This is a genomic window from Egibacter rhizosphaerae (assembly GCF_004322855.1).
GTDB lineage: Bacteria > Actinomycetota > Nitriliruptoria > Euzebyales > Egibacteraceae > Egibacter > Egibacter rhizosphaerae.
This window is the reverse complement of sequence record NZ_CP036402.1, coordinates 4,539,782-4,597,452: the sequence shown is the minus strand read 5'-3', so window position 1 is coordinate 4,597,452 and position 57,671 is coordinate 4,539,782. Positions and strand designations below refer to the sequence as shown.

The following is a 57,671-nucleotide window of genomic DNA, read 5'->3' as shown; positions in this document are numbered from 1 at the left end:
GGCGACGAGGCCCACGGCGAGCAGCAGGGCGCCGGCACGCGCGACCGTCGCGAGGCCGAGGGCCCGCTGGAGCCGGCCGGTCGCGAGTGCGGTCGCGGCCGCCCCGACGCCGAACGCGCTGACGAGGAACGCGACGAGACCGTCGCCGCCTCCGAGGCTCCCCGCCAGTGCCGGGGTGAGCGTGTTCACCGGATCGCTGGCGAACCCGATGGTGCCGACCCCGAGCAGCAGCGCGAACAGCGTGGCTTCCGACCGCACGTACCGCAGGCCTGCGCGCACGGAGCGGTCCCCGTCCGCCTCGGGCTGGCCGAGGGGTCGGGGTCGGATCACCAGGAGCACCCCGATGAGCGCGAGGAAGCTGAACGCGTTGACGGCGAACGCCGTCGAGGCCCCGACCGTCGCGAGGATGATGCCCCCCGCCGCGGGGCCGAGCGCGCGTCCGACGTTGAACGTCAGCGACGTGAGGGCGACCCCGCTCTCGAGATCCTCGTCGGGCACGAGCGCGGGCACGAGCGCGTTGAGGGCGGGGCTCGCGAACGCGATGCCCACACCGATGCCCCCGGTGGCGGCGATCACCGTCCACGCCCCGGCGTGGCCCTCGAGGCCCAGGGTCACCGCGATGGTGGCGAGCGCAGCCGCACTCGTGGCTGCGACGGCCTGCCCGCCCAGCAGGAGCCGCCGCCGATCGATTCGGTCGCTCAACGCGCCCGCCCACGGGGCGAGCACCGCCAGGGACGCGAACTGGGCGGCCGTGGCGAGGCCGACGAGCAGTGCGGAGCCGGTCAGGTTGAAGACCACGACGGCAGCCGCGACGTTGTGCAGCCAGTTGCCGGAGTTGGAAAGCAGGTTGCCGGCGAACCACGGGCCGAACGTGCGGTCGGTCAGGAGTGCGGGCGTGGACCGGGGGGTGGCTGCGTCGGACACGCGGCGACCGTACCCGATCCGTCGTGCGAGGATAGGGTTCGCCGAGACGCGTCCGGGGTCCCGTGGCCCGTTCGGGATCCACCCGTAGGAAAGCAGTGAGCACGCCCGTGTCCGAGTTCCTCGTCCGCGCTTGCGCGGAGGCCCACGAGCGCGTCGCGGAGGCGCGCGACCTCGTCGGGTTCGACGAGCTCCGCGCCGCCGCCCGGTCCCGGCCCGCCCCACCGGGTCTCGCAGAGGCCCTCGCCGCGCCCGGCACCGCGGGTGGCCCGGCCATCATCGCGGAGCTCAAGCGTGCGAGCCCGAGCCGCGGGCACCTCGCATGGCTGCCCGATCCGGCTGCCCGTGCCATCGCCTACACCGAGGGCGGCGCGCGCGCCGTGAGCGTCCTCACCGAGCCGGCGCACTTCCGCGGCACCCTCGCCGACCTCGAGGCGGTCGCTCACCGCGTCGACGTTCCGGTGCTGCGCAAGGACTTCCTGGTGGACGCCTACCAGGTGTGGGAGGCCCGCGCGGCGGGTGCCGCGGCCGCGTTGCTGATCGTCGCCGCGCTCGACCAGGGCCGCATGGTCGAACTCCTGCGAACGACCTGGGAGGCCGGGCTCGACGCGCTCATCGAGGTGCACGAGGTCGAGGAGGCCGCGCGTGCCCACGAGGCGCTGCGGGAAGTCCGGGCCGGGGGCAGCGTGACCCGGCCGGCCATCATCGGCGTGAACGCGCGCGACCTGCGGACCCTGACGGTCGACCCCGACCGGTTCGCGGCCTGCGTGGATGCGCTGCCCGCCGACGCCCTGGCGGTCGCCGAGAGCGGCGTGGCCCATCCCGACGACGTGGCGCGCGCCGCGGCGGCGGGGGCGCACGCGGTGCTGGTCGGCGAGCACCTCGTCACCGCCGCCGATCCGGTCGGTGCCGTGCGTACGCTTGCCGGGGCCGTCGGGCCGCGTCGGCCGGCCGTGGGGCAGGGTCGACCGGTGGACGCTTCGTGATGAGCCTAATGTCCACCGCGGGATCGAACACGATCGATGGAGGACGAGTCGCGTGACCAGGATCGCCGACGAGCCCCCGAAGGAACGCGCCGACGTCGGTCGCGGCGCCGACGGCCACTACGGCCGGTTCGGTGGTCGCTTCGTACCCGAGGCGTTGACCGGCGCGCTCGAGGAGCTCGAGACCGCGTTCCTTGACGCCGCCTCCGACCCGGAGTTCTCCGCCCGGCTCCGGGGCCTTGCCGAGGAGTACGGCGGCCGGCCCACCCGCCTCACCCACGCCGACCGGCTGACGCGCCGCGGGGGCGGTGCACGGATCTACCTGAAGCGCGAGGACCTGGCCCACACCGGCAGTCACAAGATCCGCAACGTCCTCGGTCAGGGCCTGCTCGCCGAGCGCATGGGCAAGCGCCGGATCATCGCCGAGACGGGCGCCGGCCAGCACGGCGTGGCCACGGCCACGATCGCGGCGAAGCTGGGTCTCGAGTGCGTCGTGTACATGGGGGCCGAGGACTGCCGCCGGCAACACCTGAACGTCGTGCGGATGCGGCTCATGGGCGCCGAGGTCGTCCCGGTCGAGACCGGGACGGGCACCCTCAAGGACGCGATCAACGAGACGTTCCGCGACTGGGTCGCGAACGTCGATTCCACGCACTACCTCATCGGCTCGGTCGTCGGGCCGCACCCGTTCCCCCTGGTCGTGCGCGAGTTCGTGAGGGTGATCGGGGAGGAGGCCCGCTCGCAGACGCTCGCGCGCGAGGGACGCCTGCCCGACGCGGTCGTCGCCTGCGTCGGCGGAGGGTCGAACGCGATGGGCCTGTTCGCGCCCTTCGTGGAGGACGCGGGCGTGCGCCTGGTGGGGGTCGAGGCCGGAGGTGACGGGCTCGGCACGGAGCGGCACTCGGCCACGCTCTCGGGTGGGACCGAGGGGATCCTGCACGGCGCCCGCTCCTACGTGCTCCAGGATGCGTACGGACAGGTGCGCCCGACCCACTCGATCTCGGCCGGGCTCGACTACCCGGGCGTCGGCCCCGAGCACGCATGGCTGCGGGCCACGGGGCGGGCGGAGTACGTGACCGCCACGGACGCCGAGGCGCTCGAGGGGTTCGCGATCCTCGCGGAGGAGGAGGGCATCATCCCCGCGCTGGAGCCGGCGCACGCGGTCGTGCCGGTACTGCGCCTCGCGGGGGAGCTGGGCCCCGACGGGCTGGTCGTGCTGAACCTCAGCGGCCGCGGGGACAAGGACGTCGACGAGGTGAGCCGCCTGCTCGGGATGACCGCCGATGCGCCGCGCGCCGACACGACCGACCGTGCCGCGGGGGAGGGCGTCGCGTGACCGACGCCCGGGAGCGCGTGACCACGACCATCCGCGCGGCCAACGCCGAGGGTCGCGCGGCGCTGCTCATCTACCTGCCGGCCGGCTACCCGGACCTGCCCGGCAGTCGCGACCGGCTGGAGGCCGCGGCCGAGGGGGGCGCCGATCTGCTCGAGGTGGGCTTCCCGTACTCGGACCCGGTGATGGACGGTCCCGCGATCCAGGCGGCCAACCAGGTGGCGCTCGACGCGGGCCTCACGCCCGCGGACGACCTCGCCATGTGCCGGGAGCTCAACGCGCGCGTCGACGTGCCCACGCTGGTGATGACCTACTACAACCTGCTGTGGCACTACCCCGGAACCGGGACGCATCCGGCGGATGGCGCCGAGGACGTCCCGCCGGGATCCGCAGCGGCGGCGACCGACGACGAGACGCGGCTCGGTGCGTTCGCCCGCGCCGCCGCTGAGGCGGGGTTGGCCGGTGCCATCGTCCCCGACCTCCCGGCGGGCGAGGGCGGTCCCTGGGCCCGGGCGGCCGCCGCGCACCACCTGGCCACCGTGTTCCTCGTCGCGCCGGCCACCGGGGACGGGCAGCTGGCGGCGGCGGGTGAGCGGACGACGGGCTTCGTCTACGCGTCGTCGACCATGGGGGTCACCGGGGAGCGCACGTCGCTGGCCGACACCGCCGCGCCGCTGGTGGACCGGGTCCGCGGGGTCACGGACCGGCCCGTGTGCGTCGGGCTCGGGGTGTCGACGAGGGAGCAGGCAGCCGAGGTCGCGGGGTTCGCCGACGGCGTGATCGTGGGGTCGGCGGCGGTCCGTGCCGCGAAGGACGGCCCGCACGCGGTGCGTGACCTCGTCAGCGAGCTGGCGGCCGGCTGCCGTCAGGGCGGGGGGGCAGCGGTCACGCCCGACCCAGGGTGAGGGCGATCACGAGGGTGAGCGTCGCGACCACGAGCACGGCCGTGGTCGTGTAGAAGAGGCGGCGGGTGTGGGTCCACCCGGTCGGGGCGCGGCCGGGTACGTGCCGGCGGGGGAGCGCGCGGTTCCGAGCCACGGGGTCCGGCTCCTCGGACGCGGGATCATCACCCCTCATGCCGGGTCCTCGGGCCTGCCCAGCACAGCGCGCAGGCAGCCCTCGAGCGTGGGGTGGCGGAACGTGTAGCCGGTGCGCTCGGCGAGGGTCGGGACGACGCGCAGGCTCGCGAACAACAGGAGGTCGGCCATCTCGCGTCCGAGGACCAAGCGTGGGCCGAACCTGGGAATCGGCAGGACGGTCGGGCGGCGCAGCACCCGACCGAGGATGCGGGTGTACGCCGCGTTGGTCACGGGCGCAGGGCCCGTGGCGTTCAAGGGCCCCTGCACCTCCGGGGTCGTGAGCGCGTGGTGGTACAAACCGACGACATCGTCGAGGCTCACCCACGCCATCCACTGGTCCCCGCGGCCGAGCCGGCCGCCGATGCCCGCCTTGAACAGGGGGAGCTGCTTCGCGAGCGCGCCGCCCTGTCGGCTCTGCACGATGCCGGTGCGCACGTTGACCACGCGCACCCCGGCCTTCTGGGCGGCTCGGGTCGCGGCCTCCCAGTCGACGCACACGCGAGCGAGGAAGTCGTCCCCCGGCGGATGGTCCTCGGAGAGCTCCTCGTCCCCGCCGTCGCCGTAGAAGTTGATCCCGCTCGCCGACACGAGGACTGCCGGCGCGTCGTCGCCGAGGGCCGCGATCGCCTCCGCGAGGATGCGGGTGCCCTCGGCGCGGCTCCGATGGATCCGGCGCTTCTGCGCCGTGGTCCAGCGGCCCGAAGCGATCGGCTCGCCGGCCAAGTGGACGACACCGTCGAGTCCACGCAGGTCCTCGGGATCGATCCCCCCCGCGTCGGGATCCCACGTGATGGCGCCCTCCCGAGGACGCCGCACGATCCGGGTGACCGTGTGTCCGCCGGTCGTGAGGTAGGCGATGAGCGCTTCCCCGATGAGCCCTGTCGAACCGGTCACAGCGATGTGCATGGGCGTGACTCCCTTCGCGCCGGCGGCCGCGTGCGCGGCGAGGTCGCCGGCGGTGACACGGTGGCGGTGGGCGAACATGCGCGAGAGCCGGCGGCGGACGAACGGCCCACCGACGAGCTCGCCCAGGCGCCCCAACGGCAGACGATAGGCCACGTCGTCGATCAGCACGCTGCGCCCTCGACCGTCCGGCTCGAAGCGATGACGGTGCGTCCACGACGCGAAGGGCCCGCGCGCCTGGACGTCGACGAACTCGCCGCGCCCGGACACCGGGTCCGCCGGCGGCTCGTACACGGTGTGGCGGGCGATCCAGCGTGGCGCGAGGCGTCCGCGCAGCGGGCCGACGTCGAGCGGCAGGACCACCTCGCTACCGGGCTCGAGCCCTCCGCTCCGCCGCTCGACCCTGCCGGGGACGAAGGGGGGCGACAGCCGCTCGAGGGCACCGGGCCGATCGTGCCAGGCGAACGCCTCACCCACGGCGGCGGGCAACGGTGTCGAGCGCACGTAGCGCCGCATCAGTGGGTCCTCCCCGCCATTTCCTCGAGCAACCCGAGGGCATAGGCGCCGTGGGCGAGGACCAAGGCGGGCACGCGGCCGCGGCGCAGGCACAGTGCCACGGCGAGCGCGCCCGCACCCGCGACCGCGACCCGGCCACCGGCCGTCAGGGGCAACTCGAGACTGGCGAGCCCCGCGACCACCGAGGCGAGGCCCGCCAGCCAGAGGAGCGTCCAGGCCGCTGGGCCTTGAGTGGCGATCGTGGTGACGCCATCGGCAAGATCGCGCCCTCGGTCGCGGATGTGTGCCGCCACGATGGTGGCCAGCAGCGCTCCGATATTCGCGACGACGGTGGGGGCGGGGACCGACCCGGCCTGTGCGACCGCCAGTAGGCCGGCGACACCGCCCACGAAGCCGAGTGCCAGCACGACCTCGGGGGTCAGGAAGTACTTCCGGGCGGGTGGTCGCAGCGGCAGGAACCACGCCCCCGCGGCCAGCAGGCCCATGACCAGGGGGAACAGCGGGTGGAGTCGGCCGGCGAGCAGACCGCCGACGATGGTCAGGCCGAGTGCCAGGGGAAGGACTCGGTCGGTGACCGCGAGGTCGGTCCAGCGACGCCTGCGGGGCAGTCCCCCCCGGGGTTCGAGCCCGCGCGCCGCGTCGACGAAGTCGCTGCGCAGTTGCCATGCCGTGAGCGCGGCTGCATGCGCCACGACGAGGCCAACGCGGCCCGCGACGTCGGCCTCCGGGGTCCACACCAGAAGGTACGGGACACTGTGCAGCCACAGGTGCGGGCGCATCGTCGCGATCACCCGCAGCGTCCGCGCTCCCTGCGTTGCCCATGGAGCCGGATGCTGCGGCGAACGTTGGGGCCCGGCGGGCACCCCGCCGGAGCGCGGGACGCCGGCCGCGGTCTCGTCGTCGGTCACGCGCGCATCCTGCCCCGTCGTCGCCGCTCGCGCAGCCCAACCAGCCCTTGACGTGCCGCGACCCCGCGTGCACGGCTACGATGAGCACGCCCCGCTCCGGTGGCGGAACTGGTAGACGCGCGGGACTCAAAATTCCGTGCCCTTCGGGCGTGTGGGTTCGAATCCCACCCGGAGCACGTTGCGGGCGGACACCCCGCGACCCGCGGGTCGCGCCCGCTGCGACAGCGCGAACAGGAGGTGAGGCCGTGCGGCGGCGTGTTGAGCGACGCCTGACCGCCGTTCGCGACGAGATCGCCCGGCGGCGCGACGAGGTGCACCAGCTCGACGAGCAGCTGGTCCATCTCGATGCCGAGGCCGACCACGTACGCGCACAGGCGGCTGCCGCCGGGACGCCGTTGGCGGCCCGCGAGCGGCACGAGGCCGAGGAGGACGTCCGCCGAGCGCGCGAGCAGCGGGACGAGGCCGTCGCGCGGCTGGCGGCGCTCGAGCGCGAGCAGGACGAGCTGTTGGAACGCCTGTTCGCGCAGCAGGAGACCGCGCGGTGACGGCCGACGAGCGCGAGCAGGAACCAGGATCCTCGCCGACGAGCGAGGACGCGGCCGAGGGCACGGAGCCGCTGCGCGTACTCGTCGCCGAGGACGAGGCGCTCATCCGTCTCGACCTGACCGAGATGCTGCAGGAGGAGGGGCTGGACGTCGTCGCCGAGGTCTCCGACGGGGCGACGGCCGTTCGCCTGGCGAGGGAACTCCGACCCGACCTCGCGATCCTCGACGTGAAGATGCCGGTGATGGACGGGATCCAAGCCGCGGAGCAGATCACGTCCGAGCGGCTCTCGGCGGTGCTGATCCTCACGGCCTTCAGCCAACGTGAGCTGATCGAGCGTGCCCGCGAGGCCGGGGCCATGGCCTACCTCGTGAAGCCCTTCCAGAAGCACGACCTGCTCCCCGCGATCGAGGTCGCAGCCGGCCGCTTCCAGGACCTGCGCGGCTTGGAGGCTCAGGTCGGGACACTCACCGACCGGCTGGAGGCCCGCAAGCACGTGGAGCGGGCCAAGGGACTGTTGCAGGAGCGCGAGGGCCTGTCGGAGAACGAGGCGTTCCGCTGGCTGCAGCGCACCGCGATGGAGCGGAGGCTGTCGATGCGCACGCTCGCCGAGCAGGTCATCGAGCGACTCGATGCCGGCGAATCGCCCTGAACGGGGCGGCGGTGGCTTCCGGCTCGCGCGCGGAGAGCACGGGCCTCGTTCTAAACTCTGGTGAACGCGTGCCGACGAGACGCCGTCCGGTGGTGAGACCGCCGGCCGGGTCACGGCAGGAACGTCCGGTCGCCACGCACGGGAGCACGCTCTGGGGACGACACGAGGAGGCGGGGTGCGGGGTCGCAGCCTGCATCGCATGCCGGCGGTGAGCGACCGCCTCGCCGCCGTGCTGCCCGGCACGGCCGAGCCCACGAACCGACGACTGATCCTCGTCGGCTTGCTGATCATGTTGCTGCTCGGGATCACCCAGGCGGGGTGGTTCACGGCGGCTCTCGCCGACGACGGGGAGGGTGCCCGCGGCACACTGCGCGTCGACGGCGACCCGATCGCCGAGGTGGAGATCACCGCGGTCGACGAAGGTGGCGCCGAAGTCGCCTCCACCAGCAGCGACGACAGTGGTTCGTGGGAGCTGGAGCTCCCCGGTCCCGGGACCTACGACATCGTCCTTGACCCGGCCACGTTGCCCGAGGAGCTCGACTTCGAGGAGGGAGAGTCCCCGACCGACACCATCGAGGTCGGCGAGGGACAGACGGAGACGGTGCTGTTTCGGCTCGAGGTCGAGGAGACCGTCGTGGCGGGCACCCTCTCGAGGCTCCCGCAGAACCTGCTGAACGGTGTGAAGTTCGGCCTGATCGTCGCGATGACCGCCATCGGGCTGTCGCTCATCTTCGGCACCACGCGGCTCATCAACTTCTCGCACGGTGAGCTCGTGAGTTTCGGGGCGATCGTCGCCTGGTTCCTCAACGTCGCCGGGATACACATCGTGCCGGCGGCGTTGCTCGCGATGCTCGCGGGCGCGGCGCTGGGCGGGGCGCTCGACCACGGCCTGTGGCGACCGTTGAGACGCCGGAAGACCGGCATCATCCAATTGCTCGTGATCACCGTGGGGCTCGCCTTCCTGATCCGGAACGTCCTGCTGTTCGCCTATGGCGGCTCGACGCGCTCCTATGCGGGGTTCGCCGTCCAGGAGTCGCTGACCTTCGGGCCGTTCCGCATCACGCCGCGCGACCTGATCGTGCTCCTCCTCTCGTTCGTGGTGCTGGTGCTCGTCGGTCTGGCGATCAGCCGTACCCGGATCGGCAAGGCGATGCGCGCGGTCAGCGACGACTCGAACCTGGCGGAGACGAGCGGCATCGACGTCCAGCGGGTCATCCTCCTCGTGTGGGTCGCCGGCGCGGGTCTCACGGCGCTCGGCGGGGTGTTCCTCGGCCTCGTCGAGGGGGTCAACTATTTCATGGGCTTCCGACTGCTCCTGCTCATCTTCGCGGGCGTCATCCTCGGCGGGCTCGGCACGGCCTACGGCGCGATGGTGGGGAGCCTGGTGGTGGGGATCATCACCGAGGTCTCCACGATCTGGTTCAGCCCCGACATCCAGGAGATGTGGGCGCTCCTGGTGCTCATCGTGATCCTGCTGTTCAGGCCCCAAGGGATCCTGGGGTTCCGGGAGCGTGTCGGATGAGCTGCCGGCGCGTCCGCCGCCACCTGCCGGCCCGCGAGAGCGAGAGTTCAGGCCACCGGCAAGGGGACGAGAGGTTGGCCACCCGATGATCGAAGCACTCGAGACCATCTTCGCGACCGCGATGCGCTCGGCGACCGGCCCCGCAGGGGCCTACTACGCCCTGCTCGCCATCGGTCTGAACGTCCACTTCGGCTACACGGGCCTGCTGAATTTCGGGCAGGTCGGCTTCATGCTGCTCGGGGCCTACGGCATCGGGATCACGGTGGCGATCGTCGGGGGGCCGCTGTGGGCCGGGATCATCGTGAGCCTGGTGGCCGCGGCCCTCCTCGCCCTCGCCCTCGGGCTGCCGACCCTGCGTCTGCGCGCCGACTACCTCGCGATCACCACGATCGCGGCCGCCGAGATCCTGCGCTTCGTGTTCCGCGCCAGTGGCAGCCGTCCGTACACCGGCGGCAGCTTCGGGTTGACCGAGGTCGCAGGGGGCTTCTACCGGGTGAACCCGTTCCCTCCGGGGGACTACAACCTGCTCGTCTTCGCGGTCGATCACCGGCGGCTCTGGGCGATGGTCGTGGGCTGGGGCCTCGTGGTCCTCGCGACGCTGTTCGTCTGGGCACTGATGCGCAGTCCGTGGGGGAGGGTGGTCAAGTCGATCCGTGAGGACGAGGATGCCGCCAGGAGCCTCGGCAAGAACGCGTTCGCCTACAAACTCCAGAGCCTGGTCATCGGCGGGGTCATCGGCTCGCTCGGCGGCGTCCTGTTCGTGCTGCACCTCCAGACGGTCCAACCGGACGCGTTCCGGCCCCAGCAGACGTTCTACGCGTACGCCGCCTTGATCCTCGGGGGCGCCGCGACCACGTTCGGCCCCATCGTGGGCGCGTTCCTGTTCTGGTTCCTGCTCACGGGCGCGGACGCCGCGATGCGCACCATCGCCGCCACCGGCGTCATCCCGCCGGAGATCCTCTCCACGGAGGCGATCGGGGCGTTCCGGCTCATCCTCGTGGGTGTGCTGATCGTGCTCCTGATGATCTATCGACCACAAGGCTTGCTCGGCAGCCGCCAGGAGATGCAGCTCGATGCAAAATGACGGCCAGCTGCTCACCGGGGTCGCGCCCGAGGCCGGGGTCGGCAAACCCGATCCCATCCTCGTCGCGACCGACGTCCGCAAGGCCTTCGGGGGGATCCAGGCTGTCGACCTCGATCACCTCGAGGTTCAGCGTGGCGGCATCACTGCGCTGATCGGACCCAACGGCGCGGGCAAATCCACGTTCTTCAACTGCCTCACGGGGTTCGAACCACCGGACTCGGGCCGCTGGCACTTCGAGGGGCAACCGCTGCAGCGCCTGCCGGCACACAAGGTCGCGCGCGCGGGGATGATCCGCACGTTCCAGCTCACCAAGGCCCTGTCGAAGCTCTCGGTCCTCGACAACATGCTGCTGGCGGCGCCGAACCAGAAGGGCGAGCACTTCCTGGCGTCGCTGTACCCGGGGAGCTGGCGCAAGCAGGAGCAGCACAATCGGGGGCTGGCCGAGGCCCTGCTCGAGCGCTTCGGGATCGCGCACATGCGTGACGAGTACGCCGGCACCATGTCCGGGGGGCAACGCAAGTTGATGGAGATGGCCCGCGCCCTCATGGCCGAGCCCCGCATGATCATGCTCGACGAGCCGATGTCGGGGGTGAACCCCGCGCTGGTGCAATCGCTCCTCGGGCACATGCGCGAGCTGCGCGACGAGGGGTTGACGGTCGTCTTCGTCGAGCACGACATGGACGTCGTCATGGACATCAGCGACTGGGTCGTCTGCCTCGCGGACGGTCGCGTGATCGCGGAGGGCTCCCCGGATGACATCAGCCGGAACCCGGCGGTGATCGACGCGTACCTCGGAGCCGCCCACGGCGACGTGACCGCGGATGAGAAGCCCCAGGGAGCCAACGCGCCCGACGGCGAGGGGGGCGCTCCCGGTGCGAACGGGGAGGACGGCTCCGACCCCGACCACGGGGAGAGCACGGCATGACCACTGCGAGTAGCGCTCAACCGGTCCTGGAATGCGAGGAGGTCGTCGCCGGGTACGTGCCCGGGGTGCCGATCCTGAACGGCGTCAACCTCGAACTGCACGACGGCGAGCTCGTGGGGATCATCGGCCCGAACGGTGCCGGCAAGTCGACGCTCATCAAGGCGATCTTCGGCACCCTCGACATCACCTCGGGGGCCGTGCGACTGCGGGACGAGGACATCACCCACCTGCGAGGCCACAAGCTCGTCGCCAAGGGCGTGGGATACGTGCCGCAGTCCTCGAACGTGTTCCCGCGCCTCTCGGTCGAGGAGAACCTCGAGATGGGCGTCTACCTGCGCCCCAAGAAGTTCGAGGAGCGCTTCCGCTCGGTGAGCGAGCTCTTCCCGATCCTCGCGGATCGTCGCAAGCAGCGGGCAGGGTCGCTGTCCGGGGGTGAGCGCCAGATGCTCGCCATGGGTCGCGCCCTGATGATGGAGCCGGAGGTTCTCTGCCTCGACGAGCCGTCCGCGGGCCTCTCACCCGTGAACCAGGACGAGGTGTTCCGTCGCGTGCAGGAGATCAACCAGGCCGGGATCTCGATCATCATGGTCGAGCAGAACGCCCGCACGTGCCTGCAGATCTGCGATCGTGGCTACGTGCTCGACCAGGGCAAGAACGCCTACACCGGGACCGGGGACGAGCTCCTCGGCGATCCCAAGGTGATCCGCCTGTACCTGGGGACGCTCGCGCAGGTCGACTAGTCCGGGACCCGCGGGGAACGGGACGGCCCCGATGCCTTCGGCGCGTGTCCCGGTGTCCGCTCTGGTGCCCGTCCGACAACGAGACGGCGGGCCCGCAGCGGGCCCGCCGTCGTCGCGTCTCGTGGACCAGTGCTACTCGATCACCTCGATGTCGGCCTCGACCTGGTCGGTGCCCTCGAGCTCGCCATCGATCCACTCCCAGACCTCGTAGGTCCCGCGGCTCGGCTCCCCAGCGTCGGTGAACTCGTACGGGCCGGCGGTGCCCACGTAGGCGATCGACTCGCCGTCCTCCAGCAGACCGGCGCACTCCTCGAACGAAGCGCACTCGGTGTCGCCCGTGGTGACGTCGATCATGTTCTCCTGGATCGTCTGGCTGTCGGCGCTCTCGCCAGCGAGGGCCGCGAGCCCCGCGAGGTTCGCGCAGTCGTAAGCCTGGGGTGCGAACTGCTCGGCCTCGAGCTCACCGGCGTACTCGGCCAGGTCGTCCAGGAAGTCCTCGTCGACGCTCGGGTCGGGAGCCGTTCCCCGCAAGCCGTCCAGGACGTTCGGGTCGTCGGGGTCGACGCGTTCGGCGAAGTCACCCTCGCGGATGCCGTCGGCACCGTACACGCCGATGTCGTCCGGCCCGAGCCCCGCCTCGATCATCGTCTGGAGCAGCTGCACGCCCTCCTCGAACGACACGATCACGACCGCGTCGGCGCCGGCGGCCTCGAGCTGTTCCACCTCGGCGTCGAACGTGGCGGCGTCGACGTCGTAGATGATCTGCTCCAGGACCTCGCCTCCGGCCTCGGTCACGGCATCGTTGACCGCGTCCGCGAGCCCCTCGCCGTAGTCGTCACCGCGGGCGGCGATCGCCACGGTCCCGTACCCGTCCGCGAGGATCTCGTCCGCGAGCACCGGACCCTGCAGGGCGTCGGTCGGCGCCGTCCGGAAGTAGTAGCCCCCGTCGTCGTAGTCGGTGAAGATCGGACCGGTGTTCGAGGGGGAGCACTGCACGACCTCGGAGCCGGTGATCTGGTCGATCACCGCGACCGACATGCCCGTCGCGGCCGCTCCGACGACCGCGTCGACGCCGGTGGCGAGGAGGTCGTCGGCGGACTCGCTGGCGATGTCGGCCTCGCCGGCCTCGTCGCGGCCCTCGAGGGTCACGTCGTTGTCCAGCACGCCGCCGGCCTCGTTCATCCGCTCCACGGCGAGCTCGGTCGCCGCGATCATCCCCTCTCCCAGGAACGCGAGGTCACCGGTCTCAGGCAGGAGATAACCGAGCTCGAGCGCGTCGTCCTCGGTCTCCTCGGCTTCGGCGTCCTCATCGGGCTCCTCGGCCTCGTCCTCTTCCTCTTCCTCTTCGGGCTCCTCCTCGTCGGGCTCGTCGTCCTCGGGCTCCTCCTCCTCTTCCGGATCCTCGTCGTCGGGCTCGACCGGGTCCTCCTCCTCGCACGCGGCGACCAGCAGCATCAGACCGAATACCAGCGCGAGCAGTCGCAGTGATGTCGATCGCATCATGTTCACTCCCTGTTCGTGTCGTCGGGCCTCACAGAGCAGTCCTGTCGGGTGGCGTGCGTGGGCGTGCCAGGGCGGGGCTGCAGGTGCGGCCTTGGTGGACACTCCAGGGGCCCAATCGCCCGGGCACGCGTCCCGCGTAGTGCGCAGCGTAGCCTACGAAGGCTCTAGTGGGAAGTTCCGGCGGCACGTCGGCGGAGTGACGGACGTGCCTCGTGAGCGGCTGCGGGGCGCTCGGGCATCGAGCGCCGGATAGGCTGCCCTGCGGCGAGCCACAGCGGCGTCCGCGTCCCGCACGTTCCGGCACGATCCCGGACGACTCTGACGAATTGCACGAAAGGCGAGCGGTGGTCGAGCAGCAACACGCCGTCCCCGACGAGCCCGACCGGGGCGGAGAGGCCGGGGAGAGCGACGAACGCCCGGTCCTCGCGCTCCTCGATGGCCACAGCCTGGCCTACAGGGCCTTCTACGCGCTCCCGGAGGACCTCGCCACGACGACCGGGCAGGTCACCAATGCCGTCTACGGCTTCACCAGCATGCTGGTCAAGCTCCTCGCCGAGCACCGGCCCGACCGCATCGCGGTCGCCTTCGACCGGGGGCGGCCCGCCCAGCGACTCGAGATCCTGCCCGACTACAAGGGCCAGCGGGAGGCCAGTCCGGATGCCTTCCGGAGCCAGGTCCCGCTCATCGGTGAGGTGCTCGAGGCGCTCGCCATCCCGCAGGTGGTGATCGACGGGGTCGAAGCCGACGACGTGATCGCCACGTACGCGCGGATGGCCACGATGGCGGGGCTGGAGGTCCTGGTGGTGACCGGCGACCGGGACGTCTTCCAGATCGTCGACGAGCACGTGCGGGTCCTCTACACGACCCGGGGCATCACCGAGACGCGCCTCATGGACGAGGAGGCCATCGCCGAGCGCTACGGGGTCGAACCGGCCCGCTATCCCATGCTGGCGGCGTTGCGGGGCGACCCGAGCGACAACATCGCGGGCGTGCCCGGGGTGGGGGACAAGACGGCAGCGAAGCTGCTCGGCGCCCACGGCGACCTGGACGGCATCTTCTCGAGCCTGGACCAGATCGGGGGACCGAAGCTGCGGGAGGCGCTCGCCGCGCACGAGGAGGAGGTGCGCAAGGGCCACCGGGTCGCGCTGTTGGATCGTGACATCGACGTACCGCTGCCACTCGACGACCTGCGCATGGGCGAGGTCGACTGGGACGCGGTTCGGGAGGTCTTCCAGACGCTGGAGTTCACCGCCCTGTGGGAGCGGCTGACCGAGGCCCTGGGTGTCGAGGGGGAGGCCGGCGCCTCGGTCCTCGACGTGGCTCCGCACCACGCCGGCGCGGGCGACGTCGCCGCGTGGCTCGGGGCCCTCGCGCCCGGCGCCGGAATCGCCGTCCTGCCCGAGAGCGATGGGCGCCCCCCACGGGTCCGCCTGCGCCGCGTCGCGCTGGCTGCCGCGGAGCGCGAGCCCGTCGTCGCCTCGGTCGACGATCTGGCCGCGGCCGATCAGCAGGCTCTCGCCGCGTCCCTCGCCGACCCGGACCGACCGCTGCTCACCCACAGCGCGAAGGAGCTCACGCACGCCGCACGCGCGCAAGGATGGGATCTCGTCGCGCTGCGCATGGACACCGAGCTCGCCGCCTACGTCGCGCAACCCGGCAGCCGCTCGTACGACCTGGAGGCACTGGCTGGTCAGTACCTGAACGCGACCCTGCGACGCGAGGACGGGCCGGCGGACGACGGGCAGTTGGCGATGGCGGTCGAGGACGGCGACGGGAAGCGCGCCGCGGAGGATCTCGGCCGTGCCGCCCATGCCGTGGTGGCGCTCGCGGAGGTGCTCGACGGCGTGTTGGCCGAGCGGGACCAGCACGATCTGCTCGACGAGGTGGAACTCCCGCTCGTGGCCGTGCTCGGCGAGATGGAGCACAACGGGATCGCCATCGATCTCGACGTCCTGGCGGGCATCGGCGAGCAGCTCGCGGACCGCATCGCGGGGCTGCGGGAGGAGGTGTTCGGGCAGGCCGGTCGGGAGTTCAACCTCGACAGCCCGAAGCAGCTCCAGGTCGTCCTCTTCGACGAGCTCGGGTTGCCCAAGACGAAGCGCATCAAGACGGGCTACTCGACCGACGCGCAGGCGCTGCGCACGATCGCGGAGGAGCACCCGATCGTGGACGCACTGCTCGAGTACCGGGAGGTGTCCAAGCTCAAGTCCACCTACGTGGACGCCCTGCCACCGCTCGTCGACGACCGGACCGGCCGCATCCACCCGGAGTACATGCAGGCGGTCGCGGTGACCGGGCGGCTGTCCAGCCAGCACCCGAACATCCAGAACATCCCGATCCGTACCGAGACCGGCCGGGAGATCCGCCAGGCGTTCGTCGCCGGGGAGGGCAACGAGGCGATCGTCGTCGCCGACTACTCGCAGATCGAGCTGCGTGTCATGGCCCACCTCTCCGGTGACGAGGGTCTGCTCGCCGCGTTCAACTCCGCGGAGGACATCCACGCCCAGACGGCCGCCATGGTCTGGGAGCTGCCACTGGACGCGGTCGACAACATGCTCCGCAGCCGGATCAAAGGGATGACCTACGGGCTCGCGTACGGGCTCAGCGCGTACGGCCTCTCCCAGCAGCTCGGGATCCCACCCGACGAGGCGCGGGAGCTCATGGGCGCGTACTTCGCCCGGTTCCCGAAGGTGAAGGGTTACCTGGACGGGGTCGTCGACCAGGCCCGCCGCGACGGCTACACCGCCACCTTGTTCGGGCGGCGGCGCTACCTCCCCGACCTGCGCAGCGACAACCGCCAGCGCCGCGAGATGGCGGAGCGCATGGCGCTCAACGCACCGATCCAGGGGACGGCCGCGGACATCATCAAGATGGCGATGATCGCCGTCCACGGTGAGATGCAGCGCCGGCAGCTCGCGAGCCGCCTCCTCGTTCAGGTGCACGACGAGCTGCTCTGCGAAGCCGCTCCCGGCGAGGTCGGCCAGCTGACCGACCTGCTCGTCGAGGCGATGAGCGGCGTCGCACAGCTCGCGGTCCCCCTCGAAGTCGATACCGCGTCCGGCCGCAGCTGGTACGACGCCGAGAAGCACTGAGCGCGACGTCTCCGCCGCGCACCGGTGGCGCGCAGCCGCCCACGTGGCAGGCTGGAGGCGCGCGCCACGCAGCGCGTTGACACCTGTGCCGCCGTGACGGACACTAGGTGGCCGCCCCTGCGGCATCGTTCGCGTGCGTCGATGCAACCCGCGGCCCGTGGAGCGTGGAATCCTGCTGACGGACGCAGCACGAGTGCGTGCGGTCGGGCGGCCCTGACACACCCAAACGACACCGATAGAAGCACCGAGGAGACCGAGAGCCCCGATGGACCAGACCGCCGACGACACGACCCGTGACGCTGCCGAGGACGCGCAGCGCACGGCGACCGCCACGCTCGAGACCGCGCCTCGCGAGGAGCGGGATCGAGGCGCCCAGATCGCCCTCGAGGAGTTCGGCTCCGCCGAGGCGTTCGAGCGGGCCCTCGAGGAGACGATCAAGGAGTTCGACGACGGCGACATCGTCGAGGGCGTGGTCGTCAAGGTCGACCCCGAGGAGGTCCTCCTCGACATCGGGTACAAGTCCGAGGGTGTCATCCCCTCGCGCGAGCTCTCGATCAAGCACGACGTCGACCCGAACGAGGTCGTGCAACTCGGCGACGTGATCGAGGCGCTGGTCCTGCAGAAGGAGGACCAGGACGGCCGCCTCATCCTCTCCAAGAAGCGGGCTCAGTACGAGCGTGCCTGGGGCAAGATCGAGGAGATCTACCACGCGGACTCGACGGTCACCGGCACGGTCATCGAGGTCGTCAAGGGCGGCCTCATCCTCGACATCGGACTCCGGGGCTTCCTGCCGGCGAGCCTCGTCGAGATGCGGCGGGTACGCGACCTGCACCCCTACGTCGGGCGCGAGCTCGAGTGCAAGGTGATAGAGCTCGACAAGAACCGCAACAACGTGGTGCTCAGCCGCCGCAAGTTCCTGGAGGAGACCCAGAGCGAGTTCCGCCGCGAGTTCCTCGAGACGCTCGAGAAGGGCGAGATCCGCAAGGGCACCGTGTCGAGCATCGTGAACTTCGGCTCGTTCGTGGACCTCGGCGGCGTCGACGGACTGGTCCACGTCTCGGAGCTCAGCTGGAAGCACATCGACCACCCCGGCGAAGTCGTGGAGGTGGGCCAGGAGGTCGAGGTCGAGGTCCTCGACGTGGACCTCGACCGCGAACGCGTCTCGCTGTCGCTGAAGGCCACGCAGGAGGACCCGTGGCGCCAGTTCGCCCGCCAGCACTACGTGGGCGAGTTCATCGAGGGCAACGTCACCAAGATCGTGCCGTTCGGCGCGTTCGTGAAGGTGGAGGACGGCATCGAGGGCCTCGTCCACATCTCGGAGCTCGCCGAGGCGCACGTCGAGGTCCCCGAGCAGGTCGTGAAGGTCGGTGACCCGATCACGGTCAAGATCATCGACATCGACGACGTCCGCCGTCGGATCTCGCTCTCGCTCAAGCAGGCCGTGAAGGCCGGCTACGGCGAGGAACCGGCGATCGCCGTCGCCGAGGAGCCCGAGGCGGAGGCCGCGGAGCCCGAGGCCGAGCCCGGCGAGGAGCCGGCGGCTCCCGCGTCGAGCGTCGGCGCCGCGCTCGAGGCCGCGCTGCAGCAGCGCGGCGAGGCCAGTGGCGAGGTGAGCCTGGGCGACGTGCTCGCCGACCTGCGGGGACAGGCCGGCGAGTCAACCGCCGAGGAGGAGGTCGAGCAGCAGCCCGAGCCGGCGGAGGTTGAGCCGGCGGAGGTTGAGCCGGCGGAGGTTGAGCCGGCGGAGGTTGAGTCGGCGGCCGAGGAGTCGGCGACCGTCGAGTCGGCGAACGTCGAGTCGGCGGCCGAGGAGTCGGTGGCCGAGGAGCCGGCGGAGGTTGAGTCGATGGCCGAGGAGTCGGTGGCCGAGCCCGCGGAGGAGCCGACCGAGGAGGCCGACGAGTCCGCATCGCTGGAGGCGCCCGGCGCCGCCTCGTCCGGTGAGGCCGAGACCTCCGGAGCCGAGGACGACGACGACGCCGGCGACGACGACGCCGGCGACGACGACGACGCCGGCGAGGGCACCGAACGCTGAGGATCGGTCAAGATATGCTGCGGCCCGCCCCTTTCGGGCGGGTCGTCGCATGTCGGGCCGTCGTGGACCGGAGGATGCTCGATGTACCTCGTGGGCTTGACGGGCGGAATCGCGGCCGGCAAGTCGACGGTCGCGGAACGACTGTGTGAGCACGGGGCCGAGCTCATCGACGCGGACCAGATCGCCCGGGAGGTCGTCCTCCCCGGCGAGCCGGCCTATCAGCGCGTCGTCGAGCACTTCGGCGAGGAGATCCTGGACGACGCGGGCTTCATCGACCGGGAACGGCTGGGTGCGATCGTGTTCGGCTCACCGGGGCAGCGCGCGGCCCTGAACGAGCTCACGCACCCCCCGATCCTGAGGACGATCGCTGACCGGCTCGAGATCCTCGCGCACTACGGCGGCTTGGTCGTCGTGGACATCGCCCTGCTCGTCGAGATGAACACGCCGCTGCCGTTCGACGCGGTCGTCGTGGTCGCCGCCCGGGAGGGGACACAGCAGGACCGCCTCGTCACGCACCGCGGCCTGGAGCCCGATGACGCGCATGACCGGATCGCGTCCCAGGCGCCCCTCGAGGAGAAGCTGGAGGCCGCGACCCACGTGATCTGGAACGAGGGCTCGTTGGAGGCGCTGCGTGAACGCACCGACGAGGTCGCGGAGCAGCTGAAGGCCGGCGCGGCGGAGAAGGCGGCACGTGCCGGGGACATCCCCGACGAGTAGCAGCCCGACACGATCACGGTCGCCGGCCTCATGTCGCGAGGATCTAGTGACCCGCCGCGCGGAGCCCGCGGCGACAGGCCCGCTCCAGCGCCTTCGCCTGCTTGATGCGTGCCCATACTCCGGGTACCGGGGGAAGGTGGGCCTGCCCCTCGCGCGTGGCCACCGTGAACCGGTCACCGTCCCACCGGCCCGTGAGCGTGAAGGTCGCTCGCCGCTCGAGATCGTCGGAGTGGTCGTGTCGGAGCAGACAGGCGGGTGACGGCTGACGCGGCGCGGGCGCAGTGCCCGCCAGAGGCTCGATCCGCAGCCGATCGGCGTGCCAGTCGTCGACGCGCACGGTCTCCGCCGTCAGGCGGTGGTCAACCGCGTAGAGCAGGACCCCATCGTCCGGGTTGGTACGCGCCTCGGGACAAAGGCTCGGTGAGAGGCCGACGAACCGCGCGAGCACGCGCGACTGGTACCACCAATTCTCCCCACGCTGGAGCAGGGAATCGCTGCGCAGGCGCGAGGGCGGGTACTTCGCCAGTTCCTGCCCGACCAGGTCGTCCTGTGCGAGGAAGCGCTCGCCCTCAGGATCGTGCTCGAGTTCGGGCGGGGGACCAGTGGCCACCATCGGTTGCCACCCCCGCAGCGTCTTCCTGGCATCGGTGAGCACGACCGCAACCCGCCGAGCGTTCGCCAACTCCTCGGCGACGGGCAGATCGGCGTAGGTGAGCGCCAACCCCGGGATGCCGTCGATGATCAGCGGGGTGTGGACCGAACCCCGCACCGATCCGTCCACCCGCTGCCAGCCGATCTCGGCGACGACAGCACCCCGGACGGCGGGTGCTGTCATATCACTGTCAGACATCGGATGCATTCCATGTCGTCCGGTGGTTGACGAGGCGAAGATGCTGCGGTTAGGTGCGATGCGCTTCGACGTCGCCGACACGGGGGTGGACGTGAGTCCCCCCGAGGTGTGAAGGAGCGGAGGATGCCAGCTCTGGCCATCGCGATCGTCGTCTTCCTCCTCTACGGCCTCGGCTACCGCTACTACTCGAAGTATCTCGCCGAGAAGGTGTACGGGCTGGAGGAGCAGTACCTGACCCCATCACACGAGTTCCGTGACGGGGTGGACTTCCTGCCGACCAACAAGCACGTCCTCTTCGGCCACCACTTCACGTCGGTCGCCGGGGCCGCCCCCATCGTCGGGCCGGCGATCGCGGTGGTCTGGGGGTGGCTGCCCGCCCTCATCTGGGTCGTGCTCGGCACGATCTTCGCCTCCGGCGCCCACGACTTCGGGTCGATCGCGGTGAGCGTGCGCCACCGTGCACGCAACATCGGCACGCTCGCCCAGGACGTGATCAGCAACCGATCGCGGACGCTGTTCCTGCTCATCATCTTCTTCCTGCTCACACTCGTGAACGCCGTGTTCGCGATCGTGATCAGCAACCTGTTCGTGGGCTTCCCCGAGGTCATCATTCCGATCTTCGTGGAGATCCCCCTGGCGATCGCCGTCGGGCAGTACGTCTACCGGAAGCAGACCCCGGCGCTCGTTCCCTCACTCATCGGCGTGGCGATCCTCTACGCGACGATCCCGCTCGGCAACGCCGTCCCGATCGCGCTGCCCGAGACGATGACGATCGCCGGGTTGGAGTTGCAGGACGTGCAGGTCTGGGTGCTGATCCTCTTCCTCTACGCGGGGATCGCCTCGAGGATCCCGGTGTGGATCCTCCTGCAACCGCGCGACTACATCAACAGCCACCAGCTGTTCATCGCGCTCGCAGTCATCTTCTTGGGCGTGATCGGCTTCACCCAGGTCGTCCTGCCCGAGATGACCGCACCGGCGATCAACCCGGACGTGCCGGACGATGCACCACCGATGATCCCGTTCCTGTTCGTGATCATCGCCTGCGGAGCCATCAGCGGCTTCCACTCCCTCGTGGCGAGCGGCACGACCGCCAAGCAACTCGACAAGGAGACCGACGCCCGCTACGTCGGCTACATGGGCTCCCTCGGAGAGGGTTCGCTGGCCCTCGGCGCGATCCTCGCCACCGGAGCCGGGCTCGCGATCGTCGGCATGGACTGGAGCGAGGCCTATGCGTCCTTTGAATCAGCGGATGCCGGCGCGGTCGGCAACTTCGTCGAAGGGGTTGGCGGCTTCGGTCAGAACCTCGGGATGACCGCGGCGTTCGCCTCGACGTTCGCCGCGCTCGTGGTGGTCTCGTTCGCGGCGACCACCCTGGATACGGGTCTGCGCCTGCAGCGCTACGTGATCCAGGAGATCGGCGGGCTCGCGGGCATCACCGTGCTGCGCCGCAACCTCGCCCTGGTGACCGTCATCGCCACGCTCATCCCGCTCGCCCTGGCCTGGTTCCGGGATCTCGCATTCGAACAGCTGTGGCAGTTGTTCGGGACGACGAACCAGCTCACTGCGGGTCTCGCGCTGTCGGTGATCGCGGTGTGGGTGTTCAAGCGCCGTCGGAACCCGATCGCTCAGATCGTGCCGCTCGTGTTCCTGCTGGTGATGACCGTGTCGGTGCTCGTCATCAACACGTGGAGCTTCGTCGTCGAGGGCGAAGGACTCACGCAGTGGCTGCTGGGGCCCATGAACGTCGCCATCCTCGTGCTGGCGATCTGGCTGGTCGTCGAGGCGGTCCTGTCGCTGATACGGATGCGCGGCGCGCGCCGGGAGGAGCCGGTCGACGCACCGGACGCACCCAGCCACCAGTGACGACGGCGACCCCGCGGCCGCGTGCGCCCGCGCGGCCGCGGGAACATTCCCGCCAGGGAGCCGGGACACCCGCCGAACCGAAGGAGCGACCGTGCGGCCGCGGGTGCTGCTGGTCCGCGAGTGGGACACCCAGATGGGAGGTTCCGGTTGCTGTGGTCGCCTCGGCGGCCTCGACAGCGGGCTGTGCGAGGTCGACCCCTTTCCACGGGCTCGTGCGGGCATGGAGCGGATGGGGGTCGTCTACCGGGCCCTGCACGAGGCCCTGGGCGACGAACGGATCGAGCTGACCGTGGTGGATCCCCGCAACACGGTCGCGCTGCCGCCGATGATCTATCGCGATGCCCGGCGTCGGCGGGGCATGGGACGGCGGGACGCCCTGCGACAGGTACGCCGTGGCGTGGGCACGGGAGCCGTCGTCGTGGACGGCAAGGTCCTGCACTGGGGGACGATCGCCGAGGACCCCGATTCGGTGGTGGCAGCCGTGCTCGACGAGCTCGCCGCCAGCCCGTGAGGGGTCGCCCTGCGTTCAGTCGGGTGATCAGCGCGCTGCGCCGGGCAGCGGGACACTACGAGCAGGTCTACACCGTCCGCTACCGCTCCGCGCTCGAACGGGAGGCCCGCCGACAGGAGGACCTGTTGGTCACGTTGCTGTTCCTGGAGGCGCTCGGGGTCGAGAATCCCGCCAGCCCCGTCACTGCCGAACTGTTGCCCGAGATGATCGCCGCCTACCACGACTGGCACCGCCGCGAGGGGTGGGAGCGCGCACCGGATCCTGGGGTCTGCTGTTGACCACGCCTACCAGTGCACCCTCTGACCGCCCCATCGTGCTGCTCTCCGGCAAGGGCGGGGTGGGCAAGACGACGGTGGCCGCCGCGACAGCCCGAACGCTCGCGGCGAACGGTGCCCGCACGCTGCTGGTCTCGACCGATCCGGCGCACTCCATCGGGGACGCGCTCGGCTCACGGTTGACCGCCGAGCCGACGGCGGTGGAGGAGCGCTTGGACGCGCTCGAGCTCGATCCCGAGCGCGTCGCCGCCGAGCATCTCGACGCCGTCGAGGACGCGGTCGCCGATCGGGTCGATCCCGAGCTCTGGCCGCAGGTCCGCCGCCACCTCCGGCTCGCCCGGGACAGCCCGGGGACGGCCGAGACGGCGACGTTCGAGCGGGTCGCCGCGCTGCTCGAGCGCTGTCCGGGGGAGTACGACCGCCTGGTCGTCGACACCGCGCCCACCGGGCACACGCTCCGGCTGCTCACCCTGCCGGCCCTGTTGGGCGCGTGGGTCGAGGGACTGGTCCGGCAGCGCGAGCGGGTCACCGGGACCGAGCGCATGCTGCGCAATCTCGCCGGCCGGGAGGAGCCCGAGCAGGACACCGTGCTGGTGCGCCTGCGGGAGCGCCGCGATCGTCTGGGTCGAGCGGCCGAGCGTCTGCGGGAGGACACGGCGGTGTGGCTCGTCGTCGTGCCCGAGCGGTTGCCGATCGAGGAGACCGTACGCGCCCGCAGCCAGCTGGCCGACCACGGCCTCGCGGTCGCCGGCGTGGTCGTGAACCGGGTCCTCGGACGCGATGCCGACGGCCGGTTCCTCGCCGAGCGACGGGAGCAGCAAGCCGACTACCTCGCCGAGATCACGCGACGCTTCGGGGATCTCCCGTGCGTGCACCTGCCCGAGCTGCCCCGTGACATCGCCGACCGCGCCAGCCTCGACCGCATCGCCGACGCGCTGGCGGCGTCGGATGTGGCCTGAGAACCCCCCGGGCAGGTACGTGCCTGGCGCCGGGCGGGCGCGGCCTCTACAGTCGCGGCATGGGTGACTTGCCGGTCGTCGACCAGTACCAGCGGCCACTACGGGATCTGCGGGTGTCGGTCACCGACCGCTGCAACTTCCGCTGCCGCTACTGCATGCCGCGCGAGCTGTTCGGCCCCGATCATGCGTTCCTCGACCGCGAGGAGCTCCTCACCTTCGAGGAGATCACGCGGGTCGTCCGGATCGCCGCCGGGCTCGGCGCGCGAAAGATTCGCCTGACCGGCGGTGAGCCACTGGTCCGCCGTGACCTCCCCACGCTGGTCGCGATGCTCACCGAGGTCGACGGCATCGAGGACATCGGGCTCACCACCAACGGGTCGTTGCTGCGGGCGCAGGCACCGGCGCTCTACGAGGCGGGGCTGCGCCGGCTGACCATCAGCCTCGACTCGATCGACGAGAACGTCTTCACCGCGATGGCCGACACGCCGATCCCGCTGCGCCAGGTGCTCGACGGGATCGCCGCGGCCGCGGAGGCGGGCTTCGACCCCATCAAGGTCAACGCGGTGGTCAAGCGGGGCGTCAACGACGACGGCATCGTCGACCTCGCCCGGTTCGGCCGCGAGCACGGCGTGATCGTGCGCTTCATCGAGTACATGGACGTGGGTACGACGAACGGCTGGCGCCTCGACGAGGTCGTGCCCAGCCGCCAGGTCGTCGAGCTGATCCACGAGGCCTTCCCGATCGAGCCGGTCGACCCGGCGTACACCGGCGAGGTCGCCGACCGGTGGCGCTACCTCGACGGCGGGGGTGAGGTCGGGGTCATCTCGTCGGTCACCGAGCCGTTCTGCGCGACGTGCACCCGCGCCCGGCTGTCGGCCGTCGGCGAGGTGTACACCTGCCTGTTCGGTGCGCAGGGGTACGACCTGCGGTCGTTGCTGCGCGGTGGTGCGAGCGACGAGGAACTCGCCGACGCGCTCGCGGGGCTCTGGCGCGTGCGCACCGACCGCTACTCGGAGCTGCGCACCGAGGAGACGGCGCAGCAGCAGAAGGTCGAGATGAGCTACATCGGCGGGTAGGGAGCATCCCACCCCGTGGACCTGGACGTTCACTGTTCGCGACCCACCCCGGTCCGCCCCTGCAGCAGGTCACACACCCGTGGCACGCTACCGACGTTGCGGGGGTAGGACTCGTGGGCGGGGAATCTATGTCTGACGAATCGCACGGGTGGCAGGACGCCACCGAGCCGATGCCATCTCAGGGGCCGCAGGGCGAAGAGGCGCCCCGACCGGCGTGGTGGAAACGCCGCCCCGTCCTCCTACCGGTCACGGCACTCGTCGCGCTGATCGTGGGCGCGTCGTTGGGTGGTGACGAGGAGGTGCTTGAGGCCGATCTCCAGGAAGCTCGCGCCGCCGCGGTCTCCTTGGAGGAACGCGCCGAAGCCGAAACCGAACGCGCCGACGAAGCCGAGCAAGACCTGGCCGAGGCCGAGGACCGCATCGCCGAGGCCGAGGACCGGGTCTCCGAACTTGAAGGAGACCTCGCCGACGCTGCGGATCGCGCTGAAGCCGCCGAACGCGACGCCGACGACGCGCTGGACGCCGCTCGCGACGAACTCGAGAACGAACGCGACGAGATGCTCGCCGACGCCGAATCGGAGGCGGACGAGATCGTCGGCGAGGCTGAGGACCGCGTCGCCGAGCTCGACGACCGCGAGTCCGAGCTCGACGACCGCGAGTCCGAGCTCGCGCAGGCCGAGGAACGCGAGACCATGACCACATTCGGCAACGGCGTACATGTCGTGGGTGAGGAGATCGAGCCCGGCACCTACCGCACCGACGGGCCCGACGGTAGCAACCCAGCCGGCTGCTACTGGGAGCGGATGAGCGGGCTCGGCGGAGACGCGTCGGACAGGATCACCAACGGGCTCGTCTCAGGGCCCACGACGGTTGAGATCTCCGGAAGCGACGCGGGCTTCGAATCAGCGAGCTGCAGCGAATGGAGCATCGTCGAGTGACAGCTTAACGCCCGGACGTCGATCACCTACCGCCGGCGCACGCCTCAAGATGCTCAGATGTGCCGAAACGAGGATGGACACCCCTTGTCGGGATCACAGCGGAACTGCAACGCTGACACCTCGACGTAAGGGGGAACGTCATGGCTGACGCATCGCAGGCTCAGACGGGCGAGAAGCTCGGCAACGGGATGGCCGTTACGGCGTTGGTGCTCGGCATCGTCGGGGTCGTGTTCGGGTTCGTGCCGCTCACGGGTTTCATCGCGTTGATCTGCGGCGCCCTCGGGCTGATATTCGGACTGATCGGCTTCAACAAGGCCCGAAAGAACCCGGCCCGCTCCGGCAAGACCATGGGACTAATCGGCGCAATCCTGAGCGCGATCGCCGTGGTGCTGGGCATCTGGGGAATGACCATCGTGTTCGGTGCGGTCGAGGACATCGACGACGCCTTCCAGGAGTTCGACGAGGAGATGCAGGACCTCGAGGAGGACTTGGATGGCTCGTAGGCTCGCCGTCTAGCCACGCCTACCCCGCGACCGGCGTAAACCGGACGCCGTTCGCCTCCTTCGACCATCACTCGAGGATGGATCGGGATCTCGATCGACGAGGTGCCGAGAACTCCGAGCCGCAGGTCCGGCACGGTCGGGATTGCCACTGGGCGTCGGCCGCTGATGTCCAGGTGTCGCTGCCCGCCATGAACCCTTCACAAACCCGGGCACGGGTCCTATGGTCATCTCCCGCCCCCCGAGGCTCCCCGGCCCACGACAGGAGGTCCGAATGCCACGGATCGAAGTGACCGTCGACGACACCACCTACGCCGACGATGTCGAGCCCCGCACACTGCTGGTGCACTACCTCCGCGACACGCTCGGGCTCACGGGCACCAACATCGGCTGCGACACGTCGAACTGCGGGGCCTGCACGGTGCTCGTCGACGGGCGCAGCGCGAAGTCCTGCACCATGCTCGCCGTCCAGGCCGACGGTCGTGAGATCCGTACCATCCAGGGCGTCGCCAACGGCGAGTGGCACCCCATCCAGGCCGCCTTCCACACCGAGCACGGCCTGCAGTGCGGGTACTGCACGCCCGGCATGATCATGTCCTCCATCGACCTCCTCGAGCAGAACCCCGACCCCACCGACGACGAGATCCGCGAGGGGATCGAGGGCAACCTCTGCCGGTGCACCGGTTACCAGAACATCGTCAAGGCGGTGCGGACCGCCGCCACCAACATGCGCGGCTAGGGGGGCGAGCGATGACCGATACCAGCGAGCGCACCGGGATGACCGTCGGGCAACCAGTGCTGCGCAAGGAGGATGCGCGGCTCATCAGTGGGCAGACCCAGTGGACCGACAACCTCCAGTTCCCGGGCATGCTGCACATGGCCGTCCTCCGCAGCCCGATGGCCCATGCGCGGATCGAACGGGTCGACGTGAGCGAGGCACTGGCTCAGCCGAACGTGATGGCCGCCTTCAGCGGCGCGGACCTCGCCGAGCAGTGGGCGGCGGGGCTCCCGTGCGCGTGGCCGGTCACCGAGGACATCGTCATGCCCGATCACTGGCCCCTCGCGGTCGACGAGGTCAAGCACACCGGCGACCCGGTCGCGGTCGTCGTGGCGCGCGACCGCTACAGCGCCGCGGACGCGCTGGAGTTCATCGAGGTCGACTACGAGCCGCTCGATGCGGTCGTCGACATGGAGGCCGCCCTCGCCGACGGGGCGCCGCTGGTGCACGCCGACGCGGGCACGAACCGCGCCTACTACTGGGAACTGGAGAACGGAGATCTGGACGGCGACTTCTCCGGCGAGGACACGGTGGTCGTGTCCCGACGGTTCCGCCAGCAGCGGCTCATCCCGAACGCGATCGAACCGCGCGCCGTGGTCTGCGCGCCGATCAGCGCGGCCGGTGAGTACACCCTCTACTCCGCGACCCAGATCCCGCACATCCTGCGGGTCATGATGGCGGTGGTCACCGGGGTTCCCGAGCACAAGCTCCGCGTGGTCGCACCGGACGTGGGCGGCGGCTTCGGCTCGAAGCTGAACGTCTATCCCGAGGAGCCGCTCGCGCTGGCCGTCGCCCAGCGGCTCGGGCGCCCGATCAAATGGACCGCCTCGCGCAGCGAGGGCTACCAGACAACGATCCACGGTCGTGACCAGATCCAGGACCTGCAGATCTCCGCGACCCGGGACGGACGGGTCAAGGGCCTCAAGGTCGATCTGCTCGCCGACATGGGCGCGTACCTGCAGCTAGTGACCCCGGGCATCCCGTTGCTCGGCGCCCAAATGTTCAACGCGATCTACAAGTTCTCGAGTTACCACTTCGGCTGCACGGGCGTGTTCACGACGAAGACACCGACCGACGCCTACCGGGGTGCCGGCAGGCCGGAGGCGACGTACGCGATCGAGCGGATCATGAGCGAGCTCGCCGCCGAGCTCGACATGGACCCGGTCGAGCTGCGGCGCAAGAACTGGATCACCCACGACGAGTTCCCGTACGACACGATCTCGGGGCTCCAGTACGACTCGGGCAACTACGAGGCCGCCACCGAGCGGGCGCTCGAGCGGTTCGGCTACGACGACCTGCGCCGCGAGCAGGCCGAGCGCCGGTCGCGCGGCGACCGGGTGCAGCTCGGCATCGGGGTGTCGACGTTCACCGAGGCCTGTGGCCTCGCGCCCAGCCGCGTCCTGGGGGAGTTGCGCTACGCTGCCGGCGGCTGGGAGTGGGCGTCGATCCGGATTCTGCCCACCGGGAAGGTGGAGGTCCTGACGGGCTCGACCGCCCACGGCCAGGGGCACGCGACCGCCTGGAGCCAGATCGCCGCCGACGCGCTGGGCGTCGACTACGACGACGTCGACGTCATCGCGGGGGACACCAAGCTCGTCCCGAACGGCATGGACACCTACGGCTCGCGCTCCCTCGTCGTCGGCGGCGTCGCCGTCCACAACTGCGCCGACAAGATCATCGACAAGGCACGGTCGATCGCGGCGCACATGCTCGAGGCGAACCCCGACGACCTCGAGTTCGATCGCGGCACCTTCACCGTTCGGGGCTCGCCCGAGGCGACCACGACGATCCAGGACGTCGCCTTCGCGGCGTTCGCCGCGCACGATCTCCCCGACGGGGTCGAGCCGAACCTCTCGGCGGAGACGACGTTCGACCCTTCGAACCTCTCCTTCCCGCACGGCACGCACCTCGCCGCGATCGAGGTGGACACCGAGACCGGCGCGGTCGACATCCGGCGCTACGTCGCGGTGGACGACGTCGGCACGGTGGTGAACCCGCAGATCGTCGAGGGGCAGGTCCACGGCGGCCTCGCCCAGGGGATCGCCCAGGCGCTCTTCGAGGAGGCGGTGCACGACGAGGACGGCAACCTCACGACCGGTTCGATGATGGACTACTACGTCCCCGGCGCACCGGACCTGCCGACGTTCGAGACCGATCGAACCGAGACGCCGGCGACCACGAACCCGCTGGGGTCGAAGGGCGTGGGGGAGGCCGGGACCATCGCGTCGACCCCGGCGATCATCAACGGGGTCGTCGATACCCTGCGCCATCTCGGTGTTGACGACGTGCCACTGCCCGCCTCGCCGCAGAACGTGTGGCGTGCCATCCAGGAAGCCCGAGGTGCACAGTGATCCCCGCCGACTTCGAGTACGTCCGCGCACAGTCCGTCCGCGACGTGGTGGATGCGCTGGCGCAGCACGGTGACGAGGCGAAGCTGCTCGCGGGCGGCCACAGCCTCCTGCCGATCATGAAGCTGCGGCTCGCGATCCCCGAGGTGGTCGTCGACCTCGAACGCGTCGACGATCTCAGCGGGATCAGCGATGGCGGTGACCACGTCGCGATCGGGGCGATGACCCGCCACGAGACGATCGTGCAGCACCCCGGGGTGCGGGAGCACTGCGGGCTGCTGGCCGAGGCGACCGCCCAGGTCGGCGACCCGCAGGTCCGGCATCGAGGCACGATCGGCGGGGCACTCGCCCACGGCGACGCTGCCGGCGACCTGCCGGCCGTCGCGGTCGCGATGGGGTTCGAGCTCGTCGCCGAGGGACCCACCGGGCGTCGCACGATCCCCGCTCGCGATTTCTTCGTCGACTACCTGCAGACCGCGCTCTCCGATGACGAGGTGCTGGTCGAGGTCCGCGTGCCCAAGTACGACGGCTGGGGCCACCGCTACGAGAAGTTCAACCGCGTCGCCCAGGCGTGGGCGATCGTGGGCGCGGCCGCGATGGTGCGTCGGGAGAACGGCGCCATCGCCGAGGCCCGGGTCGGGCTGACGCACATGGCCTCGGTCCCGCTGCGCGCGGAGGCCGCCGAGCAGGCGCTCGCGGGTGTGCCCGCCGAGGAGGACGCGGTGGCCGCCGCGGCGGCGCGGGCGGACGACGGGGCCGACCCGCCGTCCGACGTCAACGCCGCCCCCGACTACCGACGGCACCTCGCGCACGTCCTCACACGGCGGGCGGTGTTGGCCGCGGCGGGGTCCTAGGAACGACGGACCGGGTGCGCGTGCGGCATCCTGCGGGCGGGGTCGTCCGATCCCCGCGAACCGATCCCGCCCAGGAGGCTGTCGTGTCCCACCCGGATGTCCTCACCGGCCGTGCGCTCATCGGCGGCGACCGTGTGACCGCGAACGCCACGTTCGAGGTCCTCGATCCCTCGACGGGCTCGCCGCTCGCGGACGTCGCCCGTTGCGGTGCCGAGGAGGTCGATCGCGCGGTCGCGGAAGCCCGTGCCGCGGTCCCCGCGTGGGCCGACACCGCGCCCGCGGAGCGCAGCCGCGCGCTGCGGCGGGTCGCCGACCGGATCACCGCGCACCACGACGAACTCGCCCAGCTCGAGAGCCGGGACACCGGCAAGCCGCTGGCCCAAGCGCGCGCCGACGCGACCGTCGCCGCCCGCTACTTCGAGTTCTACGCGGACACGCTCCAGGCGTGCCACGGCGACGTCATCCCGACCGAGCCGGAGCGGCTCGCGTACACGCTGCGGGAGCCGTACGGGGTCACGGCACACATCACCCCGTGGAACTATCCCCTGCAGGTCACGGGCCGCACCGTGGCGCCCGCGCTCGCCGCCGGGAACTGCTGCGTGCTCAAACCCGCCGAGGAGGCGCCGCTGAACGCGCTGCGGATCGGCGAGCTCGCACTCGACGCGGGCCTTCCGGCAGGCACCCTCAACATCGTGCCAGGGCTGGGTGAGGAGGGGGGCGCGGCGCTGGCGGCGCACCCGGGCATCGACCACCTGTCGTTCACCGGTTCCGCGGAGGTCGGGCGCCGGGTGGCGAAGTCCGCCGCCGACCACGTCGTGCCGGTCACGCTCGAGCTCGGTGGCAAGTCCCCGAACCTCGTGTTCGGCGACGCCGATCTCGAGGCGGCGGTGCCGGCGATCGTCCGATCGATCCTGCAGAACGCCGGCCAGACCTGCTCGGCCGGTTCCCGCCTGCTGGTGCACCGTGACCGCCACGACGAGGTGGTCGAGGCGGTGCTCGAGCGCTTCCGCGCCGTGCGCATCGGCCCGGGCCCCGAGGACCCCGACCTCGGGCCGGTCATCTCCGCCCGGCAGCGCGAGCGCGTGCGGGGGTACCTCGAGGCGGGTCGTCGCGAGGCGACCCTGCGGCACGGGGGTGGCCTGCCCGACGAGAACGGGGGCTTCTACGTCGAACCGACGCTCTTCGACGACGTGCCGCCCCACGCCTCCATCGCGCGCGAGGAGGTGTTCGGCCCGGTCCTCGCGGTGGCGTCCTTCGAGGACGACGACGAGGCGGTCGCGCTCGCGAACGACAGCGACTACGGCCTCATCGCGGCGCTCTGGACCCGCGACGTGGGGCGCGCCCACCGCCTCGCCCGGCGCCTCGACGTCGGCCAGGTCTTCGTGAACACGTACGGGGCCGGGGGCGGAGCCGAGCTGCCGTTCGGTGGGGTCAAGGGCTCCGGCTACGGGCGGGAGAAGGGGTTCGAGGCGCTGCTCGGCTACCAGCGGACCAAGACGGTGGCGATGCAGCTGTGACCCGCGCGGAACGCCGCGTGGCTGCGGGCCGGCGGCGCACGGTAACCTGAGGGCATCGACGCGGAGAACCACCCCCAGGGACTGCTGCCGGAGGGCGTCACCTCGCCCGCCGTGCTCGCCGAGCGGCTCGAGGCGCACGACTATCTCGCCGACACCGGCCTCGCGACGGCGTGCTTCCTCGCGCTGCGGCTGCATCGCCCGTTGTTCCTCGAGGGCGACGCCGGTGTCGGCAAGACCTCGGTCGGTCACGTGCTGGCCGGGGTCCTCGACGCGCCCCTGATCCGGCTGCAGTGCTACGAGGGCATCGACGCCTCCCAGGCGCTCTACGACTGGGACTTCCCCCGCCAGCTGCTGCATCTGCGAGCGGCCGAGGCGGGCGGGGAACGCGATCCCGACCGGCTCGAGGCGGAGCTCTTCGACCGGCGGTTCCTGCTCGCGCGTCCGCTCCTCGCCGCGCTCGAGACCACCCCGAGCGTGTTGCTGATCGACGAGGTGGACCGGGCCGACGACGAGTTCGAGGCGTTCCTCCTCGAGGTCCTCAGCGACTTCACCGTCTCGATCCCCGAGCTCGGCACCGTGCGAGCCGAGGTGCCGCCGGTCGTCGTGGTGACGTCGAACCGCACGCGCGAGGTGCACGACGCGCTGAAGCGTCGCTGCTACTACCACTGGGTCGAGCACCCCGACTTCGCGCGCGAGGTCGCGATCGTCGAACGACGCGTACCAGGGGCCAGCGGGCGACTCGCTGAGCAGGTGACGTCGACGGTGCAGCGCCTCCGCACGGCCGACCTCCTGAAGCCGCCCGGTGTCGCCGAGACGCTCGACTGGACCGAGGCACTCGTGGCCCTGGGCACCACCGAACTCGAACCCGAACTCGCCAGCGCGACGCTCGGCAGCGTCTTGAAGTACCGGGAGGACCAGGAGCGCGCGCGCCAGCAGGTCGCCGGTATCGTCCAGGAGACGGTCGCGGGATGACGAGCGGAGCGCGTGCCGGACTCGACGTCGCTGCGGACGGCGGCGCGCCGAGCGCCATCCCCACCGTGGTCGGCTTCGCGCACGCGCTCCGGTCGGCCGGCGTGGCGGCGACCCCCGACCGTGTGCACGCGTTCGTGTCCGCGCTCGACGTCGTCGACGCGACCTCCCGCGAGGAGGTGTTCTGGGCCGGCCGGACGACGCTCTGTGCGAGCGCTGAAGACCTCCCGCGCTACGACCGTGTGTTCGCGGCGTACTTCCACGGGGTGGACCCGGCCTCCCTCGCCCGGCAGCGACCGCGGATCACGATCGTGACCGCCCTGACGGAGGACGGCACGGCGGGCGATGACGAGGGGGACGAGGACGATCCCACCGCGTTCGAGGCTCAGGCCAGCCGCGCCGAGGTGCTGCGGGACAAGGACGTCGCCGACCTGGGACCGCGCGAGCAGGAGGAGCTGCACCGATTGCTGGAGGCGCTCTCGCTGCCCGGGGAGCAGCGGCGGACGCGGCGATGGGAGCACGCGCCCCGCGGGCGCATCGACCGTCGCCGCACGATCCGCCGGATGCTGCAGCACGGGGGTGAGCCGGCCGAGCTCGCACACCTGAGGCACCGCCGGCGGCCGCGCAGAGTGGTCCTGATCATCGACGTCTCGGGGTCGATGGCTCCGTACGCGGACGCTTTGCTGCGGTTCGCGCACGCGGCCTCGCGCGCCTTCCAGCGTTCCGACCATCCCCGCCCGGAGGTGTTCACGCTCGGCACGCGGCTGACCCGGGTGACGCGGGAGCTGTCGCACCGAGACGCGGATGCGGCGATGCGTGCCGTCGCCGAGGCCGTGCCCGACTGGAGCGGGGGCACGCGGCTCGGTGAGCTGCTCAAGGCGTTTCTCGACCGGTGGGGGCAGCGGGGGATGGCGCGCGGTGCGGTCGTGGTCGTATTGTCGGACGGGTGGGAGCGCGGTGACCCGCGGATGCTCGGCGAGCAGGTCGGGCGCCTTCGGCGGCTCGCGCACCGAGTGGTCTGGGCGAATCCGCGGAAGGCTCGCCCCGGCTACGCTCCGCTCGCCGGCGGCATCGCGGCCGCGCTCCCGAACGTGGACGACTTCGTCTCCGGGCACAGCCTCGCCGCGCTGGAGCACCTCGCGCGCGTCGTCGCAGGCGTGGCGCGCGGCGACGCGTCGGAACCGATCCGTGAGGAACCCGACAGGAGGAGCGCGGCGTGAAGGACATCCTGGACACGGTGGAAGTCTGGCGCGGCTCGGGCGACGACGTCGCGCTGGCGACGGTGGTAGGCGTCGACAAGTCCGCACCGCGGGATCCCGGCGCGGCGATGGCGGTGAGCACCTCCGGGGAGGTCGCCGGCAGCGTCTCCGGGGGCTGTGTGGAGGGCGCGGTCTTCGAGGAGGCGCAGCAAGTGCTCGCGACGGGTCGACCGTCGCTCGTGGAGTACGGCATCAGCGACGAGGACGCGTTCAGCGTCGGGCTAACCTGCGGCGGCCGGATCCAGGTGTTCGTCGAACGGCTCGACTGGTGAGCCTGTTCACCGCGCTGAGCGACGCGATCCGCGAGGAGCGCCCCGTCGCGCTCGCGACCGTGCTCGACGCCCCCGGGGACGGGTCGGTCGCCGCGGGCGCGAAGTTGCTGGTCGACGAGGCGAGCACCCGGGGATCGCTCGGCCCGGAGGGGTTGGACGTCGCCGTCACCGACGACGCGCGGGGGCTCCTCGCGCAGGGTCGGACCTCCCAGCTCCGCTACGGGGGGCGGGGCGAGCGCCGCCGCGACGACGTCACGGTGTTCATCGAGTCGTTCCGGCCACCGCCCCGCATGCTCGTGTTCGGCGCGATCGACTACGCGGCGGCGATGGCCGGCATCGGGTCGTTCCTCGGGTACCGCGTGACCGTCTGCGACGCCCGCGCGCTGTTCGCGACGAAGGAGCGGTTCCCCGACGCCGACGAGGTGATCGTCGACTGGCCGCACCGGTATTTGGAGCGCGCCGAGATCGACCACCGCACCGCCATCTGTGTGCTCACCCACGACCCCAAGTTCGACGTGCCCGTGCTCGAGGTCGCGCTGCGCTCACCGGCGGCCTACATCGGCGCGATGGGGAGTCGCCGCACGCACACTGACCGCCTCGAGCGCCTGCGGGAGCGCGGTCTGACCGACGACGAGCTTGCGCGGCTGCGGTCGCCGATGGGGCTCGACCTCGGGGGACGCACACCGGAGGAGACCGCGGTCTCGATCGCCGCGGAGCTCATCGCGGAGCGCTGGGAGGGCAGCGGCCGGCCGCTGACCGAGCTCAAGGGCTCGATCCATCACCACCCTCCCGGTAGCACCCCGGCGCAGCCGGACACACCGCCGACGCGCGCCCGATCGTGATGGTCGGCCGGCGCGGGACCGGGGCCCGGCGATGAGCGACGTCGCCGGCGTTCTCCTCGCGGCCGGCCAGGGACGGCGGCTCGGCGGCCCGAAGGCGCTCGTGGAGGTCGGCGGGGAGTTGCTCGTCGAAGGGGCGACCCGCACGCTGCGCGAGGCCGGTTGCCGGCCGGTGATCGTCGTGCTCGGCGCTGGCGGCCCCAGGGTTCGTGCCCGGGCACGGCTGGGCGACGCGCTCGTGCTCGACAATCCCGCGTGGGAGGAGGGGATGGGGTCGTCGTTGCGGGTCGCGCTCGACGCACTCGGCGAGTACGAGCACCTCGGAGCGGTCGCGATCGCGCTCGTCGACCAGCCGGGTGTGGGCCCCTCCGCGGTGACCCGCTTGACGGCGGCGTGGCGCGCGGGGGCGTTGATCGCGGTGGCGGGGTACGCGGGACGGCGGGGCAACCCGGTGGTGCTGGACCGCTCCCTCTGGGCGGCGGCCGCCGCGCACGCCGTCGGCGATCGCGGGGCGCGTGACCTGCTGGACGCCCGACCGGATATCGTGCGCCTCGTTCCGTGCGAGGATGTGGCCGACCCGACCGATCTGGACACGCCCGAGGAGCTCGAGGCCGCGCAACACCGGTGGCCCGTCCGCGGCGCGGCCGGGGATCGGTCGGCCACCGACCGACCGAGTGCCGAGGGGTCCGCCGAGGGGAGCAGGAGGCAGCGATGCAGCTAGAGCACTCGTTCACCGTCCCGGTGGGGATCGACGACGCGTGGGAGGTCCTGCTCGATGTCGAGCGCGTGGCCCCGTGCATGCCGGGCGCGACCCTCACCGAGGTGCGTGAGGACGATTTCAGCGGCCGCGTCAAGGTCAAGGTGGGGCCGATGCAGTTGACCTACAAGGGCACCGCCTCGTTCACCGAGACCGACTCCCAGGCGTACCGTGCACAGCTGACCGCGAAGGGGCAGGAGACCCGCGGCAGCGGCACGGCGTCGGCGACCGTCACCGCTCAGCTCACCGATCAGGGCGGACAGACCGACGTGCAGGTGACCACCGACCTGTCGGTGACGGGCCGACCCGCACAGTTCGGGCGGGGGGTCATGTCCGAGGTCGGCGACAAGCTCCTGTCGCAGTTCGCCGACTGCCTCGCCGAGCGCCTCGCCGGCGCACCGACCGAGGAGGAGCGCGTGGCTGCCGAGGGCGTGCACGAGGAACGAACGGCCGCCGCGCCGGCCGGCGGGGGCACCGACCTGCGACAGGAGCCGCAGGTGACACCCGCCGCGGCGCGGATGGTCCATCAGGACCCGAGCACGTCGGAGGACGAGGCGATCGACCTCATCGACGTCGCGGGGGGCTCGGTGTCCCGGCGTCTCGGACCGGTCCTGGGGGCGTTGTCCCTCATCGCCGCGTTCCTCTGGTTCCTGCGCCGGCGTCGCTGAGGGGCGGCGCCGGGGTCAGGCCGACTCCTGCCGGTCGTCGGCCATCGTGTCGATGCCCGGCTGCGGCGCCCCCGACTCGATCGCGGCGACGCTCTCCTCGACGAGCCGCACGACGCGGGCGCGATCGGCGCGGACCTGGGGAAGGTCCGCACCCCGTTCGAGCGCCGCGATCCAGGCGCGCCATGCGCGGCGGACGAGCACGGCATCCTCGAGGGCCCAGACCGCGATCAGGCCCAGGACCGGTGCCGCGACGATGACCGCGCTGTTCGCGAGCCACCCCTCCATGGCCGGCATCTGCCACGCGGCGATCGCCCACGCGGCGGGAAAGAGCGCGATCCCGACGAGCAGCCGTGCGCTGCCCTTGAGCACCGGGTTGCGCATGAGCCTCCCCGCCCAGTGCACGCCCCAGTACGGCAGCACGTTGATGGCGGCGCCCGCCAGGGCGAACGGGGCGACGAGCCCCAAGCGGATCGCCGATCCCGCGAGCATGGCCGCGAGCCGCGCCGGCCTGGGGCGCGCGACGACCTCCTCGTCACGGATCCCGAGCAGGGCCAGGTCGAGCTGGTACCGACCGAGCGCGTCGAGCACCCGCTCCTTCACCTCCTCGGGTGCCCGAGCGAGGCGGCGCGCCAGGTGCTCCCGCTCCGCGAGCGGCACGCGCCGGGGTCGCACGCCGCCGGCGGGACGCAGCGCCACCTCCGCGGCACGGCCGACTGCCGCCTGTTCCCGTTCGTCCGCGTAGTCCGGGGAGACGGCGGCGAGGCGCGCGGCGATATCCCGGGTCAGCGCGCGGACCGTGCGGCGATCGGTCGGATCGGGTTCGGCCTCTCGTTCAGCGAGCCACTCGTCGAGGTCGAGGGGTTCCCCGACCTCCGCGAGGGCACGCGAGCGGAGCGCGATCTTGTCCTCGTAGGTCAGGCCGATCGGCAGGATCACGATGCCGCGTACGCCCTCCGCAGCAGTGCCGAGCGCGATGCGCGCGGTGCCGGTGCGTACCGGTGCGAGGCGCGGCTGTCGCGACACCGCTCCCTCGGGGAAGATCGCGACCGACGAGCCGCGCGCGAGGACGTCGCGGCACGAGGCGAACGCCGCCCGCAGCCGTTCGGACACGCCGCCTGTACCGCGATCCCCACGTGTTCGCGTCTCACTCCGATGGCTCGGACGGTCGACGGGGACGAGGCCGCCGAGCCACAGGAACGGCCGACGGTAGACCTTCGCCCACAGGGTCGCCTTCGCGACGAACCGGGGGAGCCGACCGAGGACCGCGACCACCGTCGCCGCATCGACGAGCGCGTTGAAGTGGTTCGCCACCACGATGGTCGGACGCTGCTGCGGCACCCGCTCGCGGTCCTCGACCTCGAGATCGCGAAAGAACCCGCGCAGCGCGAGCATCGCGAGCGCGGTCAGCAGGCGGTCGACGAGCGGACGCATCGCGTGCCCATCCTGCCCCAGCTCGGCCGGTGGTGCGGGTGTCCGCGGCCCGGAGCCCCGATCCACCGCCGAGGTGGCAGTACCCTCGGGCCATGACCGAGGTGCGCGCGAGCCAGGAGAGCCGGCCGTTCGAGGTCGCGAGCGGGTACGAGCCCGCGGGTGACCAACCCCGGGCGATCGAGGGGGCGAGCGCGGCGGTCAGCCGCGGCGAGTCCGACGTCGTGCTCCTCGGCGTCACCGGCTCCGGCAAGACGTACACCGTGTCCAAGATCGTCGAGCAGGTCCAGAAGCCCACGCTCGTCATGGCCCCGAACAAGACCCTGGCGGCCCAGCTGGCCAACGAGTTCCGCGAGTTCTTCCCCGACAACGCCGTCGAGTACTTCGTCAGCTACTACGACTACTACCAGCCCGAGGCGTACGTCCCGCAGACCGACACGTACATCGAGAAGGACACCTCGATCAACGAGGAGGTCGAGCGGCTGCGGCACCGGGCGACCATGGCGCTGCTGACCCGCAGCGACGTGCTGATCGTCGCGAGTGTCTCGTGCATCTACGGCCTCGGTTCACCCGAGGAGTACGCACAGCACGTGCTGCGCCTCGCCGAGGGCGACACCGTCGACGTGGAGGGGGTGCTGCGCAAGCTCGTGGACCTGCTGTACGAGCGCAACAACATGACCCTGACGCGGGGCACCTTCCGGATGCGCGGTGACACGCTCGAGGTTCACCCGGCCGACGCGGAGATCGCGTACCGGGTGGAGTTCTTCGGCGACGAGGTCGACCGCATCTCGAAGGTCGACACGGTGACCGGCGAGCTGACCGCGCAGGTGCCCGAGGCCTGGATCTTCCCGAACTCACACTACGTGGCCGGGGCCGAGAGGATGGAGCGGGCGGTCCGCACCATCGAGGACGAGTTCTCCGAACGGCTCAAGGAGCTCGAGGCGCAGGACAAGCTCCTGGAGGCCCAGCGCCTGCGGATGCGGACCAACTACGACCTCGAGATGATTCGCGAGATCGGGTTCTGCTCCGGCATCGAGAACTACTCCCGCCACGTCGACGGGCGCCGCCCCGGCGAGGCGCCCTACACCCTGCTCGACTACTTCCCGGACGACTTCCTGCTCGTGGTCGACGAGTCGCACGTCACGAACCCCCAGATCGGCGGTATGTACGAGGGCGACCGATCCCGCAAGCAGGTGCTCGTGGAGCACGGGTTCCGGCTGCCGTCGGCGCTCGACAATCGCCCGCTCACGTTCGAGGAGTTCCGCGCGCGCACCCCCCAGACACTGCACGTGTCGGCGACGCCGGGGCCCTTCGAGCGGCGCGTGGCGTCCACGGTGGCCGAGCAGGTGATCCGGCCCACCGGCCTGGTCGACCCCGAGATGGTCGTGCGTCCCACCAAGGGCCAAATCGACGATCTGATCGGCGAGATCCACGGCCGCGCCGAGAACGACGAGCGCGTGCTCGTGACGACCCTGACGAAGAAGATGGCCGAGGACCTGACCGACTACCTCCTCGAGTCGGGGCTCAAGGTCCGCTACCTGCACTCGGAGATCGACACGGTCGAGCGGATCGAGATCCTGCGCCAGCTGCGGTTGGGGGAGTTCGACGCGCTCGTGGGGATCAACCTGCTACGCGAGGGGCTCGACCTGCCCGAGGTGTCACTGGTCGCGATCCTCGACGCGGACAAGGAGGGGTTCCTGCGCAGCGAGACGTCCCTGATCCAGACCGTCGGTCGTGCCGCACGCAACGTCCACGGGCACGTGATCCTCTACGCGGACCAAGTGACCGACTCGATGCAGCGGGCGATCGACGAGACCCAGCGGCGCCGCCGGCTTCAGCTCGCGTACAACGAGGAGCACGGGATCGATCCGCAGACCATCCGCAAGGCGGTGAGCGACATCGTGGAGCGGGCCAGGGCGGCCGAGGCCGGCGTGCCCTACGAGGGGTCGACGCCGAACCTGGGACGCGAGCCGAAGCGCCGCCGCGCCGGAGCCGACGAGCGCGAGGGCGAGGTCGGGGAGATGCCGATCGACGACCTCGAGCAGCTCATCCGGTCGCTGAGCGACGAGATGAGCGAGGCCTCGGCCGACCTACGGTTCGAGTACGCGGCCCGCTTGCGCGACGAGATCTCCGAGCTCAAGCGCGAGCTGCGCGCGCTGCAGGAGGTCCACGGCTGATCGTGCGGAGCACTGTGGCAGCGCAGGCCGGTGGACGGGTCCACACCGTGTGCTGCTCGGGTGCTGATTCGGGCGGCTCGGCCCCCGTGTGACCGAGCCGCCCCTGGACCCCGGGCGACGGCGGCCCGCCCCCAGCACGAGCCGCCTGGTCGCCGGGTGTCGAGGTGAATTCGGGTGGTCGGTGAGCCAGGGTCGGGTCGCCACCATCCGCGAGGCCGTGTGGACCCCGGGGGAACCCACGGCCGACATCGCGGCACCGGCCGAGGGTGGGCGACGACACAGAGAAGGACCCGTTCACCGTACGGTGGCTCCACGACGCGACGAGCGGACGCCGCCGTGACGGTCTACGGGTACAGCCGGGTTAGCACCGAGGAGCAGGCAGGCTCCGGGCTCGGGCTCGCCGCCCAGAGGGAGGCCATCGACGCGGAGGCGACTCGTCGGGGTTGGACGGTGGAGCACGTCACGGACGCAGGGGTGAGCGGTTCCTAGTGTCCTGAGTCGGAGATTCGTTGGCAATATTCGGAGAGGGCGTGGAGGATCTCGTCGGCGGTCTTGTGCCACGCGTACGGGCGGGGGTTCTCGTTCCACGTGGCGATCCAGTCGCGGATGTCGGATTCGAGGGCTTGCACCGAGGTGTGGGTGCTGCGCTGCAGCAGTTTGGTGGTCAGCTCGGCGAACCAGCGCTCGACGAGGTTGAGCCAGCTGGCGCCGGTGGGCGTGAAGTGCAGGTGGAAGCGCGGGTGGCGCAGCAGCCAGCGTTGGATCTCTGGGGTCTTGTGGGTGGCGTAGTTGTCCAGCACCAGGTGCACGTCGAGGTGGTCGGGCACCTCGGCGTCGATCTGGTTGAGGAACGTCTTGAACTCGGCGGCGCGGTGGCGGCGGCGGTGCTGGCCGATGACCTTGCCGGTGGCCAGGTCCAAGGCGGCGAACAGGCTGGTGGTGCCGTGGCGGACGTAGTCGTGGGTGGCCCGCTGGGGGGTGCCCGGCAGCAGCGGGAACACCGGCTGGGTGCGGTCGAGCGCCTGGGTCTGGGACTTCTCGTCCACGCACAGCACGACCGCGCGCTCGGGCGGGTCGAGGTAGAGCCCGACGATGTCTCTGACCTTGTCGATGAAGTCGGGGTCGGTGGAGACCTTGAACGTCTCGGTCAGGTGCGGCTTGAGGCCGAACGCGCGCCAGATGCGGCTGACTGCCGTCTGCGACATGCCCGCCGCGGCGGCCATCGACCGCGTCGACCAGTGCGTGGCATCCGGCGGGGCCTCCTCCAAGGTCTTGGTGATCACCCGCTCGACGTCGGCGTCGGTGATCTGGCGGGGCGCGCCCGGCCGCGGCGCATCCGCCAACGCGTCCACACCGCCAGCGACGAACCGTCGCCGCCACTTGCCCACCGTCGCCTCGCTGACGCCCAGCTCGGCGGCGACCTCCCGGTTCGACGCGCCCCTCGCGCACGCCAGCACGATCCGCGAGCGCTGCGCCAACCGCTGCGACGTCTTGGGACGGCGCGCCCACCGCTCGAGCGTCGCCCGGTCCTCATCGGACAGCTCCAACGTGGCCTTTGGCCTGCCACGAGCCGCCATCGCCCATCCTCTCATCGGAGGAAGGGATCGTACCACATTATGCAACGAACTTACGATTCAGGACACTAGGGCGAAGGTCAACATCGGGCAGGCGTGTGCCAGTAGACGCCCCGAGTCTGCAGCCACACGGCCGGCGGGGTCGGGGAGAGGACCCCCACGCATGAGGGGGGCGGGAGAGCGTGGGGGTACTTGCTCCCGCTCTCGCCCGGCGAATTCTTGGGCCGGGTGGGGTCGACAGGGTTCTCGTGTCGAAGCTGGTTGGCGCACCTACCAGTTCGGTTCATTGGCCAGGTCGAAGGGACCATCACCCCACTGGGGGTCGTGACCTGGCGGCCCCTCAGGCGGTTCGGGACCGTCGTAGAGCCACTGGTCCGGTGGTTCCTCGGCTGCCCCGATGGCGAAGCACCATCCTGTGATCGTGCGCCTCCACGCCCACCAGCACTGGCCATCTGCGGTGACATGCATGTGGATGCCGTGATCCTCCGGCAGGCCCGGGAAGGTCCTTGGGTCCTCGATCACGGTCAGCATGTCCGGCCGGTAGCGACCGAGCTGCCGGTAATGGCCCATGTGACAAGTCGCGAGCCACCGAAGCGACTTGGTCGTCTCCTTGAATTCGCGACGGTCCAGCTGGCGGCCCTCGGAGTCCACACCGGTAACCCCGGCGTAGTCGACTAGTCTCTGGTTCTCGGCCTCGGCGGCAGATTGTCTCGCCTCGGCCTCGTCCATCATCTCCTGGACGACACTCATGGCGCCCCGGACCGAGTCGGCCTGCACCATCTGTCGAGTCCAGTAGAGCTTCACGAGGCCAAGGCTCGACCGTCGGGTGCGCACCTTCGCGAGAAGCGCGATGAAGGCCTTCAGTCGAGCAAGGCGCGTGCCGTCTGCGCGGCGCAACTCCCGAGCTGGACCCTCATACCCCGCATACAAGGCGAAGACGTACAGAAGGGGCAGTAGCCCCAAGGTCATCCAGATCGGCAGCAGGAACTCCAGAGCTAGCCCGCCCCGATCCACGTCGCTCCAGTTGATCACCAGCTGCCGGACTGAGTATCCGATGACCCCGAGCCCGAGGAGCCCGAGTAGCGCCTCGGCAGCGGTCGCCACCGGACGATGCTCCGGACGGGTGCTCGCCACGGCCGCCAACAGGACCAGGACCACGCCAACGACCGCCAAGGCGATCTCCCACCCCAGGCTCAATACGTAGAGGTTGGCGATGAACTCCAACGTAACGGCGATCCCGACGGTCCTGAGCCCGACCTTCCGGACGAACCTGGGGTCCCGCTGCGCCTTGTCGATGGAGAAGAACGCGACCACGGCCGTGAGGAACCACGCGACCGTGGGGCGCATCAGTTCTGCATCCCAGATGCCAAGGGCAAAACCTAGGTAGATGAGCCCCGCCACGTGCCCCACCAGCAGCACCAACGGCACAAGAATGATGGGCCGAAGGAACGCTCTCGCCACGTCGGAGAACGACTCCCGGACGCGGCGTCGCGAGAACGCCGTCAGTAGGAAGACGCCCATGAGGAGGAGAGACGCAAGGTCGCGGTTGTCCAGCTCGAACATTCAAGCATCGTAAGCGGGGAGTGCGACAGGGGCGCCTGGAGCCGAGGCTCAGCAGCCCCACTCCTCGGGTTGCATCTCCCGCCATCGTTGCTCAACGTCGACAAGCTCGGAGACCTCCTGGCCCGCACGAACTCCCCACAGGCCGGCGAGGCCGGTCACCAGAGCGATCGCGTGTTGGAGGTACAGGATCGCGATCTCAGGAGTGCCGCGAGCGCTCTGGACGACCGGACCGTCGGGGGACGTGACCAGATATCGGTGAAGGCAACCTGCCCCTCCGTGGGCGTCGTAGAGGCTGAGCACCCGATAGTGGTGCCTGTGGATGCCCGTTGCCCAACCTCGGTACTCGTCGTTCTGTTCGGCCAGGAGTTGGTCGACGCGCTGGACGAGACCGGTCTTCCCCTTGTAATCGGAGACGTCGAGTCGTTTGGCCTCGTCAGGTCGGTCCTCCCGTTCAGCTAATCCGAGAGCGACATCGATCTCATGCGTGATGTGGAGAAGGCCGCGTCCCAGAACTTCGACAGCCTCGTCTCCGCCGAGCAGGACAAAGACGCCGCTCAGGTAGGTCTCCAGCAGAGGGCGGTAGAGGGCCCCAACGCCGTCGTCCTCGCCGTGTTCCACCAGCGTCGTCATGGCTGAGAGAAGCTGCCGGCAGCGGGCCGCGAAGGCTCCCGTCCACAGCATGTGGTGAGACGGGTCCGGGCCGGCACGCCCCGGGAACCAGGCGGTCGCCGCGAGCACGGCGCGGGCTATCGCGACCGAGTCTGAACGTGGCGGGACGGACTTCACCATCCGCGTGCGCGCCACTCCGGGACGGTCGGCCGCTCGTGGCCGAGGGTCGTGTCGTCGCCGTGCCCCGGGCAGACCTGGGTGTCGTCGGGCAGGGCGAACAGCCGCTGCTCGAGGCTGTCCATGATCCGTTCGAACTCGTCCACGGATGTTGTCCGCCCTGGACCGCCCGGGAACAGCGTGTCGCCGCTGAACAGATAGCGGCGGGGTGCGCCGTCACCGCCGTCGCCCTCGAGCAGCACACACGTCGAGCCGGGGGTGTGGCCGGGGGTGTGGACCAGGCGCGCCCTGGCGCGGCCGAACATGATCTCCTCGCCGCCGCCGACGGCTCGATCGACCTTCGGGATCTCCTCGACATCATCCGCGTGCGCGAGGGAGGGCGCCCCCGTCGCCTCCGCCACCTGCGGTAGGGCCTGGACGTGGTCGAAGTGGCGGTGGGTGGTGAAGATCGCCTCGAGCCGGGTGTCGGCGACCATGTCGAGGATGCGCTCGGCCTCGTTGGCCGCGTCGATGAGCAGCCCCTGACCGGACGTCTCGTCGACCAGCAGGTACGCGTTGTTGTCCATGGGGCCGACCGACAGTTTAGAGACCCTGATCGGGGTGCCGTCCTGCGTGATGCGCCGGGTCAGCGGGGGACCGCCGGGTTCCACATGGCCGGGATCGCGTTCGGTCACGTGCGCCTCCTCCGTGTCGGTCGTGGACGCCTCGATCCGTAGGCATCCCCATCGTCGGCGGGGGCTAGACTTGGCGGCGGTTGGCTGCCTCCCCGGCCGCGTCGTCCGCGGCCGCGCCGATCCGCCGAGCGCACCGCGTGTGCGCCGCCTTCCCCGGCCGCCACTGCCAGACGTCTGTGATCCGAGAGGACCTGGTGACCCGCACCGACACCGCCGACACGACCGACGACGAGCGCATCGAACGCGCTGGGATGTCCCCTCGCACCGCGACCCCGGCACCTGCGACCGGCGGTCGTGACGTCCTGGCGGTGCGCGGGGCCCGGGAACACAACCTCGCCGACATCGACGTCGACATCCCCCGGGACCGGCTCGTGGTCATCACCGGCTTGTCCGGCTCCGGGAAGTCGAGCCTCGCGTTCGACACGATCTACGCCGAGGGACAGCGACGGTACGTGGAGTCGCTCTCGGCGTACGCGCGCCAGTTCCTCGGACAGATGGAGAAGCCCGACGTCGAGTCGATCGAGGGGCTCTCGCCGGCGATCTCGATCGACCAGAAGTCGACGTCGCGCAACCCCCGCTCGACGGTCGGCACGACGACCGAGATCTACGACTACCTGCGCCTGCTCTACGCCCGAGTCGGTCAGCCGCACTGCCCCCGCTGCGGACAGGAGATCGCGAAGCAGACCCCGGAGCAGATCGTCGACCAGGTCGAGGGCTATCCCGAGGGCACCCGCTTCCAGATCCTCGCCCCGGTGGTGCGCGGCCGGAAGGGCGAGTACGACACGCTCATGCGCGAGCTCGCGGGTCGCGGCTTCGCGCGGGCCCGGATCACCTCCGGCACGCGCGAGCCCCAGATCGTGGACCTCGCCGGCGAGCTGCCGCGCCTGGAGCGGTACGAGCAGCACACGATCGAGGTCATCGTCGACCGGCTCGTGGCCAAGGACGGGATCCGCCGCCGACTGGCCGACTCGATCGAGACCGCCCTCGAGCTCGGCGACGGGCTCGCCGCGGTCGAGACCGTCCCGCGGAACGAGGAGGGCGAGGCCGAGCGCACGACGTTCAGCGAGCACCTCGCCTGCACGACCTGCCAGCTCTCATTCGACCAACTGGCGCCCCGCGACTTCTCCTTCAACACCTACTACGGAGCGTGTGAGACCTGCGGCGGGCTCGGCACCCGGCTCGAGGTCGACCCCGACCTCATCATCGGCGACCCGGCGCTGGGCCTCGACGAGGGCGTGATCCTGCCCTGGGCGACCGGCAGCACCTCGACGTACTACCGCCAGCTGCTGCGCGCCCTCGCCGCGCACATCGGCGTGGACCCGGCCACCCCGTGGCGGAACCTGCCCAAGGACGCCAAGCGCGTCGTGCTGCGCGGCCTGCCCGACGACGAGCGCATCCTCGTCCAGTACACCAACCGGTTCGGGAGGCGACGGCAGTACCGCGCCCGCTACGAGGGGGTGCTCGCCCAGCTCGTGCGGCGCCACGCCGAGAGCGAGAGCGAGCACACGCGCGAGCGGATCGAGCAGTACATGCGGCAGGTGCCGTGCTCGGCCTGCAAGGGCGCGCGGCTCAAGCCGCTCGCGCTCGCCGTGACCGTGGGCGGCAACTCGATCGCCGAGGCCTGCGCGTTGAGCGTCGCGGACGCCGACGCGTTCTTCTCGGGCCTCGAGCTGTCCGAGCGGGACGCGATGATCGCCGAGGGGGTCCTCAAGGAGGTCTCGAGCCGGCTCGGGTTCCTGCTGGCGGTCGGTCTCGACTACCTCACCCTCGACCGCTCGGCCGGGACGCTCGCGGGCGGGGAGGCGCAGCGCATCCGGCTGGCGACCCAGATCGGGTCCGGCCTGGTCGGCTGCCTCTACGTCCTCGACGAGCCCTCGATCGGGCTGCACCAACGGGACAACGAGCGTCTGATCGACACGCTCGCTCGGCTGCGCGACCTCGGCAACACGGTGATCGTCGTGGAGCACGACGAGGCGACGATCCGCTCCGCCGACCACGTCGTCGACATCGGCCCCGGCGCGGGCGAGCACGGTGGGCGGATCCTGCACTCCGGGCCCGTCGAGGAGCTGACCGGGGTGGAGGAGTCGCTCACCGGCGACTACCTCGCCGGACGGCGGGAGATCCCGATCGCCGGTGAGCGCCGCAAGCCCAGGCGCGGCCACGCCCTCACGATCCGGGGCGCGAAGGAGCACAACCTCCAGAACCTCGACGCGCGCTTCCCCCTCTCGGTCTTCACCTGCGTGACCGGGGTCTCGGGGTCGGGCAAGTCGACGCTGGTCAACGACATCCTGCGCACCGCCCTGATGCGCGAGGTCAATGGGTCGCGGGAGGTCGCCGGCAAGCACCGCCGCATGGAGGGGCTCGACGGGATCGACAAGGTCGTGGGGATCGACCAGTCGCCGATCGGGCGCACGCCGCGGTCGAACCCGGCGACGTACACGGGGCTGTTCGACCACATCCGCAAGCTCTTCGCCTCCACCCAGGAGGCCAAGGTGAGGGGGTATCAGCCGGGTCGCTTCTCGTTCAACGTCAAGGGCGGCCGCTGTGAGGCGTGCTCGGGCGACGGGACGATCCTGATCGACATGCAGTTCCTGCCCGACATCCACGTGCCGTGCGAGGTGTGCAAGGGCGCTCGCTACAACCGCGAGACCCTCGAGGTGCGGTACAAGGGCAAGACGATCGCCGAGGTGCTCGACATGAGCATCGAGGAGGCACGGGACTTCTTCTCGTCGATTCCGGCGATCACCCGTCACCTCGAGACGCTCGTGGACGTGGGACTCGGCTACGTGCGGCTCGGGCAGCCTGCGACGACGCTGTCCGGCGGCGAGGCCCAGCGGGTGAAGCTCGCCAGCGAGCTGCGCAAGCGCGCGACCGGCCAGACGGTCTACATCCTCGACGAGCCCACGACCGGGCTGCACTTCGAGGACGTGCGCAAGCTGCTGAGCGTGCTGCACCGACTGGTCGACAAGGGCAACACGGTCATCGTGATCGAGCACGACCTCGACGTGATCAAGACCGCCGACTGGGTGATCGACCTCGGGCCGGAGGGCGGCGCCGGCGGTGGGCGTCTGGTCGCCCAGGGATCACCCGAGCAGGTCGCCGCGGTGGGGGAGAGCTACACCGGCAAATTCCTGGCGGGACTGCTCCAGCCCGCCGCTGGGTGACCCGAGGCGAGCGCTGCGCGCTCACCCGCGCAGGAGCTCCCCGATGGCCTCACGGGCCGCGACGCCGCTGACTGGTCGCACGATCACCGAGGCGTCGGTCTCCTCACGGTGCGCGAGCCACAGTCCGCTCGCGCCCGCGTCCAACACCCACAGCTCGGGGCCGTCGACGACCGTCAGGCGCCAGCGCAGCCCGGCCCCCTTCAGGCCGTCGGCGAGGGCCCTGCCGAACTCGTCGTCGCCCGCCACGGTGAGGACCTCGTCCCGGTCGAGCCCTTCGTCGGCGGCCACGAGCGCGACGAAGGCCTCCGCCGGAAGCCGGCGCGAGCCCTCCACCGGCGGGTCGGAGACCGTGCCCAACCCGACGAGCTCGGCCAGCAGCGCCGGTGCCTGCCCGGGCACGTCGGCCATGAGCGCGTACGTGTCCGGGTCGTCCGGCAGTGCGAGGCCGACGACGGCGAGCTCCCCCGCGCCCTCGGCCTCCGGGCCCAGCCACAACCGCGCGCGGTGCGTCGTGCCGTGGTCGCTGGCGACGAGGTCGGCGACGAGGCGCGCGGCCCCGACCGCATGCGCGAGCGGCGCGACCGCGGGCTCCAGCCCGCCTCGGCCGACGAGGCCGGCACGCCGCAGCTCGGCGAGCGGTTCGGCGACCGCGTGGTCGTGGAGCCGCTGGCTCGCCGGCTCGGTCGCCAGCAGGGCGAGCACCGCGAGCGCGGCGTGGCGCACGCGCAGGACCCCCGCCTCGGGATCGAACGTCGTCATCGACGCGCACCCTACCCGGCCGTGTCCGGGCGGGCTCGTGCTCTATCTCCGCACACGAATCCGCCCACGCGCGGCGAGCAGAACGCCGCAGCGGCACCGTGCGCACATGGGCACAGGACTCCACCCGGATGAGCGCACGGCGATCGCGCGCAGCGGTGCCACAATCGCGGGTGATGGCCTCCAACCCCGCGCTCGCCTTCAAGCCCGAACCCGGGACGATCCCGACCGACCCCGGCTGCTACCTGTGGCGCGACCGCCACGGGCGCGTCGTCTACGTCGGCAAAGCGAAGTCGCTGCGGTCCCGCCTGTCGAGCTACTTCCAGGGCCTCAGCCAGCTCGGGCAGCGCACCCGCGCGATGCTCGAGGCGGCCGCCAGCGTCGAGTGGATCGTCTGCTCCGGCGAGGTGGAGGCGCTGCACCTCGAGTACAACCTCATCAAGGAGCACCGCCCCCGCTACAACATCCGGTACACCGACGACAAGAGCTACCCGTACCTCACGATCACGTACGCGGACGAGGTGCCGCGCGCGATGGTGCGGCGCAACCCCCGCAAAGACGGCAGCCGCTACTTCGGCCCCTACGCCCACGCCTACGCGATCCGCGAGACGCTGGACCTGCTGCAGCGCGTCTTCCCCGTGCGCACCTGCTCCGACGGGGTGTACGAGCGCTGCGCGCGCATCGAGCGGCCGTGTCTGCTCTACCACATCGGCCGGTGCGTGGCGCCCTGCGTCGGCCACGCGACACCCGAGGAGCACCGCGAGCTCGTGGACGATCTCATCGCGTTCCTCGAGGGTGACACCGACCCGGTGCTCGACGAGCTGACCGAGCGGATGCACGCCGAGGCCGAGCAGCTGAACTTCGAGGCGGCCGCGCGCATCCGCGACCAGCTCGATGCGGCCCGCAAGGCGCTCGCGAAGCAGCAGATGGTGACCAGCCGGCCCGAGGACTTCGACGCCATCAACCTCCACGAGGACGAGCTGGAGGCCGCGTTCCAGGCGTTCTTCGTGCGGCGGGGCCGCGTCGTGGGCCGCAAGGGCTGGACCGTCGACAAGGTCGAGGACCTCGACACCTCGCAGCTGGTACGCAGGTTCCTGCTCGACCTCGGCATGGAACGCGAAGACCAGCTGCCGCGCGAGCTCCTCGTCCCGGTGGAGCCCGACGACGCTGACGCGGTGAAGGCCTTCCTCGCGGACCTGCGCGGCGGGCCGGTGCACCTGCGGGTGCCGCAGCGGGGCGAGAAGGTGCAACTGCTCGACCAGATCGCCGAGAACGCGCACGAGGCCTTCACCCAGCACAAGCTCAAGCGCGCGCAGGACTTCACGTCCCGGAGCCAGGCGCTGCACGACCTCCAGGAGCACCTCGGGCTCGACGAGGCGCCGCTGCGCATCGAGTGCTACGACATCTCGACCCTGCAGGGCGCGAACTCCGTCGCGTCGATGGTGGTCCTGGAGGACGGGCTGCCGCGCTCAAACGAGTACCGCCGCTTCAAGATCCAAGGTGTGGCCGGGCAGGACGACTTCGCGATGATGCGCGAGGTCATCACGCGGCGGTTCAAACGCTTCATCGAAGAGGCCTCCCGGCCCACCAAGCAGCGCAAGTTCGCGTATCCGCCCAACCTTGTCCTGATCGACGGTGGCAAGGGTCAGCTGTCGGCCGCCCGGGAGGCCCTGGCGGACCTGGGGATCGAGGGAGTGGCCGTCGCCGCGCTCGCGAAGCGCCTGGAGGAGGTGTACCTGCCGGATCGCAATGACCCCGTGCGGCTGCCCCGGGCGAGCGAGGCGCTGTACCTGCTGCAGCGAGTTCGCGACGAGGCGCATCGGTTCGCGGTGCGCTACCACCGCACCGTGCGCGGCAAGGAGATGACGCGCTCGGTCTTCGACGAGGTTCCGGGCATCGGGCCGGCCCGGCGGAAGGCCCTGCTCGACCGCTTCGGCTCGCTGAAGGCCGTGCGGCAGGCCAGCGTCGAGGACCTCACCGCCGTCGAAGGAATCAGCGAGACGCTGGCGCGAACGATCTACGATCACCTCCACGGGCGAGGGGCCGCGGAGGGGGCCGAGGCCGAGCACCTCGGCGACGAGAGGAGCGCCCGAGGATGACGCAGGCTCCGGTGCCGGGCCCCGAGACCGCCATCGACGCCCCCGAGCTCGCCATCATCACCGGCATGTCGGGGGCCGGGCGGACGACCGCCGCGAAGGTGCTCGAGGATCTCGGGTTCTTCGTCATCGACAACATGCCGCCCTCGCTCATCGAGCGGGTCGTGGAGCTCGCGACCGCCCGAGGCAGCAGCGTCGACCGGATCGCGCTGGTCGTCGACGTCCGCGGTCAGGAGTTCTTCGGCGACCTGCGGGGGAACCTCGCCACGCTCGCCGAGCGCGGGCTCGACCCGATGGTCGTGTTCCTGGAGGCCGCGGACGAGGTGCTGGTGCGCCGGTACGAGGCGGAGCGTCGCACCCATCCGCTCTCCGGCAACGACCGGATCGTCGACGGCATCGCGCGGGAACGCGACGTCCTCGCCGATCTGCGGGCCCAGGCCGACCTCGTGATCGACACGACGCAGACCAGCGTGCACGACCTGCGCGACCGGCTCACCGATGCGTTCGGTCGCGGTCGGGGCGGCCTGGCGGTCAACGTGGTCAGCTTCGGGTTCAAGCACGGCACGCCGCGCGACGCCGATATCGTGCTCGACGTGCGCTTCCTCCCCAACCCGCACTGGGTGGAGGAGCTGCGCCCGTACACCGGTCTCGACGCGCCCGTGCGCGACTACGTGCTGGGCCAGGAGGCCACCGAGCCGTTCCTCGCCAAGCTGTACGAACTCTTCGACCTGATGGTTCCCGCGTTCGTCCGCGAGGGCAAGCACTACCTGACGGTCGCGATCGGTTGCACGGGCGGACGCCACCGCTCGGTCGTGCTGGCCGAGGAGCTGGCCGGTTACATCTCCCGTCACCATCAGGACGAGGTGGCCGTACAGGTCGACCATCGCGATCGTGAGGGGCCGTCGACATGAGCGCAGCCAACCGTGCGGTCGTGGCGATCGGTGGCGGCCACGGGCTGGCGGCCGGCCTCGACGCGCTGCGCCGTCTCGACGTCTCGCCGACCGCGATCGTCACCACCGCCGACGACGGGGGGTCGACCGGTCGGCTCCGGCGCGATCTGGGCGTCATCGCGCCCGGGGACCTGCGGATGGCACTGCTCGCGCTCGCCGAACCCGGCCCGCTCGCCGCTGTCACCGCGCACCGCTTCGACCGTGGGGAACTGGCCGGTCACGCCCTGGGGAACCTCCTGCTCGTCGCGCTCGCGGAACAGCACGGCGGGGACTTCGTGGCCGCGCTCGACACCCTCGCCGAGCTGCTCGGCTGCCAGGGGCGCGTCCTGCCGGCGACCGACACGCCCGTCGATCTGGTCGCCACCGCCGGCGGCGAACAGCTGCGCGGGCAGGCACGGATCACGCGCTCGGACGCCCGGATCGACGCCGTCCACCTCGAGCCCTCGGACGCGCCGGCGTGCCCGGAGACCCTCCGCGCGCTCACCGGGGCCGACGCGATCGTCCTCGGTCCGGGCAGCCTCTACACGAGCGTCGTCGCGGGACTGCTCGTGCCCGAGATCGCGCGCGCGGTCGCCGGCGCGAGCGCCCCGGTGATCTACGTCGCCAACCTCCGCACCCAGCGGGGTGAGACGGCCGGGCTCGACCTGGCAGCGCATGTCCGGGTGGTCGCGCAAGCGATCCATCCGCGGCCGCTGGACACGGTGCTCGCGCACGACGGGCCGATCCGTCGCGAGGAGGACGGCGACCCGGACCCCGCGCCCGTGGCCGGTCCGGTGCCCGATGGCTTGGCCCGCACCGTCCAGCGCGTGGATCTCGCAGCCCGGGAGGCCGACGGATCGGTCGGCGCCGGGCACGATCCGGATCGACTCGCCCAGGGGTTGGCGGCGGCCCTCGCCCTCCCGGTGCCGCCGATCGTCCGGGTGTGAGCGGGGCGGCATCGATCCGGGGAGAACGATGACCCTCACTCGAGCCCTGCGTGAGGAACTGGCACGCCGTTCCGAGGATCCCCCCGAGGAACGCGATGCCGAGGTGGCCACGGCGCTGCGGTGTGGCGGCGCGTGGTTCCGGCGGGGTGGTGACTCGCAGGAGGGCACCGGCTCCGGCTGGGTCTTCGCGAGCGCGATCGCCGCCGCCGCGCGGAGGGTACGGGCCTCGGTGGCCGCCCACGCGCACGAGCCCCCCGCCGTCGAGGTGCAGCGTCCCGGCGGGCTCATCAGGGAGGCCCGTTGGCGGGTCGTGGTCGAGGATCGCGCGGCGCTCACGGCGCTCGGGTTGACCGACGACCAGGGGCGCCCTCAACCGGGGGGGCTGCCCTCCGGGCAGGCCGCCCGTCTGGCTGCCCTGCGCGGCGCGCTGCTCGGGGCCGCGACGCTCTCGGATCCCGGGCGCAGTCCGAACCTCGACCTGCGCGCACCGGGGGAGGCACTGGCCGCCGACCTGGTCGACGCACTCGCCGCGATCGACGTCGATGCCGCGCACGGCGCCCACGGCGACGCGTGGCGGGTCACGGTGCGCTCGGGAGCCGGGATCGCCCGCCTGCTCGTGCAGGTGGGCGCGTACGGCACTTTCCTGAGCTTCGATGAGGGCCGCCTGCGCCGCGAGCTGCGGGCGGACGCGAACCGCGCCGCCAACGCCGAGCGCGCCAACCTCGGCCGCGCCGTCAGCGCCTCGAGCCGCCAGACCGAGGCCATCGCGCAGCTGCTCGCCGACGGCGCGTTGGACGACCTGTCCCAGGAGCTCCGTGACGTCGCGCTCGCTCGCCTCGCGAACCCCGGCGTGAGCCTGGCCGAGTTGGCCCGCCTGGTCGGCGTGGGCCGCGCGACCGTGCACCGGCGATTGGCGCGCCTCGAGCAGGTCGCCGCCGAGCGCGGGTCCACCGACCGGCTTCCGGAGGGACCATCGGGCAGAGAGCCACCGGACGTCGTTGGGTAGCATGTCGTCGGCCCACCGGCCTCGACCGCCCGAGTGGTCCGCTACTCGGGGCCCGGCGTCCGAGACCGCACCGACCGACCACCCTGAGCGCCCAGGAACGATTCGCGCGCGCAGTGCACACACACGCGGGGCCCTTGAACAGATCACACCGCCAACCACTGGAACCGCAGGAGGACTTGCCATGACAACCCGTGTCGGCATCAACGGATTCGGCCGCATCGGCCGCGTCGCCCTACGCGCGGCGCTCGAGCGCGGCGTCGACATCGAACTCGTCGGCGTGAACGACCTCACCGACAGCGCGACGCTCGCCCACCTGCTCAAGTACGACAGCGTCCACGGGCGGTTCTCGGGAACCGTCGAGACCAAGGGCGACGACCTCGTCGTCAACGGCAAGACGATCCGCGTCACCGCGGAGAAGGACCCCGCGAAGCTGCCCTGGAAGGACCTCGGCGCCGACGTGGTGATCGAGTCGACGGGGATCTTCAGCCAGGGCGAGAAGGCCGCGGCCCACCTCGACGCGGGTGCGAAGAAGGTGGTCATCTCCGCCCCGGGCAAGGGCGAGGTCAAGACCATCGTTCCCGGCATCAACGACAGCGACTACGACCCCTCGAGCCACGACGTGCTGTCGATGGCGTCGTGCACGACCGGGTCGGTGACGCCACTCGCGAAGGTGCTCGACGACGCGTTCGGCATCGAGCAGGCCTTCATGACGACGGTCCACGCCTACACGAACGACCAGACCCTGCTGGACGCGCCCCACAAGGACCTGCGGAGGGCTCGGGCCGGCGCGCAGTCGGTGATCCCGACCACGACCGGTGCCGCGAAGGCGGTCGCGCTCGCCCTACCGCACCTCGAGGGCAAGATCGATGGGATGGCCCTGCGGGTCCCGGTCCCGAGCGGCTCGATCAGCGATTTCGTCGTGACGGTGCGCGCGACCCCGAGCCGCGACGAGGTCAACGACGCGTTCCGGCAGGCCGCCAACGGGCCCTTGCGCGGGATCCTCGAGTACACCGAGGACCCGATCGTGAGCCCGGACATCATCGGCAACCCGCACAGCTGCATCCTCGACAGCCTGCAGACGATGGTGTCGGGCAACCAGGTCAAGGTGCTCGGTTGGTACGACAACGAGTACGGCTACTCCGCCCGCCTCGCCGACTTCGCGGCCTTCCTCGGGGAGCGGCTGTAGGTGATGGCGGAACAGCCACCCCGCACCGAGACCCCCGTCCCAGCGCTCGATTCCCTCGACGCGAGCGGTCGGACCGTCCTCGTCCGGGCCGACCTCAACGTGCCGTTGCACGAGGGCGAGGTGACCGACGACCTGCGGCTCGAGGCGTCGTTGCCCACCCTGCGGACGCTGCTCGACCAGGGTGCGCGTGTCGTCCTGATGAGCCACCTCGGCCGACCCAAGGGCGAGCCGTCGGAGGAGTTGCGCCTCGGACCCGTCGCCGAGCGGCTCCGAGACCTGCTCGGCGAGAGCGTCACCGCGGCCCGGGACATCGTGGGCGACGACGCCCGGGCTAAGGTGGCCGCGTGCGAGCCCGGGCAGGTCGTCCTGCTCGAGAACCTGCGATTCGATCCGGGCGAGACCAAGAACGACCCGGAGTTCGCGGACCGTCTGGCCGCGTTCGGCGACGCGTACGTCAACGACGCCTTCGGGGCCGCCCACCGCGCGCACGCGAGCGTCGTGGGGGTCCCGGATCGCGTCCAGCCGGCGGTCGCCGGCGAGCTCATGGCCGCCGAGCTGCGGACCCTGCAGGGCTTGCTCGAGGACCCGCCGGGCCCGTTCATCGCGATCCTCGGCGGCGCGAAGGTGTCGGACAAGATCGGCGTGATCGAGAATCTGCTCGATGCCGTCGACCGGCTCCTGATCGGCGGGGCGATGTGCTACACGTTCCTCGCCGCGCAGGGCCACGACATGGCCGGGAGCAAGGTCGAGACCGACCAGCTGGACACCTGCCGCGAATTGCTCGCCCGTGCCGATCGGGCCGGCACCGAGCTGCGCCTGCCGGTGGACGTCGTGGCCGCGGCGGAGTTCGCCTCGGACGCCGACCACCGGACCGTCCCGGTCAGCGAGATCCCCGAGGGGATGATGGGCCTCGACATCGGCCCGGAAACGGTCGCGTCGTACGCCAGCACGATCGCCGACGCCCAGACGCTGCTCTGGAACGGGCCCATGGGCGTGTTCGAGTGGGACGCCTTCGCCGCCGGGACCGAGGGGATCGCCCGCTCGGTCGCCGCCTGCACCGGGTTCACGGTGATCGGTGGCGGCGACAGCGCGGCCGCGGTGCGGCAGCTCGGCCTCGCGGAGCAGGTCTCGCACGTCTCGACCGGCGGCGGGGCGAGCCTCGAGTTCCTCGAGGGCATCGACCTGCCCGGTGTCGCGGCCCTGCGAAAGGGCGCCGCATGAGCACACGCACTCCCTTCATCGCGGGCAACTGGAAGATGCACCTCGATCACCTCGAGGCGATCCAGCTCGTCCAGCAGCTGAGTTATCGGCTGAATCCGCGCGACATCGCCGAGGTGGAGATCGCGGTGATCCCCCCGTTCACCGCGCTGCGCAGCATCCAGACCCTCATCGAGGGGGACAAGCTCGAGCTGGGGCTCGGGGCGCAGGACGCGCACTGGGAGGACAGCGGCGCCTACACCGGCGCGGTGGCGCCGCCGATGCTGGCCAAGCTCGCCGTCGATTACGTGCTCGTCGGCCACTCGGAGCGGCGGAGCCGGTTCGGCGACGACGACGACGTCGTCGCCCGCAAGCTCGGCGCCGTGCAGCGGCACGGCATGATCCCGATCCTGTGCGTCGGGGAGACCTTGGAGGAGCGGGACGCGGGCCGTGCCGAGGAGGTCGTCGACCGACAGCTGCGTGCGGCGCTCGCCGGGCTCGACCGCCCCCACGAGGTCGTGATCGCCTACGAGCCCGTGTGGGCGATCGGGACCGGACGTACCGCCACCCCCGATGACGCCGATCACATGTGCGCCGCCGTGCGGCGGATCGTGGGCGAGATCGGGGGCGACACGCAGGCCGTGCGGGTGCAGTACGGCGGCAGTGTGAAGGCCGGGAACGCCGGGGACCTGTTGGCACGGCCCGACATCGACGGAGCCCTGGTCGGCGGGGCCAGCCTCGATCCCGACGGGTTCGCGGCGATCTGCCGAGCCGGCCGGGAAGGCGCCGTTGGGGCGTAGGCGGCCCATCGTCCGAGTACGGCCTTCCGCCGGCCCCCACCGAACTCGTACGATGAGCCCGGTACGCAGCGAAGCTCGCTGACTACGAGGAGCCCGCAACGCACTCGGCGTCAGGAGCCGCGACTGGCACTGCCGTAAGCGCGCGAACACAATCGAGGGACACATGGTCAGAAGACGAGACGAACTGCAGGGGCTGCTTGGGCCGCTCGAGACCGAGGTCATGGAGACCGTCTGGGATCAGGGCGACACGACCGTGCGCGAGGTGCACGCAGCACTGGGGGAGACGCGCGACCTCGCCTACACCACGGTGATGACCACGATGGCCCGGCTGGCCTCGAAGGGACTGCTCGAGCGTGACACGAGCGGGCTCGCGCACCGCTACCGTCCCGCGATCAGCCGTGACGAGTATGCTCGGACCACCGTGACGAGCGTGGTCGACTGGCTCGTCGAGCGGTTCCCCGAGCCCGCCCTCAGCTACTTCGTGGAGAAGATGGACGCGGACGGTGAGGCCGACACGGCGGACCTACGTTCGCGCGTGGAGCGATTGCGGCAACAGGAGGGGTAGTGCCGGACGGCTCGGGCGGCTTCTTCCTGCTGCTCACCGAGTCCTTCGCGGTGAGGGCCCTGCTCGGGTCCGTCGCCGCGGGGATCCTCGCGTGGGCGCTGGTCCGCCTGCGCCTCGTTCGCGGCGCGCACGCG

Annotated in this window: 51 protein-coding genes, 1 tRNA gene and 1 pseudogene (2 of these 53 running past the window's edge); 41 read left to right on the top strand and 12 right to left on the bottom strand. The window is 71.2% G+C overall.

Annotation, left to right across the window (positions count from 1 at the left end):
• A protein-coding gene (locus tag ER308_RS21070) for an MFS transporter (protein ID WP_165492297.1) crosses the window boundary here: on the bottom strand, window positions 1-924 show its 5' portion. The gene continues 342 nt to the left of window position 1, outside the view; only the first 924 of its 1,266 coding nucleotides appear in the window; the start codon lies at window positions 922-924; its stop codon lies beyond the left edge, outside the window.
• A 95-nt stretch (window positions 925-1,019) separates the two neighbouring features.
• Between ER308_RS21070 and ER308_RS21065 the strand changes: the two genes are divergently transcribed.
• From ER308_RS21065 to trpA, 3 genes are read left to right on the top strand one after another with little or no spacing between them, the layout of a single operon-like run.
• Window positions 1,020-1,907: an indole-3-glycerol phosphate synthase TrpC gene (locus ER308_RS21065; RefSeq protein WP_165492296.1), complete on the top strand. Its 888-nt coding sequence runs from the start codon at window positions 1,020-1,022 to the stop codon at window positions 1,905-1,907.
• Between the two features lie 52 nt (window positions 1,908-1,959).
• Window positions 1,960-3,240: a tryptophan synthase subunit beta gene (gene trpB / locus ER308_RS21060; RefSeq protein WP_165492295.1), complete on the top strand. Its 1,281-nt coding sequence runs from the start codon at window positions 1,960-1,962 to the stop codon at window positions 3,238-3,240.
• A complete protein-coding gene (gene trpA / locus ER308_RS21055; RefSeq protein ID WP_131156789.1) occupies window positions 3,237-4,142 on the top strand; it encodes a tryptophan synthase subunit alpha in 906 nt (301 codons plus the stop codon). Before trpB ends, trpA begins: the two co-directional genes overlap by 4 nt.
• On the opposite strand, the gene ER308_RS21050 is transcribed toward trpA, so the two are convergent.
• Genes ER308_RS21050 through ER308_RS21040 form a run of 3 tightly spaced genes read right to left on the bottom strand, consistent with a single transcriptional unit; the run spans window position 4,123 to window position 6,643 of the window.
• Window positions 4,123-4,314, bottom strand: a complete 192-nt coding sequence (locus ER308_RS21050; protein WP_131156788.1) for a hypothetical protein — start codon at window positions 4,312-4,314, stop codon at window positions 4,123-4,125. The two genes, trpA and ER308_RS21050, sit on opposite strands and share 20 nt — an antisense overlap.
• Complete coding sequence (locus tag ER308_RS21045) at window positions 4,311-5,735, bottom strand: TIGR01777 family oxidoreductase (RefSeq protein ID WP_131156787.1); 1,425 nt, start codon at window positions 5,733-5,735, stop codon at window positions 4,311-4,313. The genes ER308_RS21050 and ER308_RS21045 overlap by 4 nt, the downstream gene beginning before the upstream one ends.
• The gene (locus tag ER308_RS21040; RefSeq protein WP_131156786.1) at window positions 5,735-6,643 is read right to left on the bottom strand and encodes a hypothetical protein; all 909 of its coding nucleotides are present in this window, start codon (window positions 6,641-6,643) and stop codon (window positions 5,735-5,737) included. The genes ER308_RS21045 and ER308_RS21040 overlap by 1 nt, the downstream gene beginning before the upstream one ends.
• A 93-nt stretch (window positions 6,644-6,736) precedes the next feature.
• Between ER308_RS21040 and ER308_RS21035 the strand changes: the two genes are divergently transcribed.
• From ER308_RS21035 to ER308_RS21005, 7 genes are all read left to right on the top strand, one after another.
• Window positions 6,737-6,819: transfer RNA gene (locus ER308_RS21035), tRNA-Leu, on the top strand.
• A 69-nt stretch (window positions 6,820-6,888) separates the two neighbouring features.
• Window positions 6,889-7,188, top strand: a complete 300-nt coding sequence (locus ER308_RS21030; RefSeq protein ID WP_131156785.1) for a hypothetical protein — start codon at window positions 6,889-6,891, stop codon at window positions 7,186-7,188.
• Window positions 7,189-7,259: 71 nt separating this feature from the next.
• Window positions 7,260-7,838, top strand: coding sequence for an ANTAR domain-containing response regulator (locus ER308_RS21025; protein ID WP_420826265.1), 579 nt, complete (start codon window positions 7,260-7,262; stop codon window positions 7,836-7,838).
• A 175-nt stretch (window positions 7,839-8,013) separates the two neighbouring features.
• On the top strand, window positions 8,014-9,360 hold the full coding sequence (locus tag ER308_RS21020; protein ID WP_131156783.1) for a branched-chain amino acid ABC transporter permease: 1,347 nt from the start codon (window positions 8,014-8,016) through the stop codon (window positions 9,358-9,360).
• Between the two features lie 85 nt (window positions 9,361-9,445).
• Complete coding sequence (locus ER308_RS21015) at window positions 9,446-10,444, top strand: branched-chain amino acid ABC transporter permease (protein WP_131156782.1); 999 nt, start codon at window positions 9,446-9,448, stop codon at window positions 10,442-10,444.
• A complete protein-coding gene (locus ER308_RS21010; protein ID WP_131156781.1) occupies window positions 10,434-11,369 on the top strand; it encodes an ABC transporter ATP-binding protein in 936 nt (311 codons plus the stop codon). Before ER308_RS21015 ends, ER308_RS21010 begins: the two co-directional genes overlap by 11 nt.
• Window positions 11,366-12,109, top strand: coding sequence for an ABC transporter ATP-binding protein (locus tag ER308_RS21005; protein WP_131156780.1), 744 nt, complete (start codon window positions 11,366-11,368; stop codon window positions 12,107-12,109). The genes ER308_RS21010 and ER308_RS21005 overlap by 4 nt, the downstream gene beginning before the upstream one ends.
• A gap of 132 nt (window positions 12,110-12,241) precedes the next feature.
• Here the strand turns inward: ER308_RS21005 and ER308_RS21000 are convergent, their stop codons facing one another.
• A complete protein-coding gene (locus ER308_RS21000) occupies window positions 12,242-13,612 on the bottom strand; it encodes an ABC transporter substrate-binding protein (protein ID WP_205745786.1) in 1,371 nt (456 codons plus the stop codon).
• A gap of 344 nt (window positions 13,613-13,956) precedes the next feature.
• Between ER308_RS21000 and polA the strand changes: the two genes are divergently transcribed.
• The 3 genes from polA (at window position 13,957) to coaE (ending at window position 19,456) form a co-directional block, all read left to right on the top strand.
• Window positions 13,957-16,704 (top strand): DNA polymerase I, encoded by a 2,748-nt coding sequence (polA, locus tag ER308_RS20995; protein ID WP_131156779.1) that lies wholly within the window; start codon window positions 13,957-13,959, stop codon window positions 16,702-16,704.
• A 265-nt stretch (window positions 16,705-16,969) separates the two neighbouring features.
• On the top strand, window positions 16,970-18,739 hold the full coding sequence (gene rpsA, locus ER308_RS20990; RefSeq protein WP_131156778.1) for a 30S ribosomal protein S1: 1,770 nt from the start codon (window positions 16,970-16,972) through the stop codon (window positions 18,737-18,739).
• 81 nt (window positions 18,740-18,820) lie between these two features.
• Window positions 18,821-19,456 carry a dephospho-CoA kinase gene (coaE, locus tag ER308_RS20985; protein ID WP_131156777.1) on the top strand — a complete coding sequence of 212 codons (636 nt, stop codon included), beginning with the start codon at window positions 18,821-18,823 and terminating at the stop codon, window positions 19,454-19,456.
• A gap of 43 nt (window positions 19,457-19,499) precedes the next feature.
• Here the strand turns inward: coaE and ER308_RS20980 are convergent, their stop codons facing one another.
• Window positions 19,500-20,306 (bottom strand): hypothetical protein, encoded by an 807-nt coding sequence (locus ER308_RS20980; protein WP_131156776.1) that lies wholly within the window; start codon window positions 20,304-20,306, stop codon window positions 19,500-19,502.
• Between the two features lie 123 nt (window positions 20,307-20,429).
• Here ER308_RS20980 and ER308_RS20975 point away from each other — a divergent pair, with 123 nt between their 5' ends.
• From ER308_RS20975 to ER308_RS20900, 16 genes and pseudogenes are all read left to right on the top strand, one after another.
• Complete coding sequence (locus tag ER308_RS20975) at window positions 20,430-22,169, top strand: carbon starvation CstA family protein (RefSeq protein WP_131156775.1); 1,740 nt, start codon at window positions 20,430-20,432, stop codon at window positions 22,167-22,169.
• Between the two features lie 91 nt (window positions 22,170-22,260).
• Window positions 22,261-22,680 (top strand): hypothetical protein, encoded by a 420-nt coding sequence (locus ER308_RS20970; protein WP_205745785.1) that lies wholly within the window; start codon window positions 22,261-22,263, stop codon window positions 22,678-22,680.
• Between the two features lie 23 nt (window positions 22,681-22,703).
• The gene (locus ER308_RS20965) at window positions 22,704-22,958 is read left to right on the top strand and encodes a cory-CC-star protein (protein ID WP_131156774.1); all 255 of its coding nucleotides are present in this window, start codon (window positions 22,704-22,706) and stop codon (window positions 22,956-22,958) included.
• Window positions 22,955-23,914 (top strand): ArsA family ATPase, encoded by a 960-nt coding sequence (locus ER308_RS20960; protein WP_165492294.1) that lies wholly within the window; start codon window positions 22,955-22,957, stop codon window positions 23,912-23,914. The genes ER308_RS20965 and ER308_RS20960 overlap by 4 nt, the downstream gene beginning before the upstream one ends.
• 59 nt (window positions 23,915-23,973) lie before the next feature.
• Window positions 23,974-24,990 carry a GTP 3',8-cyclase MoaA gene (gene moaA / locus ER308_RS20955; protein ID WP_131156773.1) on the top strand — a complete coding sequence of 339 codons (1,017 nt, stop codon included), beginning with the start codon at window positions 23,974-23,976 and terminating at the stop codon, window positions 24,988-24,990.
• A gap of 128 nt (window positions 24,991-25,118) precedes the next feature.
• Window positions 25,119-25,928, top strand: coding sequence for a hypothetical protein (locus ER308_RS20950; protein WP_131156772.1), 810 nt, complete (start codon window positions 25,119-25,121; stop codon window positions 25,926-25,928).
• 140 nt (window positions 25,929-26,068) lie between these two features.
• Window positions 26,069-26,431 carry a DUF4190 domain-containing protein gene (locus ER308_RS20945; RefSeq protein WP_131156771.1) on the top strand — a complete coding sequence of 121 codons (363 nt, stop codon included), beginning with the start codon at window positions 26,069-26,071 and terminating at the stop codon, window positions 26,429-26,431.
• A 271-nt stretch (window positions 26,432-26,702) separates the two neighbouring features.
• Window positions 26,703-27,167 (top strand): (2Fe-2S)-binding protein, encoded by a 465-nt coding sequence (locus ER308_RS20940; protein WP_131156770.1) that lies wholly within the window; start codon window positions 26,703-26,705, stop codon window positions 27,165-27,167.
• A gap of 11 nt (window positions 27,168-27,178) precedes the next feature.
• The gene (locus tag ER308_RS20935; RefSeq protein WP_131156769.1) at window positions 27,179-29,557 is read left to right on the top strand and encodes a xanthine dehydrogenase family protein molybdopterin-binding subunit; all 2,379 of its coding nucleotides are present in this window, start codon (window positions 27,179-27,181) and stop codon (window positions 29,555-29,557) included.
• The gene (locus ER308_RS20930) at window positions 29,554-30,408 is read left to right on the top strand and encodes an FAD binding domain-containing protein (RefSeq protein ID WP_131156768.1); all 855 of its coding nucleotides are present in this window, start codon (window positions 29,554-29,556) and stop codon (window positions 30,406-30,408) included. Before ER308_RS20935 ends, ER308_RS20930 begins: the two co-directional genes overlap by 4 nt.
• A gap of 83 nt (window positions 30,409-30,491) precedes the next feature.
• Complete coding sequence (locus tag ER308_RS20925) at window positions 30,492-31,925, top strand: aldehyde dehydrogenase family protein (RefSeq protein WP_131156767.1); 1,434 nt, start codon at window positions 30,492-30,494, stop codon at window positions 31,923-31,925.
• 81 nt (window positions 31,926-32,006) lie between these two features.
• Window positions 32,007-32,897: an AAA family ATPase gene (locus ER308_RS20920; protein WP_420826264.1), complete on the top strand. Its 891-nt coding sequence runs from the start codon at window positions 32,007-32,009 to the stop codon at window positions 32,895-32,897.
• Window positions 32,894-34,114 (top strand): vWA domain-containing protein, encoded by a 1,221-nt coding sequence (locus ER308_RS20915; RefSeq protein ID WP_131156765.1) that lies wholly within the window; start codon window positions 32,894-32,896, stop codon window positions 34,112-34,114. The genes ER308_RS20920 and ER308_RS20915 overlap by 4 nt, the downstream gene beginning before the upstream one ends.
• Window positions 34,111-35,267, top strand: a pseudogene (locus ER308_RS20910) (XdhC family protein). The gene ER308_RS20915 and the pseudogene ER308_RS20910 overlap by 4 nt, the downstream one beginning before the upstream one ends.
• Window positions 35,268-35,298: 31 nt before the next feature.
• Window positions 35,299-35,985, top strand: coding sequence for a nucleotidyltransferase family protein (locus tag ER308_RS20905; RefSeq protein WP_131156764.1), 687 nt, complete (start codon window positions 35,299-35,301; stop codon window positions 35,983-35,985).
• Window positions 35,976-36,689 carry an SRPBCC family protein gene (locus ER308_RS20900; RefSeq protein ID WP_131156763.1) on the top strand — a complete coding sequence of 238 codons (714 nt, stop codon included), beginning with the start codon at window positions 35,976-35,978 and terminating at the stop codon, window positions 36,687-36,689. Before ER308_RS20905 ends, ER308_RS20900 begins: the two co-directional genes overlap by 10 nt.
• 15 nt (window positions 36,690-36,704) lie before the next feature.
• On the opposite strand, the gene ER308_RS20895 is transcribed toward ER308_RS20900, so the two are convergent.
• Complete coding sequence (locus tag ER308_RS20895) at window positions 36,705-38,120, bottom strand: 1-acyl-sn-glycerol-3-phosphate acyltransferase (RefSeq protein ID WP_131156762.1); 1,416 nt, start codon at window positions 38,118-38,120, stop codon at window positions 36,705-36,707.
• 92 nt (window positions 38,121-38,212) lie between these two features.
• Here ER308_RS20895 and uvrB point away from each other — a divergent pair, with 92 nt between their 5' ends.
• The gene (uvrB, locus tag ER308_RS20890) at window positions 38,213-40,294 is read left to right on the top strand and encodes an excinuclease ABC subunit UvrB (protein ID WP_131156761.1); all 2,082 of its coding nucleotides are present in this window, start codon (window positions 38,213-38,215) and stop codon (window positions 40,292-40,294) included.
• 174 nt (window positions 40,295-40,468) lie between these two features.
• Entirely contained in the window at window positions 40,469-40,783 is a 315-nt protein-coding gene (locus ER308_RS23340) for a recombinase family protein (protein WP_420826186.1), read from the top strand.
• Here the strand turns inward: ER308_RS23340 and ER308_RS20880 are convergent.
• The 4 genes from ER308_RS20880 to ER308_RS20865 all read right to left on the bottom strand — a co-directional run bounded on the left by ER308_RS20880 (window position 40,780) and on the right by ER308_RS20865 (window position 44,891).
• On the bottom strand, window positions 40,780-41,871 hold the full coding sequence (locus tag ER308_RS20880; protein WP_131153200.1) for an IS630 family transposase: 1,092 nt from the start codon (window positions 41,869-41,871) through the stop codon (window positions 40,780-40,782). The two genes, ER308_RS23340 and ER308_RS20880, sit on opposite strands and share 4 nt — an antisense overlap.
• A 267-nt stretch (window positions 41,872-42,138) precedes the next feature.
• Window positions 42,139-43,431, bottom strand: a complete 1,293-nt coding sequence (locus ER308_RS20875; RefSeq protein ID WP_131156759.1) for a hypothetical protein — start codon at window positions 43,429-43,431, stop codon at window positions 42,139-42,141.
• A gap of 48 nt (window positions 43,432-43,479) precedes the next feature.
• The gene (locus ER308_RS20870; protein ID WP_131156758.1) at window positions 43,480-44,061 is read right to left on the bottom strand and encodes a hypothetical protein; all 582 of its coding nucleotides are present in this window, start codon (window positions 44,059-44,061) and stop codon (window positions 43,480-43,482) included.
• 152 nt (window positions 44,062-44,213) lie between these two features.
• Window positions 44,214-44,891, bottom strand: coding sequence for an MBL fold metallo-hydrolase (locus ER308_RS20865; RefSeq protein ID WP_240731879.1), 678 nt, complete (start codon window positions 44,889-44,891; stop codon window positions 44,214-44,216).
• A 251-nt stretch (window positions 44,892-45,142) separates the two neighbouring features.
• Between ER308_RS20865 and uvrA the strand changes: the two genes are divergently transcribed.
• Window positions 45,143-48,055, top strand: a complete 2,913-nt coding sequence (uvrA, locus tag ER308_RS20860; protein ID WP_131157151.1) for an excinuclease ABC subunit UvrA — start codon at window positions 45,143-45,145, stop codon at window positions 48,053-48,055.
• Between the two features lie 21 nt (window positions 48,056-48,076).
• Here uvrA and ER308_RS20855 read toward each other — a convergent pair whose 3' ends face one another.
• The gene (locus ER308_RS20855) at window positions 48,077-48,814 is read right to left on the bottom strand and encodes a hypothetical protein (protein WP_131156757.1); all 738 of its coding nucleotides are present in this window, start codon (window positions 48,812-48,814) and stop codon (window positions 48,077-48,079) included.
• A gap of 173 nt (window positions 48,815-48,987) precedes the next feature.
• Between ER308_RS20855 and uvrC the strand changes: the two genes are divergently transcribed.
• From uvrC to ER308_RS20810, 9 genes are all read left to right on the top strand, one after another.
• Window positions 48,988-50,910, top strand: coding sequence for an excinuclease ABC subunit UvrC (gene uvrC, locus ER308_RS20850; protein ID WP_131156756.1), 1,923 nt, complete (start codon window positions 48,988-48,990; stop codon window positions 50,908-50,910).
• A complete protein-coding gene (rapZ, locus tag ER308_RS20845) occupies window positions 50,907-51,818 on the top strand; it encodes an RNase adapter RapZ (protein WP_131156755.1) in 912 nt (303 codons plus the stop codon). The genes uvrC and rapZ overlap by 4 nt, the downstream gene beginning before the upstream one ends.
• On the top strand, window positions 51,815-52,783 hold the full coding sequence (locus ER308_RS20840) for a gluconeogenesis factor YvcK family protein (protein WP_131156754.1): 969 nt from the start codon (window positions 51,815-51,817) through the stop codon (window positions 52,781-52,783). The genes rapZ and ER308_RS20840 overlap by 4 nt, the downstream gene beginning before the upstream one ends.
• Window positions 52,784-52,811: 28 nt before the next feature.
• Window positions 52,812-53,789, top strand: a complete 978-nt coding sequence (whiA, locus tag ER308_RS20835; RefSeq protein ID WP_165492293.1) for a DNA-binding protein WhiA — start codon at window positions 52,812-52,814, stop codon at window positions 53,787-53,789.
• Between the two features lie 181 nt (window positions 53,790-53,970).
• The gene (gene gap / locus ER308_RS20830; RefSeq protein ID WP_131156752.1) at window positions 53,971-54,975 is read left to right on the top strand and encodes a type I glyceraldehyde-3-phosphate dehydrogenase; all 1,005 of its coding nucleotides are present in this window, start codon (window positions 53,971-53,973) and stop codon (window positions 54,973-54,975) included.
• A gap of 3 nt (window positions 54,976-54,978) precedes the next feature.
• A complete protein-coding gene (locus ER308_RS20825; RefSeq protein ID WP_131157150.1) occupies window positions 54,979-56,196 on the top strand; it encodes a phosphoglycerate kinase in 1,218 nt (405 codons plus the stop codon).
• Window positions 56,193-56,972, top strand: coding sequence for a triose-phosphate isomerase (tpiA, locus tag ER308_RS20820; protein WP_131156751.1), 780 nt, complete (start codon window positions 56,193-56,195; stop codon window positions 56,970-56,972). The genes ER308_RS20825 and tpiA overlap by 4 nt, the downstream gene beginning before the upstream one ends.
• Window positions 56,973-57,135: 163 nt before the next feature.
• Window positions 57,136-57,537 (top strand): BlaI/MecI/CopY family transcriptional regulator, encoded by a 402-nt coding sequence (locus ER308_RS20815; protein WP_131156750.1) that lies wholly within the window; start codon window positions 57,136-57,138, stop codon window positions 57,535-57,537.
• Window positions 57,537-57,671, top strand: the 5' portion of a protein-coding gene (locus ER308_RS20810; protein ID WP_131156749.1) for a M56 family metallopeptidase. Its footprint extends 1,425 nt past the window's final position; the window shows 135 of its 1,560 coding nt (coding positions 1-135); its start codon is at window positions 57,537-57,539; its stop codon lies off the right edge, out of view. Before ER308_RS20815 ends, ER308_RS20810 begins: the two co-directional genes overlap by 1 nt.

Excerpts from the sequence above, each read along its gene's own strand:
- ER308_RS20980 (WP_131156776.1), bottom strand. The coding sequence starts at position 20,306 with ATGTCTGACAGTGATATGACAGCACCCGCCGTCCGGGGTGCTGTCGTC.
- ER308_RS20915 (WP_131156765.1), top strand. The coding sequence starts at position 32,894 with ATGACGAGCGGAGCGCGTGCCGGACTCGACGTCGCTGCGGACGGCGGC.
- ER308_RS20875 (WP_131156759.1), bottom strand. The coding sequence starts at position 43,431 with ATGTTCGAGCTGGACAACCGCGACCTTGCGTCTCTCCTCCTCATGGGC.
- ER308_RS20975 (WP_131156775.1), top strand. The coding sequence starts at position 20,430 with ATGCCAGCTCTGGCCATCGCGATCGTCGTCTTCCTCCTCTACGGCCTC.
- ER308_RS20940 (WP_131156770.1), top strand. The coding sequence starts at position 26,703 with ATGCCACGGATCGAAGTGACCGTCGACGACACCACCTACGCCGACGAT.
- rpsA (WP_131156778.1), top strand. The coding sequence starts at position 16,970 with ATGGACCAGACCGCCGACGACACGACCCGTGACGCTGCCGAGGACGCG.
- ER308_RS20895 (WP_131156762.1), bottom strand. The coding sequence starts at position 38,120 with ATGCGTCCGCTCGTCGACCGCCTGCTGACCGCGCTCGCGATGCTCGCG.
- ER308_RS21010 (WP_131156781.1), top strand. The coding sequence starts at position 10,434 with ATGCAAAATGACGGCCAGCTGCTCACCGGGGTCGCGCCCGAGGCCGGG.
- whiA (WP_165492293.1), top strand. The coding sequence starts at position 52,812 with ATGACCCTCACTCGAGCCCTGCGTGAGGAACTGGCACGCCGTTCCGAG.
- ER308_RS20900 (WP_131156763.1), top strand. The coding sequence starts at position 35,976 with ATGCAGCTAGAGCACTCGTTCACCGTCCCGGTGGGGATCGACGACGCG.
- ER308_RS20825 (WP_131157150.1), top strand. The coding sequence starts at position 54,979 with ATGGCGGAACAGCCACCCCGCACCGAGACCCCCGTCCCAGCGCTCGAT.
- ER308_RS20880 (WP_131153200.1), bottom strand. The coding sequence starts at position 41,871 with ATGGCGGCTCGTGGCAGGCCAAAGGCCACGTTGGAGCTGTCCGATGAG.
- uvrC (WP_131156756.1), top strand. The coding sequence starts at position 48,988 with ATGGCCTCCAACCCCGCGCTCGCCTTCAAGCCCGAACCCGGGACGATC.
- gap (WP_131156752.1), top strand. The coding sequence starts at position 53,971 with ATGACAACCCGTGTCGGCATCAACGGATTCGGCCGCATCGGCCGCGTC.
- tpiA (WP_131156751.1), top strand. The coding sequence starts at position 56,193 with ATGAGCACACGCACTCCCTTCATCGCGGGCAACTGGAAGATGCACCTC.
- ER308_RS20905 (WP_131156764.1), top strand. The coding sequence starts at position 35,299 with ATGAGCGACGTCGCCGGCGTTCTCCTCGCGGCCGGCCAGGGACGGCGG.
- ER308_RS20855 (WP_131156757.1), bottom strand. The coding sequence starts at position 48,814 with ATGACGACGTTCGATCCCGAGGCGGGGGTCCTGCGCGTGCGCCACGCC.
- ER308_RS21015 (WP_131156782.1), top strand. The coding sequence starts at position 9,446 with ATGATCGAAGCACTCGAGACCATCTTCGCGACCGCGATGCGCTCGGCG.
- ER308_RS20945 (WP_131156771.1), top strand. The coding sequence starts at position 26,069 with ATGGCTGACGCATCGCAGGCTCAGACGGGCGAGAAGCTCGGCAACGGG.
- ER308_RS21005 (WP_131156780.1), top strand. The coding sequence starts at position 11,366 with ATGACCACTGCGAGTAGCGCTCAACCGGTCCTGGAATGCGAGGAGGTC.
- uvrB (WP_131156761.1), top strand. The coding sequence starts at position 38,213 with ATGACCGAGGTGCGCGCGAGCCAGGAGAGCCGGCCGTTCGAGGTCGCG.
- ER308_RS20870 (WP_131156758.1), bottom strand. The coding sequence starts at position 44,061 with ATGACGACGCTGGTGGAACACGGCGAGGACGACGGCGTTGGGGCCCTC.
- rapZ (WP_131156755.1), top strand. The coding sequence starts at position 50,907 with ATGACGCAGGCTCCGGTGCCGGGCCCCGAGACCGCCATCGACGCCCCC.
- uvrA (WP_131157151.1), top strand. The coding sequence starts at position 45,143 with ATGTCCCCTCGCACCGCGACCCCGGCACCTGCGACCGGCGGTCGTGAC.
- ER308_RS21000 (WP_205745786.1), bottom strand. The coding sequence starts at position 13,612 with ATGATGCGATCGACATCACTGCGACTGCTCGCGCTGGTATTCGGTCTG.
- coaE (WP_131156777.1), top strand. The coding sequence starts at position 18,821 with ATGTACCTCGTGGGCTTGACGGGCGGAATCGCGGCCGGCAAGTCGACG.
- ER308_RS20950 (WP_131156772.1), top strand. The coding sequence starts at position 25,119 with ATGTCTGACGAATCGCACGGGTGGCAGGACGCCACCGAGCCGATGCCA.
- ER308_RS20935 (WP_131156769.1), top strand. The coding sequence starts at position 27,179 with ATGACCGATACCAGCGAGCGCACCGGGATGACCGTCGGGCAACCAGTG.
- moaA (WP_131156773.1), top strand. The coding sequence starts at position 23,974 with ATGGGTGACTTGCCGGTCGTCGACCAGTACCAGCGGCCACTACGGGAT.
- ER308_RS20815 (WP_131156750.1), top strand. The coding sequence starts at position 57,136 with ATGGTCAGAAGACGAGACGAACTGCAGGGGCTGCTTGGGCCGCTCGAG.
- ER308_RS21045 (WP_131156787.1), bottom strand. The coding sequence starts at position 5,735 with ATGCGGCGCTACGTGCGCTCGACACCGTTGCCCGCCGCCGTGGGTGAG.
- ER308_RS20840 (WP_131156754.1), top strand. The coding sequence starts at position 51,815 with ATGAGCGCAGCCAACCGTGCGGTCGTGGCGATCGGTGGCGGCCACGGG.
- ER308_RS21050 (WP_131156788.1), bottom strand. The coding sequence starts at position 4,314 with ATGAGGGGTGATGATCCCGCGTCCGAGGAGCCGGACCCCGTGGCTCGG.